Here is a 56059-nt window from a genome sequence, read left to right as displayed (position 1 = left end):
GTGCGCGAACCCGACCGAGTCGGCCGCGCGGTCGGCGGTGGGGGCGTCGACGGCGCCTCCGAGCAGGCTCACGACCCGCTCGCCGTACTGGAACGAGAACAGCGAGCCGACGACCGCGACGCCCAGCGTGCCGCCGAGCTCGCGGGTCGCGTCGTTGACGGCCGAGCCGACGCCGGCCCGCGCGGGCGGCAGCACCTGCATGATCGACTCGGTGGCCGGCGTGCTGACCAGGCCGATGCCGCCGCCCAGCAGGATCATCTGCGGCACCACGACCGTCGCGAACGGGACGTCGGCCCCGATCGTCGAGATCCACAGGAACGACGCGCCCATCATGACCAGGCCCGGCGTCACGACCGCCCGGGTGCCGAGGCGGGGTGCCAGCATGCCGCCGACGATCGACGCGGCGGCGATCGACAGCGCGACGGGCAGGAAGCGCACGCCCGTCTCGAGCGCCGAGTAGTCGCGGACGAACTGGAAGAACTGCGTGATCAGGAAGACGAACCCGAACAGCGCGAAGAAGGCGATCGTCACGGCCGCGCAGGCCGCGCTGAAGCGGCGGTCGAGGAACAGCGTCACGTCGATCATGGGGTGCGCGACGGCCCGCTCGACCCGGACGAAGGACGCCACGAGCAGCGCCGCGACGACGAACCCGACGATCGTCTCGGGGCTGCCCCACCCGTGCGCCGGCGCCTCGATGATCGTCCAGGTCAGGATGCCGAGCGCCGCCACCGAGATCACGAAGCCGGGACGGTCGATGCGCGGCACCGTCGTGTCGCGCGACTCGGGGACGAAGACGACGGCCATCGCGATCGTCGCGACAGCGACCGGCACGACGGCCCAGAACACGCTGTGCCACGAGAAGTGGGAGAGCAGCACCCCGCCGCCGACGGGTCCGAGCGCCACGCCGACGCCCACCGAGGCGCCCCACAGGCCGAGCGCGGACGCCCGCTCGCGGCGTCCCGTGAACGTGTTGGCGATGATCGACAGCGTCGTCGGGAAGATGAGGGCGGCGAACACGCCCATCGCGACGCGCAGGGCGATCAGGGCGCCGCTGCTGTCGACGAGCGCGGCCCCGGCGTTGCTGAGCGCGAATCCGGCGAGTCCGACGATCAGGGCGGGACGACGACCGAAGCGGTCCGAGAGGCTGCCCATCGCCAGCACCAGCGCGGCGAAGGCCAGGTTGTAGCCGTCGACGATCCACAGCAGCGAGCGGGTGCCTGCGTCGAGGTCCTCCGCGAGGGTCGGCAGGGCGATGTTGACGATCATGGTGCTCAGGTTGATCGTGAGCGCGGCGAGGCACACGGTGAGCAGGACGAGCGGTTTGCGGACCACGGGAGCTCCTAAGTAGACGGTGTCAACATCAACTGTGCCGCCTGATGTTGATGGTGTCAACATCAGGTGGCTCCCGACCTGTCTAGGCTCGGACCATGACCACCGAAGCGACACCGACCGGCACCCTGCGCGACGCGATCGCCTCCGGCCCCGTCGTCGTGCTCGACGGCGGCCTCTCGGTCGTCCTGGACGAGGCGGGCTGCGACCTGTCGTCGGACCTCTGGACCGCCGCGCTGCTCCGCGACTCCCCCGAGCAGGTCGTCGCGGCGCACCGCCGCTACCTGTCGGCGGGCGCGCAGGTGTCGACGACCGCGAGCTACCAGGCCAGCGTCGACGGCTTCGTGTCGGCCGGCATGTCGGCCGACGCCGCCGAGCAGCTCGTGCGCGACAGCGTCCGGCTGGCCCGTGACGCCCGCGACCTCGAGACGTCCGCCCCGTCGTGGGTCGCCGCCTCGGTCGGTCCGTACGGGGCGGCGCTGGCGGACGGCTCGGAGTACCGCGGCCACTACGGGGTGCCCGCCCGGACGCTGCGCGACTTCCACGCGCGCCGTCTCGAGGTGCTCGCCGCGGCGGGCCCCGACGTCCTGGCCGTCGAGACGATCCCCGACGTCCGCGAGGCCGAGGTGCTCGTGCCGCTGCTCGACGACCTGGGCGTCGACGCGTGGTTCTCGTACGCCGTCGCGGACGGTCGCACCCGGGCGGGCCAGCCGCTCGACGAGGCGTTCGCGGTCGTCGCCGACAGCCGGTCGGTCGTCGCCGCCGGCGTCAACTGCTGCGCTCCCGACGACGTGCTGGAGGCACTGCACGTCGCGCGCGCCGCGGGCGTGGCGGCGGGCGTCGCCTACCCCAACCAGGGCCGCGCGTGGGACGCCGACCGGCACGCCTGGACGGGGCACGCGTCGTTCGACCTCGCGCTCGTCCCGGCCTGGGTCGAGGCCGGGGCCCGCCTCGTCGGCGGGTGCTGCGAGGTCGGCCCCGCCCACGTCGAGGCCCTGGCCTCCGCCCTGCGCTGAACCGCGAGTGGTGCGGAGTGGACGTTCTGGGACGGCGTGTCCGACCACGCCGCACCACTCGTGGACGGGAATGCAGCGCTCGGCGCGTCCGACCTCCCCGCGTCAGCTGCGCAGCAGCAGCGCGACGACGTCGACGAGCGCGATGCCCATCGCGGCCCGGAACGCACCCCGGCCGCCCGACACGCGTCCCGCGACCAACAGGCCGGCGCACAGCACGAGCGCCGCGATGCCGAGCACGTCCAGACCCTCGGCCGGCACGACGACCGTCACGACCGTCCCGGCGAGCATCAGCGCCGTCGCGAGGTCGACCGACCCTCGCGCGCCGAGCCGGTGGGGCAGGCCGACCACGCCGGTGCGCCGGTCGTCCTCGAGGTCGGGCACCGCGTTGACCAGGTGGGCCCCGGTGCCGAGCAGGGCCCCCGCGACGACGATCCACGCCGGGCCCACCTCGCCGCGGGCCGCCAGCGACACCACGACCGGCAGGCCGCCGAAGCAGACCGCGTACGGCAGCCACGAGACCACGGTGCGCTTGAGCCCCAGGTTGTAGGCCCACCCCGTCGCCACCAGCACCACGTGCAGCGCGCCGGGTCGCGCACCCAGCGAGAGCGACGTCGCCACGGCCACGACGAGGGCGACGACGATCGCGGCCCGCACCGACGTCGGCGTGATGTCGCCCGTCGCCAACGGCTTGTCGCGGCGCCCCGACGTCCGGTCACGGTGACGGTCGACGAGGTCGTTGGACCATCCGACGCTCAGCTGACCCGCGAGCGCCGCGACCCCGATCAGGGCAGCCGTTCGCGCCGATGCTCCCCACGTCAGCGCGAGCAGCACCGCCGCGAGCGTCACCGCCGCCGCGGGCCCCGGGTGGCTCGCCCGAGCGACACCGAGCACCGTCCACCGCCGACCACCGGTCACTCCCCCACCGTAGGCCCCGTTCGACGGGCGCAGCTCCCGATCGCCGCTACTCGGGGATGGCGACGACCCGTTGCATCGCGGGCTCGCCCCCGCGGGCGTACGAGGTCACCAGCACCCGCGAGTCGTCCGGACTGGTCCGACCGAACGACGTGTTGCCGGGGAATCTCAGCATCTCCTCGGTGTCGAGGTCGACGAGGTACTCACGCTGTTGCCCGTTGGACGTGTCGGTGCCGACCGCCGTCCAACGGCCCAGGTCCATCAGCTCGAACGGCTCGAAGCGGCCGCGGTCGGCCGTGGGAAACGTCCCGAACTCGGTCGTGCGCCCCGACGTCTCGTGGATCGTCAGGTGCGGGCTCGCCTTCGGGTCGGCCGCGTCGGATCGCTTGACGCACCACGCCGACCACGTCTGCGCGACGGTCGCGCCGCAGAAGCCGTCCTCGTCGGCGTGCTCGCTGACCGGCACCGGCGTCGTCGTCCCTGTCCGCAGGTCGTACGCGTGGCGCGCCGGGTAGGCCCGGTCGTCGCGGGGGTCACGCTCGAGATAGGTCAGGACGCCGTCGCGGATGCGCAGCTGCTCACCGCCCTCCGCGATGACGCGCGGCTTCGCCGAACCGTCGACGGGAACCGCGTAGACCGCCTCCTGCCCCCGCTTGGCCGGGTAGGCCGGCGTGCTGAAGTACGCCGTGCCGTCGAACACGTCGAGATCGAAGCCGTAGACGATCTGGCCGTCCGGGTCGTCGAAGTCGGCGAGCGCCGCGGCCCGCCCCGTGGCTCGGTCGAGCGAATACACCGTGAACCTGCTGTGGTCGATCGACGTGCCCGATCCCTCGGCCCACACGATGGTGTCGGCATCGCCCGAGACGTTCACGACCCACGTCGGCTCAGGACGGTCGCTGTCGTCGAGGACCGTGAAGGCCTTCGACCGCAGGTCGTAGAGCACCGGCCGTGACTGGGTCGTGGTCCGACCCTGCACGAGCTGCTCCTCCTCGGGCGTGGCGCTGCCGAGCACCTCGTCCTGCGAGGCGAACGAGGAGTACTGCACCCGATCGCCGTCGCCCGTGGACGGCAGCTCGGCGACGACCTCGAGCGAGTCGCCGAACGCCAGCATCGTGGCGTCGGCGGGATCGACCGTCCGGACGGCGGCCGGGGTGGTCCGCGCGGTCGGCGACTCGTCCGACGTGCAGCCGGAGAGTCCTGCCGTCACCGCGGCCGCCACCGCTGCCGTCACCCACCGTCGTGTCCTCACGGCGGCAGACTATCGGCGAGACAGGTCAGGTTGTCGCAGATGACGCCATGCGGAGCGCACCTCACGCCCCATCCGCTTGTCGTGCTGCTCACGACCCTCGACGGCCTCGGACTCGCGGCTGTCGGGCGGCGCCGGGTGGACGATGCAGGCCGCCACGACTGGGAGCCTCCGACAGGATTCGAACCCGCGACATCCTTATTACAAGTAAGGCGCTCTACCGACTGAGCTACAGAGGCGTACGGGCTGGGCCCGAAGCTCCATCGTAGGGGGTTGCCGAACGAGCCCGACACGATGTCGGCGGTTGCGCACGTCTGCGGCACCCCGCGACCTCCCCAGGTGCCGACATCTCCGGGGCCGCGCCAGGCCCGGCCACACGATCAGGTCGTGCCGTCGCGGCAGCGGTCGCGGTAGGCGTCGTCGACCTTCTCCTCGTCGTCGAGCGCCGGCATGCGCACGTCCGGCTGGTCGCCGACGTCGACGAACGTCGCGAGGTCGGCGGCGGCCTTGTCGAGGTCGTTGTCGGGCACGAGCGCGTCGTCGACGGCCAGGGCGCAGTCGCCGGCGCCGAACTCCTGCCAGCCCGTCGTGACGCCGAAGTCGTCCTCCGTGCCCGGGTACGCGCTGAGGCCGTGCACCCGCAGCACGCCGACGACCCTCGTGGGCCCGTCGTCGCCCAACCGCACCTCGTACGCCGCACGCGTCTGCAGCTGCACGACGACGTACTGCTGTCCCGCGTCGTCGTCCTTGGTCGTCACCCTCCACGCCGTCGTGACGGCGGGCTCGCCGATCACCTCGACGTCGTCGCCGAAGACGTTGGCCACCGCGAGGCCGGGCGAGACCGCGTCGGCCGCCTGCCGGGTCAGCGCCGCGCCCACGGCCGGCGGCAGCGCGTCGACGACGGCGTCCGCGGGCGTCTCGACGTGCCAGACGTCGGGGTCGACGGTCGTGGCACCCGCCCACGTGGTGAGGACGTCGGCCATGCGGGTGACCAGGGCGGCGCCGAAGCCGTCCGGCGCCGCCGGCGGATCGGCCACCGGCAGGGGCGAGCCCGCACGGGGCCAGTCGATGCCCTGGGCCGTCAGGGTCGTCGACGCCTCGGCCGTCGGGGCGGGCGACGTCGGGGCCGGAGCGGGCCCGTCGGCGGACGACGTGCAGGCGCCCAGCACGGACGACGCCGCCACCAGGGTGAGAGCTCCGATCCATGCGCGCATCCATCCAGTATCGGCGGCCGAGGGGGTGATCCCCGGTGCGACATACTGACGAGATGGAAGCACCCTTCGACCGGCTGCTGCACGCGACGAGCGAGATCGACACCCCCTTCGCCGTCGTCGACGCCCCCGCGCTGTGGGCCAACGCCGACGACCTGGTGCGCCGGGCCGGCGGCGTCCCGATCCGCGTGGCCAGCAAGTCGGTGCGGGTGCGGTCGATCGTCGAGCGGACGCTGCAGCGCGACGGCTTCGCGGGCGTCATGTCGTACTCGCTGGCCGAGTCGAACTGGCTCGTCGACCACGGCGTCGACGACGTCCTGCTGGCCTACCCCACCGCGAGCCGCGAGGCGCTGCGCGATCTGGTCGCGGACGACCGCCGCCGCGCCGCGATCACCGTCATGGTCGACAGCATCGAGTCGCTCGACCACGTCGACGCACTCATCGGCCGCGACCACCCCGCCATCCGCGTCTGCCTCGACGTCGACGCATCGCTGAAGCTCGGACCGATCCACCTCGGCGTCCGCCGCTCCCCCGTCCACACCGCGCGCCAGGCCCGCCGGCTCGCCGCCGCGATCGAGCAGCGTCGCGGCTTCGACCTCGTCGGCGTGATGTTCTACGACGCGCAGATCGCCGGCCTGCCCGACTCGTCGGCCGCCGTCCGGCTCGTCAAGAGGCGCTCGGCCGCCGAGCTGCTCGAGCGCCGTGGCGCCGTCGTGCGCGCGGTCGGCGAGCACGCGCGGCTCGAGATCGTCAACGCCGGGGGCACGGGCAGCCTCGAGGTCACGGGCCAGGACCCGGCCATCACCGAGCTGACCGCCGGGTCGGGCCTGTTCTCGCCGGTGCTGTTCGACGGCTACGACGCCTTCGAGTCGCGCCCCGCCGCGTACTTCGTGCTGTCGGTCGTCCGCAGGCCGGCCAAGGACGTCGCGACCCTGTTCGCCGGCGGCTACATCGCGTCGGGCCCGACCGCCAAGAACCGACAGCCGCTGCCGACGTGGCCCGAGGGCCTGACCGCGATCGGCACCGAGGGCGCCGGCGAGGTGCAGAGCCCGGTCAAGGGCCGCGCCGCCCGGACGCTCTCGATCGGCGACCGGGTCGTGATGCGCTACGCCAAGGCCGGCGAGATGTGCGAGCGCTTCGACGCCGTCGCGATGGTCGACGAGACCGGCGCCGTCGAGACCGTGCCGACCTACCGGGGCGAGGGGAAGAACTTTGGCTGAGCACGCCACCCGCGAGCGCTGGACGAACTGGGGCCGCAGCGCCGAGTCGCACCCCGTCCGCACCGTCCACCCGACGTCGACCGCCGACGTCGTCGCGACGGTCCGCGAGGCCGTCTCGGCGGGCCTGCCGGTCAAGGCGATCGGCGCGAGCCACTCGTTCACCACGATCGGCGCGACCGACGGCGTGCTGCTGCGGCTCGACCGCATGACCGCGATCGTCGCAATCGACGTCACGACCCGGCGCGTCCGCGTGCAGGCCGGCATCTCGCTGCACGACCTCAACCCCCTGCTGCGCGGCCGGGGGCTCGCGCTGCCCAACCTCGGCGACGTCGACCCCCAGTCGGTCGCCGGTGCGATCTCGACCGGCACGCACGGCACCGGCGGCCGGCTGTTCGGCATCTCGGCGGCCGTCGTGGCCGTGCAGCTCGTCACCGCGGCGGGCGACGTCCTCGAGATCGACGAGCAGCACCCGTGGTTCGGTGCGGCGCGGGTGACGCTCGGCGCGCTGGGCATCGTCACCGAGGTGACGCTGCAGTGCGTGCCGGCGTTCCTGCTGCACGCCCGCGAGGAGCCCATGGCGCTGCCCGCGGTCATGGAGCAGCTCCCGTCGCTCGTCGACGACAACGACCACTTCGAGTTCTACTGGTTCCCGCACACCACCAGGACGCTGACCAAGCGCAACAACCGCGTCCCCGAGGGCACGGCACGCCGTCCGCTCGGGCGCGTCCGCCGGTGGGTCGACGACGAGCTGCTCAGCAACACCGCCTTCGAGGGCATCAACCGCGTCGTCGCGCGCAGGAGGTCGTGGATCCCGCGCGTCAACGGCGTCGCCGCCTCGGTGCTGAGCGCCCGCGAGTTCGTCGACGACTCGTTCGAGGTGTTCGTCTCGTCGCGCGACGTGCGGTTCCGCGAGGCCGAGTTCGCGATGCCCCGCGAGGCCCTGCCGCACGTGCTCGGCGAGCTCGCGGCGTGGTTCGGCGCGGGGCACGAGAACATCTCGTTCCCCATCGAGGTGCGGTTCACCGCCGCCGACGACGTGTGGATGTCGACGGGCCACGAGCGCGACAACTGCTACGTCGCGGTGCACCAGTACTGGCGCAGCGACTACCGGGCGTACTTCGCCGCCGCGCAGGACATCTTCACGGCGCACGAGGGACGCCCGCACTGGGGCAAGCTCCACACGCTCGACGCGGGCTACTTCGCGCGGCGCTACGCGAGGTTCGACGACTTCGTGGCCGTCCGCGACGAGCTCGACCCGGGCCGGACGTTCAGCAACGCCTACCTCGACCGCGTCCTCGGCTGAGCAGTGCGTCAGGAGCGCTGGTGCGTGCCGAAGGTGCGCTGCCAGTAGGTCAGCGGCGAGGACGTCGAGGCGTCGGCCGCCTCGACGTCGCCGAGCACGATCGTGTGATCGCCCGCGACGACGAGCTGCGCGACCGTCAGGGCGACCCATGCGTGACGCTCGGTCAGCGCCGGTGCACCGTCCTCGAGCTGCCACGGCACGTCGAGGAACTTGTCCTCGCCCTTGCCCGCGAACCGCATCGCCACGTGCTCCTGGTGTGCCGCCAGGACGTTGACCCCGATCCGGGCACCGACCGCCAGCTTGGCGAGCAACCTCGACCGGTTGTCGAGGGACACCAGCAGCATCGGCGGGTCCATCGACAGCGACGAGAACGCGCTGACCGTCGCGCCGTGCGGGGCGCCGTCGTGGAACGTCGTCACGACCGACACCGCCGCGGCGACGTTGCCCATCGCGGCACGGAACGACTTCTGCAGCACGGCCGGGTCGGTCATCGCGGTGTCGTCGTCGCTCATGTCCTCCACGGTAGTTCGGTCCTCTCGCGTCCGGTCGCCGTGCCACATCGCGGACGTGTGACCTGACCCACCCGGCCCCGATCGGGGCCGGGTACGGGTGCGCTCAGCCGCGCTGCTGGCTGATGGCGTAGAGCGCGATGCCCGCGGCCACGCCGGCGTTGAGGCTCTCGAGCCCCGTGCTCATCGGGATCGAGACGATCTCGTCGCACGTCTCGCCGACGAGGCGCGACAGGCCCTTGCCCTCGCTGCCGATCACGACGACCAGCGGGCCGTCGACCATCTGCGAGTCGGCGACGTCGACCGTGCCGTCAGCGGCCAGACCGATGACCATGCAGCCGTCGTCCTGGAACTGCTTGAGCGTGCGGGTGATGTTGGTGACGCGCGCGACCGGCACGCGGGCGGCAGCACCGGCCGACGTCTTCCAGGCCGCGGCGGTGATCTGCGCCGCGCGACGCTCGGGGATCACGACGCCGTGCGCACCGAAGCCCGATGCCGAGCGGATGATCGCGCCGAGGTTGCGCGGGTCGGTGATGCCGTCGAGCACCAGGATCAGCGCCGGCTCGTCGCGCTCGGCCGCGAGGTCGAGCAGGTCCTGCGGATCGGCGTAGTCGTAGGCGTTCAGCTTGGCCGCGATGCCCTGGTGGACGGCCCCGCCCGTGAGCTTGTCCAGCTCGATGCGGCCGATCTCGAGCAGGCTGACGTGCTGCTCGGCGGCGAGCTTGAAGATCTCGCGGATCTTCTCGTCGCGGTCGGTGCCCTCGGCGACGTACAGCCCGTGCACCGGGACGGTCGCGCGCAGCAGCTCGAGCACCGAGTTGCGCCCGGCGACCCACTCGGCGGCCTCGCCCGGCTTGGCGCGCTTGGGCCGCGCCTGCTCGCGCTTGGCGGTCGCGTTCTTCATCTTGTAGAGCTTGTGGTTGGGGCGGTCCTCGGCGCGCGGCGTCGGGCCCTTGCCCTCGAGCCCCTGACGGCGGCGGCCGCCCGAACCGGCGGTGGGGTTGCCCTTCCCGCTCTTGTTGATGGCGCCTCTGCGCCTGCTGTTGCCCGGCATGGTCTCAACCCTTCACGGACCAGCGCGCACCCTGCGGCGTGTCCTCGATGTCGATGCCGGCCGCCGTGAGCTGGTCGCGCACGCGGTCTGCGGTGGCGAAGTCCTTGGCGGCCCGTGCTGCCTGGCGCTGTTCGAGGAGGCCCTCGACGAGGGCGTCGATCACCTGCACCTGGGCGGCATCGTCACCCCCACGATCCCACGTCGGGGACAGTGGGTCCAAACCGAGCACGTCGAGCATGCCCCGCACGCGCGCCAGCGCCTCGCCGGCACCCGCCGTGTCGCCGGCCGTCAGCAGCGAGTTGCCGTCGGTGACGTGCCCCTGCAGCACCGCCAGCGCGGCGGGCACCGACAGGTCGTCGTCCATCGCGGCGGCGAACTCGGCCGGGACGTCGCCGGGCTCGCCCGGTCCCGCGAGCGCCGCGGCCCGCCGGACGAATCCCTCGATGCGGCCGAACGCCGTGGCGGCCTCGGCCAGCGACTCCTCGCTGAACTCGACGATCGAGCGGTAGTGCGAGGCGGCGAGGTAGTAGCGCAGCGCGATGGGTCGCACGCGCTTGACGACCTCGCTGACCATCAGCGTGTTGCCGACCGACTTCGACATCTTGGCGCCGGCCAGGTTGAGCATCGCGTTGTGCATCCACACCCGGGCGAACGGCTGGCCCGCGGCGCGCGACTGCGCGAGCTCGTTCTCGTGGTGCGGGAAGCGCAGGTCGAGCCCGCCGCCGTGGATGTCGAACTCGTGGCCGAGGTACTTGGCGGCCATCGCCGAGCACTCGAGGTGCCAGCCCGGACGTCCGCGACCCCACGGCGTGGGCCACGAGGCCGACTCGGGGTCGCCGTCCTTGTGGCCCTTCCAGAGCGCGAAGTCGCGGCCGTCGCGCTTGCCCTCGGGCGGCGCGTCCTCGGCGTTGAGCATGTCGTCGACCCTCTGCCCCGACAGCTCGCCGTAGGACGGCCACGAGCGGACGTCGAAGTACACGTCGCCCGAGCCGTCCTCGGCGGCGTAGGCGTGACCCCGCTCGATCAGCGTCTGCATCATCTCGATCATCTCGGGGACGACGCCGGTGGCGCGCGGCTCGTACGTCGGGGGGATGCAGCCCAGCACCTCGTACGCCGCGTGCAGCGCCCGCTCGTTCTCGTACGCCACCGCGAACCACGGACGTCCCTGCTCGTCGCCCTTGGCCAGGATCTTGTCGTCGATGTCGGTCACGTTCGCGACGATCGACACCTCGAGCCCCGACCGCTCGAGCCACCGGCGCAGGACGTCGAAGACGACCTCCTTGCGGATGTGACCGATGTGCGGGGGGCCCTGCACCGTCAGCCCGCAGTGGTAGATCGACACCCGGCCGGGCACCACCGGGTCGAGGGCGCGGATCTGCCGGGACGCGGTGTCGTAGAGCTGGAATGGCACGGCACAACCCTATCGGCTCGGCGCACCGGGCCCGATGACGTCCGGAGCACGGCAACCTGTCACATCAGCCCCACGCGCCCCATTCGGGGCCTACCATGGTGCGATGCGCCGCATCCCTCCCCTGCTCGCCTCGGCCGTCGTCGGCCTCGGCGTCGTCTCCGCCGTCCCCGCGACGGCCGCGACCGACCAGACCGCCTTCCACCGCTGGACGTCCACGTCCGACTTCCGCCTCGGAACGTCCAAGGGCCTGGCCGCGAAGTCCGGAAAGATGACGATCGGCTCCGGCACGTCCACGACCCGGTACAAGGACCCCCGCGTCTCGGGCGGCAAGAAGTCGTACGACAAGGCCTCGTGGCAGGGCCCGTGGCAGTCGACCGGCTTCGCCGCCACGTCGCTGATCCCGTCGTGGAGCGTCACGACGCCGGGTGGCACGTGGGCGCGCATCGAGGTGCGGGTGCGCAAGGGCTCGTCGGTCGGCAGCTGGGACTCCGTGGCCCGCTGGGCCGGCAGCACGTCGCGGGTCAAGCGGTCGTCGTACTCGGCGCAGACCGACGACCTCGCGCGCGTCTCGACCGACACCGTCGTGGCCAACGCCGGCAGGGCCTTCGACGCCTACCAGGTGCGCGTCGTGCTGCACCGCCCCAAGGGCAGCCGCTCGACCCCCACGCTGCACGCCGTCAACGCCGTCGCGGCGACCTACACGACCCGCGCGACCGGCACCAGCGCCACCACCATGACGGCGACGACCGATCTCGCGGTGCCGATGTCGTCGCAGATGATCCACCGCGGCGAGTTCCCGCAGTGGGGCGGCGGCGGCGAGGCGTGGTGCTCGCCGACGTCGACGTCGATGGTCATGCGCTACTACGGCAAGGGCCCGAAGAAGGCGGCCTACACGTGGTCGCGCTACGCCGACTCGTTCGTCGACCACGCGGCGCGCTACACGTACGACCACCAGTACAAGGGCACCGGCAACTGGGCGTTCAACACCGCCTACGCCGCCAACTACTCGCTCGACACGTTCGTGACGCGCCTGGACTCCCTGCGCGACGCCGAGTCGTTCATCCGCTCCGGCATCCCGCTCGTCGCGTCGGTCGCCTTCAGCCGCGGCCAGCTGACGGGCTCGCCGATCTCGTCGACGCCGGGCCACCTGATGGTCGTGCGCGGGTTCACCGCGACCGGCGACGTCATCGTCAACGACCCCGCCGCGGCGAGGAACTCGTCCGTGCGCCGCGTCTACTCCCGCGCGCAGTTCGAGAAGGCGTGGATGCAGGGCAGCGGTGGCGTCGTCTACGTCGTCCAACCGACCAGCACGAAGCTGCCGGCCGACACCGCACGCTGGTAGGCCGCGCGGGGCGGCTCAGCTGACGCGGACGCTGCTGCGCGGGTAGCCCGTCGCGCCGTCGGGCAGCACCTCGGCGATCCTCGAGGTCTGCGGCTCGCCCGTCGCATCGGTCGCCCGCGCCTCGATCGTGTGGTCGCCGGGCCCGGCGTCCCACTCGCCCGTCCACTGCACCCACGTGTCGGCGTTGGCGGCCACGCCGAGCGTCGCCGGCTGCCACGGCCCGCCGTCGACACGGAACTCGACGCCCTGGACGCCGACGTGCTGCGCCCACGCCACCCCGGCGACCGTCACGGGGCCGGCCCCGACCGAGCTGCCGTCGCGCGGGACGTCGATGCGCGACTCGGTCTTGATCGGCCCGCGCTCACCCCACCCCCGCTGCGTCCAGTACGCCTCGAAGTCGGCGAACCGGGTGACCTCCCAGTCGGTGACCCACTTGGTCGCCGAGACGTAGCCGTAGAGCCCCGGGACGACCTGGCGCACGGGGAAGCCGTGGGGCACCGGCAGCGGCTCGCCGTTCATCGTCAGGGCGAGCAGCGCGTTGCGGCCGTCCGTCAGGGCGTCGAGCGGCGTGCCGCACGTCCACCCGTCCTCGGACGTCGAGAGCAGCGCGTCGGCGCCGTCCTGCACGCCGACCTCGTCGAGCAGGCCCTTGATCGGGACGCCGCCCCACACCGTGTTGCCGATCAGGTCGCCGCCGACCTCGTTGGAGACGCAGCAGATCGTGATCCACGCGTCGGTCAGGCCCCGGTCGAGGAGGTCCTGGTACGTCAGGGTCAGCTCGCGGTCGACCAGGCCGTGGATGCGCAGCGTCCACTCGGCGGGGTCGATCAGGGGCGCCTGCAGCGAGGTGTCGATGCGGTAGAAGTCGCGGTTGGGCGTCAGCCACGGCGTCTGGTCGGGCACCTGCAGATCGGCTCCGGCCGGCACGACGACCGCGCGGGCCGGGATGCGCAGGGCGGCACGGGCCCGCTCGACGACCTCACGACGCCGGTGGCGCGACGCGAGCGCCTGGCCCGCCGCGCCGACGACGACGGTCGCGGCGGCGACCAGGGCCGCCGTGCGGATGAAGACGCGACGCGAGGGATCGTGGTCGGCCTCGCGACCGGCGTGCTGGCCGTCCTTCGGCGCGCCGTGGTCGTGGGACGGCGGCAGCAGCAGCTGCAGGACGCCCATCAGCACGACACCGCCCGCGACCGCGGCGAAGACGCCCTGGGGCGAGGCGTACGGCCGCGTCAGCACCGAGGCCGCCGCCAGGGCGACCAGCACCGCGACCAGGCCGAAGGCCGCCAGCCGGCGGGTCGGCCACCAGCGCCCGACGAGCCCGCCCAGCAGCAGGATCGCGATGACGACGCTCGTGACGGCGAGCGGCTTGTCGCGGGTGCCGACGACGCCGATGATCGCCTCGGCGACCGGACCGGGCGTCAGGGCGATGACCGACTGCCCCACCGACAGCACGGGCGACTCGCGCAGGTCGAGCACCGCGGCGAGCGCCTCGCTCGCCGCGAGCGCTGCTGCGGCGGCCAGCACACCGGCGACGGTCGATCGGGTTCTCACCCCGCCATCCTCCCGCGCCGCGCCAACCCCCGCCGGACGAAATGGCATGATCGCGGGGTGACCTCAGCACGCATCGGCATCGGCACCGACGTCCACCGACTCGTCGACGGGCGTCCGCTGTGGCTGGCCGGGCTGTCGTGGCCCGACGAGGCCCAGGGGCTCGAGGGTCACTCCGACGGCGACTGCGTCGCGCACGCGATCGTCGACGCGCTGCTCGGTGCCGCGGGCATGGGCGACATCGGCAGCCACTTCGGCACGTCCGACCCGCAGTGGTCGGGGGCGGCCGGCGTCGACTTCCTGGTCGAGACGGCCCGCCGCCTGCACGATCACGGCTGGACGGTGGGCAACGTCTCGGTGCAGGTCATCGGCAACCGACCGAAGATCGGCCCGCGCCGCGAGCAGGCGCAGCGCGTGCTGGGCGACGCCGTCGGGGGCCCCGTGGGCCTCTCGGCCACGACGACCGACGGCCTCGGGCTCACCGGACGCGGAGAGGGCATCGCGGCGATCGCCACGGCCCTCGTCGTCCCCCGCTGAGCCGCCCCACAGCGCGGGCACGACGAAGCCCCGGCCCCCGCACGGCGGGAACCGGGGCTGCGGCGGCTCAGCTCAGGATGCGAGGACCTCGTCGAGACGGGTCTCGGCCTTGTCCTCGTTGGTCTTCTCGGCGAGCGCGAGCTCGGAGACCAGGATCTGACGGGCCTTGGCCAGCATGCGCTTCTCACCGGCGGACAGGCCGCGCTCGTGATCGCGGCGCCACAGGTCGCGCACGACCTCGGCGACCTTCAGGACATCACCGGAGTGCAGCTTCTCGAGGTTCGCCTTGTAGCGGCGCGACCAGTTGGTCGGCTCCTCGACGTGCTCGGCCCGCAGGACCCCGAAGACACGCTCGAGCCCTGCCTCGTCGACGACGTCGCGAACTCCGACCAGATCAAGGTTGCACGCGGGGACGCGAACGACCAGGTCGTTCTGCGAGACGATGCGCAGCACGAGGTAATCACGCTCCTCGCCCTTGATCGTCCGGGTCTCGATGTCCTCGATGACTGCAGCGCCGTGATTGGGATACACAACGGTTTCGCCGACAGTAAAAGTCATAGAGAAAACACCCTTCGTAGATTCCAAGAATACCATGAGGAACCCACGCGGGACCCTGCGCTTTCAGGGGATGGACGCCATAGCAGACGATGTGTCAGCAGGTCAAAGGCACCGACACGGCGGACCTCCGATACCATCGGGGTGGGCCGTGTGGGCCCGTTCCGACCGACCCCCCTCCCCCGACGAAAGAGTGCACTGGTGAGCTCCGTACGACGTCGCCGTCTGACCGCCGTCTCCCTGACCGTCGTCGCCGGCCTGACCCTCACGGCCTGCGGTACGAGCTTCGGCGCGCAGACCAACCAGGTGTACCAGCCGGCCGTCGGCGCCAACGAGCGCGGCGACGTCGAGTCGCACAACACGCTGCTCGTCGGCAACCGCGACGGGTCCGCCACCGTGTCGGCCGGCCTGGTCAACAACCTCGACGACGAGCAGACGCTCACCGGGGTCAGCGTCACCGACGAGCAGGGCGAGTCCCTGACGGTCACCAAGCCCAAGTCGCCGCTGTCGCTGCCGTCCAAGCTCCTGACGACGCTGGGCGGCGAGACGCCCGACAGCGTCTTCGTCGTCGGCGAGGGCGCCGAGCCGGGCGACTACGTCAAGGTCACGTTCACGTTCAGCGACTCCCCCGAGCTCGTCGTCAACGCCCCCGTCGTGGCCCGCGCCGACCACGCGGCCGAGTACGACGACGTCGCCGGCGGCGACGGACTGGTGCCGAACGCCGTCAGCGGCGGCGGCTCGGCGTCCGAGTAGGACGACCACCCGTCCCCAGCACCCGCACGACCAGCACAGACAAGACCCCCACTGCGGCAGGCAGTGGGGGTCTTGTCGTCGAGCCGCGGCGGGGTGGACGCCGCCGGGCTCAGGTCAGCTGGCCCGTGACCAGGTAGACGACGCGGCGGGCCATCGAGACCGCGTGGTCGCCGATGCGCTCGTAGTAACGGCCCAGCAGCGCGATGTCGACGGCCGGCTCGACCCCGTGGTCCCACGAGTCGGCCAGCAGCGCGCGGAAGAGGTCCTTGCGCAGCAGGTCCATCTCGTCGTCCTCGGCCTCGAGCTGCGCCGCCTTCGCGACGTCGCGGTTGGCCACGATGCGCGAGGCGGAGTCGATCATCGAGTCGGCGACGGACGCCATCGACAGGATCGTCGGGTGCAGGTTGAGGGGCACCGCCGACTCGGGCATGCGGCGACGCGCGATCTTGGCGACGTGCACCGAGAGATCGCCCATGCGCTGCAGGTCGGCGAGCATCCGCAGGGTCGCGACGAGCTGGCGCAGGTCGGTCGCGACCGGCTGCTGCGTCGCGAGGAGCAGCAGCGTGCGCTCCTCGATGGTCTCGGTGGCCTCGTCGATGAGCCGGTCGCCGGCGATGACGGACTCCGCGATCTGGCCGTCTGCCTCGAGCAGGGCCTTCGTCGCATCGGCGACCGCACCGCGCACGGTTCCGGTCAGGTCCACCAGGTCGTCGACGATGGCGTCGAGCTGTTCGTAATACTGATCGCGCATGCCCCCCACCCTAGGGAGACGGGGTGAACGGACGGCGACCCCCGGTGAACGGGGCGTGAACGGCAGCCGAAAGCACTGTCGCCCCGGGCCTCCGTGGACGCCCGCAGCGGCTGCGGCCCCCTACGATCATCGTGTGGACATCAGCGCAGGTCTCGTGATCGCGGGAGCGATAGGCGCCGTCATCGGCGCCATGGTCACGTACCTGTGGAGATTCAGCGAGAGGACGCAGCACACCGTGGCCGAGCAGCCGACACCCGTGGTCCCCCCAGGCGCCGAGCTCGTCCTGTCGGTGCTGTCGTCCTCGGCCGTGCTGATCGACTCCGGCGACACCGTCGTCAAGGCGTCGGCCCCCGCGATCGCGATGGGCATCATCAACGACGACCGCCTCGAGCCCGACGAGCTCATGGCGCTGGTGCGCCAGGTGCGCCGCGACGGCCAGGTGCGCGAGGCCGACATCTCGCTGCAGCCCAAGCGCGGCACGACGTCGTACATCCACGCACGCGTCGCGCCGCTGACGTCGCGCCTGATCCTCGTGCTGGCCGACGACCGCACGCGCGAGCAGCGCGTCGAGTCGATCCGCCGCGACTTCGTCGCCAACGTCAGCCACGAGCTCAAGACCCCCGTCGGCGCCCTCAACCTGCTGGCCGAGGCGGTCGGCGAGGCCAAGGACGACCCCGAGGCCGTCGTGCGCTTCTCGAGCCGCATGCACCTCGAGAGCGAGCGCCTGACCCGCCTCGTGCAGCAGATCATCGACCTGTCGCGCCTGCAGAACGACATCCTCAGCGACGACGCGACCGCGATCAAGGTCGGCGAGCTCGTCGGCGAGGCGTGCGAGCACTCCGCGACCGAGGCCGAGCACAAGAAGATCGAGATCGCGACGTCCGTCGAGCCCGACCTGCAGGTGCACGGCGACCGGTCGCAGCTGCACGCCGCCGTCAGCAACCTCGTCGAGAACGCCGTGACCTACAGCCCCGAGGGCTCGCGCGTCACCGTCACGGCCCAGCTCGACGACGGCGACGTGCGCCTGACCGTCACCGACAACGGCATCGGCATCCCCGGCGACGAGCTCGACCGCATCTTCGAGCGCTTCTACCGCGTCGACCCCGCCCGGGCCCGCGCCACCGGCGGCACCGGCCTCGGCCTGTCGATCGTCAAGCACGTCGCGGCCAGCAACGGCGGGACCGTCGAGGTGTGGAGCGAGCCGGGCCTCGGCTCGTCCTTCACGCTCGTCCTGCCGGCCTACCAGCACGAGATCGACGAGGCCGACGAGATCGACGGCCTCCACCGCTCCACCCACCTCAGCAGCGCTGAGGCACTCAGCCGTACCGAAGGGAAGCACGCGTGACGAAGGTCTTGGTCGTCGAGGACGAGACGAGCTACAGCGAGGCGCTGTCGTACGTCCTGCGCAAGGAGGGGTTCGACGTCGCGATCGCCGAGACGGGCCCCGACGCCTTGACGGAGTTCGACCGCGGCGGCGCCGACATCGTCCTGCTCGACCTGATGCTGCCGGGGCTGTCGGGCACCGAGGTGTGCCGGGCTATCCGCCAGACGTCGTCGGTGCCGATCATCATGGTCAGCGCGAAGGACACCGAGGTCGACAAGGTCGTGGGCCTCGAGCTCGGCGCCGACGACTACGTCACCAAGCCGTACTCGCCGCGCGAGCTGGTGGCCCGCATCCGCGCCGTGCTGCGCCGCGGCGCGACCGACGAGGTCGACGACAACGCGTCGCTCGAGGCGGGCCGCGTGCGGATGGACGTCGACCGGCACCTCGTGACGATCGACGGGTCGGAGACCAAGTTCCCGCTCAAGGAGTTCGAGCTGCTCGAGTACTTCCTGCGCAACCCCGGCCGCGTGCTGACCCGCGGTCAGCTCATCGACCGGGTGTGGGGCGCCGACTACGTGGGCGACACCAAGACGCTCGACGTCCACGTCAAGCGGCTGCGCGCCAAGATCGAGCCCGACCCCACCAACCCCATCACCCTGACGACGGTCCGAGGCCTCGGCTACAAGTACGACAGCTGACGAGGGGGTTGCCGCCCCTCGACGAGAGGGTTGTCGCCCTCCCCCGCGTCGGTCTGCTCCTCCTCGAGGGGCCGTAACCCCCTCCTCAGCGGGTCAGCGGTGGGCTCGATCATCGGACGGGACCGGCCGTGAGCGGGAACCCGACACAGGCGGACCGCCGGACACATAGGGTGAGCCCTCGCCCTTGCCCTTGCCACACTCTCCGGAGACCCATGTCTCACCCACGCTCGTCCGCCGTCCCCGTCATCGCGTTCCTCGCACTGGTGGTGGGGCTCGTCCTTGCGCCGTCGGTCGTGCCGGCGGCACAGGCGGAAGCGGCCGACGAGTGGATTCTCGTGTCGCCGCCGGACATCTGGGGCACGCCCCGGGTCGGCGAGAGCCTCGGCGCCAACCAAGGCGAGTGGCGCCCGGGCCCCTACGCGGCGAAGTTCACGTGGCTGCGTGACGGCACGACGGTCCTGGAGTCTTCCTCGTACTCGTCCTACGACATCCAGCCGGAGGACGAGGGCCACATGATCTCGGCCCGCGTCACCGTGACGCACCCTGAGCTCGGCGAGCGGACCACGACAACTGCACAGATCGGCCCGATCGACGCCGACCGCCCCTTGTACGCACCAGACAGCCCGGTGCTCGGTCTCCCCCACCCGGGACACACCCTGGACGCGAATCCCGCCCCATGGGTCACCGATGGCGGCGTCGTCGTCCCCGATGTCGATGTCGCCTACCAGTGGATCCGCAGCGTGCCGAACCAGGACAACACCGACGAGGCCATCCCCGGCGCCACGCAGCGGACCTACACCCCGACCCCGGAAGATCTCGGCTGGTCCATCCGCGCGACGCTCACCGGCACCAAGCCGGGTTACTACTCCTACCCGGTGACGAAGTACGCCGGGGTCATCGTCGTGAAGGTACAGAACCTGTCCGTCCCGACCGTCGGAGGCGACGCCGTCGTCGGATCAGTGCTGACGGGGCGCCAGGGCACGTGGGTCCCGAGCGTGGAGAGCGAGTACTTCAGGCTGTCCTTCCAGTGGCTCCGCGACGGCACCGAGTTACCCCGCGCGACCTCGCCGGACTATCTGCTCACCGACGCGGACGCGGGACGACAGGTCTCGCTGCGTGTCACCGGCAACGCCTACGGGTACTTCCCTCACTGCGCCGCGGCGACGTCGCTCCCCACGGCGGTGCGAGCACGCCCGATCGTGTCGCCCCCCGCCCCGATCCGCCCGGTCGTGTCGCTGACGGGCCGCTCCACCAAGCGGGGAGCAGCAACGCTGACGATCCGCGTCACGCCCAGACGTGCTGCCACCGCGACGATCCTCGACGGACGCAAGACCGTGAAGCGTGCGGTCAAGGTCACGAATGGCATCGCGACGGTGAGGCTGACGCGCCTCAAGAAGGGCCGCCACACCTTCACGGTCCGATACGCCGCCCAGCCGGGCGTCATGGCCGCCAGCGCGCGCGTCACGGTTCGCGTCCGCTGAGCACGGACGTCTACAGCCCCACGACAATGGGACGACGACTCACTGCTCAAGGGGCCGTAACCCGCTCCTCAGCGGGTCAGCGGCCCTGGTTGGCGACGGCGGCGATGGCGGCCTCGGCCGCCGACGGGTCGAGGTACTGGCCGCCCTTCACGGTCGGGCGCAGGTCGGCGTCGAGCTCGTACACCAGCGGGATGCCCGTGGGGATGTTGAGTCCCACGACCTCGTCCTCGCCGAGGCCGTCGAGGTGCTTGACGAGCGCGCGCAGCGAGTTGCCGTGCGCCGTGACGAGGACGACCTTGTCGTCGAGCAGGTCGGGCACGATCGCGTCGTACCAGTAGGGCAGCATGCGGTCGAGCACCTGGGCCAGGGCCTCGGTGCGCGGCAGGAGCTCGTCGGGCAGCGCGGCGTAGCGGGGGTCGGCGGCCTGGCTGAACTCGTCGTCGTCGGCGATCGCCGGCGGCGGCGTGTCGTACGACCGGCGCCAGGTCATGAACTGCTCCTCGCCGTACTGCTCGAGGGTGGCCTTCTTGTCCTTGCCCTGCAGCGCGCCGTAGTGACGCTCGTTGAGCCGCCACGACCGCTTGACGGGGATCCAGTGGCGGTCGATGCCGTCGAGCACGATCTGCGACGTGCGGATCGCGCGACGCAGCAGCGACGTGTGCGAGACGTCGGGCAGCAGATCGGCATCGGCGAGCATCGTCGCGCCCCGGTGAGCCTCGTCGACGCCCTGCTCGTTGAGGTCGACGTCGACCCATCCCGTGAACAGGTTCTTGGCGTTCCACTCGCTGTGGCCGTGGCGCAGGAGGATCAGGGTGCTCATGGCACGAGCCTATCGCTCACTCCTCGGAGGGCTGCTCGGCCTTCCACTCGGTGTAGATCTGGTGGAGGGCCTGCACGTAGTCGTTCTGCGACTGGATGCCCACGAGCGTCCACCGTTGCTCGATCGCGACGTACGGCAGCTGCGCCACCTCGAGCGACGTGCCGACCTCGTCCTGCGTCCGCACCTCGTCGGCGTACTCGGTGCTGGCGAGCAGCGCCTCGGCCGTCTCGAGCTCGAGCCCGACGAGCGCGGCGCGGGTCGCGAGCGTGAACGGGTCGCCGATGTCGGCGCCCTCGAGGAAGTGCGCGCGCCACAGCTGGTGCAGCAGGTCGCGCTGGAAGCCGGGCCCGGACTCGTCGGCCCACGTGAGCAGCCGCCACGCGTCGAACGAGTTGGCCTGCACGGCCTCGTCGAAGTTGAGGTCGATGCCCGTGATGCGGGCCGCGGCCGTGACCTGGGCGTTCACGAGCTCGACCTGGTCGCGTCCGCCCAGGCGCTCGTCGAGCGCCTCGACCAGCAGCCGGCCGTCGCTCGGCTCGTCGGGCTCGAGCAGCAGGGCACGGTAGGTCAGCTCGATCGGCTCGCCCGTCAGGATCGAGAACATCGCCGCGGCCCGCTCGAAGCGGGTCGAGCCGATGTAGGCCCACGGATCCGTCACGTCGGCGAACACGATGACCTTCACCCCGAGAACGCTACGCGAGACCTGGTGGCCCGCGCCGGTCGGTCACGGACGGAGGTGCTTGAAGGCGTCGAGGTTGCGGGTCGACTCGCCGCGCGACTCGCGCCACTGCCACTCCTTGCGGATCGACGTGGCGAAGCCCAGCTCGAGGATCGTGTTGAACGACTCGTCGGCGTAGGTGAGCACCGAGCCGAGGATGCGGTCGAGCTCGTCGGGGGTCACCGACCCCAGGGGCACCCGCCCGTCGAGGTAGATGTCGCCGGCGGAGTCGACCGCGAAGGCGACGCCGAACATCTTGAGGTTGCGCTCGAGCAGCCAGCGGTAGACGACCTGGTGGTTCTCGTCGGGGTTGCGGGCGACGAAGGCGTGGACGCCGAGGGCGTGTCGGCCGATGTCGAGCCGGCACGTCGTCTGCAGCTTGCGCTCGCCCGGCAGGGTCACCTCGAACGTGCCGGTCTGGTGCTCGGTGTAGGCCAGCGACGCCGCCTCTAGCGTGTCGATGATCGTGCGCCGGACGTCGTCTGCGGTCGTGTCGGTCATGCGGATGCCTCCTGGCGGGCGGTGACGGCCTCGGCGTAGACGCCGAGCGTGCGGTCGGCGGTGACGTCCCACCCGAAGCCCTCGGCGTGGCGGACGGCCTTGTGGCTCATCGCCTCGCGGGCGTCGGGGTCGGTCAGCAGGTGGTGGATCGCGGCGGCGTAGTCGACGGGGTCGTGGCCGTCGATCAGCACGCCCGTGACGCCGTCGGACACCGACGTCGACAGGCCGCCGACGCGCGCCGCGACGACGGGCGTGCCGCAGGCCTGCGCCTCGATCGCGACGAGCCCGAACGACTCGTTGTGCGACGGCACGCAGACGACGGACGCCGCCGAGTACCAGTCGGCGAGCTCGCGCTGCGCCACGGTCGGCACGAAGCGGACGACGTCGTCGATGCCGAGCTCGACGCCGAGGTCGGACAGGGACGTGGGCTGGTCGAGGCCCGAGCCCGACGCCCCGCCGACGACCGCGACGACGAGGCGCGATCGCAGGGCGGGGTCGGAGCGGAGCATCTCGGCGGCCGCGCGCAGGACGACGTCCGGGGCCTTGAGCGGCTGGATCCGCCCGGCGAAGAGCAGGAGGGCCGCATCGGGGGCGATGCCCAGCCGACGCCGGGCCTCGTCCTGGCGTCCCGGCGTGAACACCTCGAGGTCGACGCCCGGGTGGACGACCGCGACCCGCTCGGGCGACGCGCCGTAGAGCTCGACCAGCTCACGGCGCTCCTCGGCCGTGTTGGCGATCAGGCGGTCGGCGAGACGGACGATCTCCTCCTCGCCGTAGATGCGGCCGATCGGCTCGGCGGCGTCGCCCTCGGCCAGCATCGCGTTCTTGACCTTGGCCATCGTGTGCATCGTGTGCACCAGCGGGACGTCCCACCGCTCGCGCGCGACCGTCCCGACCTGGCCCGACAGCCAGTAGTGCGAGTGGACGAGGTCGAAGTGACCCGGCTCGCGCTCGACCTCGGCGCGCAGCACGTCACGGACGAACGAGCACAGCTGCGACGGCAGGTCGTTCTTCTCGAGCCCCTCGAAGGGGCCCGCGGCGACGTGGTGCACCCGGATGCCCGGCTCGGCATCGTGCACGGCCGGCTGGTGGCGGGACGTCGCACGGGTGAAGATCTCGACCTCGATGCCGCGGGCGGCGAGCTGGCGGGACAGCTCGAGCACGTACACGTTCATGCCACCGGCGTCGCCGTCGCCCGGCTGCTCCAGCGGAGACGTGTGCGCGGACAGCATCGCGATTCGCCGGAGCATGGGCACCCACCTTTCGACTCCATCGTCCCACCTGCGCGTCAGCGTGCACCCGCAGTGGTCTGACACGATGGGCCCATGCCCACCGCCGTCGTGACCGGAGCCAGCAGCGGCATCGGTGCCGCCACCGCCCGCGCCCTCGCCCACCAGGGGTTCCACGTGTTCTGCGTGGCCCGCCGCACCGATCGCATCGAGACGCTCGCCGCCGAGATCGGCGGCACCGCCGTGACGTGCGACGTGACGGACGAGACGCAGGTCGCGGCGCTCGCCGATGCCGTCGGCCCGTCCCTCGACCTGCTGCTCAACAACGCGGGCGGGGCGCTCGGCGTCGATCCCGTGTCGGCCGCCGACGCGGACGACTGGCGCCGCATGTTCGAGGTCAACGTCATCGGCACGCTCCTGGTGACCAGGGCGCTGCTGCCGGCCCTCGTGGCGAGCGGGGCCGGGACGCTCGTGAACCTCGGCTCGACGGCGGGCCACATCACGTACGAGGGCGGTGGCGGCTACACCGCCGCGAAGCACGGCGTGACGGCGATGACCGAGACGCTGCGCCTCGAGCTCAACGGCCAGCCCGTCCGCGTCACCGAGATCGCCCCCGGCATGGTGCGGACCGACGAGTTCTCGCTCAACCGCTTCGGGGGCGACGAGGCCCGCGCCGACGCGATCTACGCCGGCGTCCGCGAGCCGCTCGTGGCCGAGGACGTCGCCGACGCGATCGTGTGGGTCGCCACGCGGCCGCACCACGTCAACGTCGACCTGATGGTCATCAAGCCGCTCGCGCAGGCGGCCCAGCACAAGGTGCACCGCGAGAGCTGAGCCTCACGTCCGGTCGCGGGCCCTCACCATCAGCGGGATCCGTCCCTGCTGGACGATCCCGCCGCGCTGGTCGACCAGCGTGAACAGGCGGTCGACGACCCCCGTGTCGCCCGCGCTGGTGCGTCGCACGCCGACGATCTCGAGCCGGCACGTGATCGTGTCGCCGATCCGGACGGGTGCGACGAAGCGCCAGTTCTCCACCCCGAGCAGCGCGACCGAGCTGCCCTCGAACACGCCGAGCCGCGACACGAGCCCCATCGCGTACGACATCCCGAGCAGGCCGTGCGCGATGCGCTCGCCGAACCGTCCGTCGGCGGCCGCGACCGCATCGGTGTGCACCTCGTTGGTGTCCCACGTCGACGCCGCGAACCCCACGACGTCGGCCTCCGTGACGGTGCGGGCCTGTGTCGTGAGCACCTGGCCGACCTCGAAGTCCTCGAGGAACCAGGGCCCCGGGCCCGTCATCGATCGAGCCCGTCGCGCAGCACGCGCTTGAGCAGCTTGCCCGACTGGTTGCGCGGCAGCTCGTCGACGAGGTGGACGTGCTTGGGCACCTTGAAGCCGGCCAGGCTCTGCCGCGCGTGGGCGATCAGCTCGTCGGGCGTGACGGGCGCCGTGGTCACCACGACCGCCGTGACGGCCTCGATCCAGCGGTCGTCCGGCGTGCCGATCACGGCGACCTCGGCCACGGCGGGGTGCGTGTAGAGCGCGTCCTCGACCTCGCGCGACGCCACCAGCACGCCCCCGGTGTTGATGACGTCCTTGATGCGGTCGACGACCGTCAGGTAGCCCTGCGCGTCGACGCGCACCAGGTCGCCGGAGTGGAACCAGCCGTCGCGGAACGCCTCGGCGGTCTCGTCGGGCTTGTTCCAGTAGCCCTCGCAGAGCTGCGGCGAGCGGTAGACGACCTCGCCGGCCTCCCCCGCCGGCACGTCGTCTCCGTCGGCGTCGACGACCCGGACCTCGACGAACAGCACGGACCGCCCGCACGAGTCGGAGCGGTCGGCGTGCTCCTCGGGACGCAGCACCGTCGCGAGCGGCCCGATCTCGGACTGGCCGAAGCAGTTCCAGAACCCCAGGTCCGGGAGCGCCTCCTGCAGCCGGTGCAGCACGGGCTGCGGCATGATCGACGCGCCGTAGAAGGCCTTGCGCAGGCTCGACAAGTCGCGGGTGCCGACGTCGGGGTGCTGCGACAGCGGCACCCACACGGTCGGCGCCAGGAACACCGACCTGAGCGACCGTTCCTCGACCAGGCGCAGGACCTCGGGGATGTCGGGCGCCTCCATGAGGTGGTTGGTCGCGCCGACCGCCAGGTAGGGCATCAGGAACACGTGCATGCCCGCGGAGTGGTACAGCGGCATGGGGTGCAGCGGGTCGTCGGACTCGGCCAGGTCGAGCGCGACGACCGACGAGACGTACTCGTGCACCAGCGCGCGGTGGGTCATCATGGCGCCCTTGGGCCTCGACGTCGTGCCGGACGTGTAGAGCAGCTGCACGAGGTCGGAGTCGGAGACCTCGACGTCGAGCACGGGCACCTCGCCGGTCGACGCCAGGTCGAGCAGCGACCCGCCGGCGTCGCGCAGCGGCACGACGATCGCGACGTCGAGGCCCGCGGCGTCGAGCGCAGGCCGCAGCGGCGGGTCGACCAGCACTGCGCGGCTGCCGGAGTCGTCGACGAGGTAGGCCAGCTCGTCGCCCGTCAGCGCGTAGTTGATCGGGACGTGGACGAGCCCCGCGCGGGCGCAGCCCAGGTAGGCCAGCAGGTACGCGTCGGAGTTGCGTCCGTACGTCGCCACGCGGTCGCCGTGGCGCAGCCCGAGGTCGAGCAGCACCCGCGCGGCACGGCTGACCGCGTCGTCGAGCTCGGCGTACGTCCAGACGCGGTCGGCGAACAGCAGGGCCGTCCGGTCGGGGTGCCGGCGGGCGCTGCGCTGCAGCACCCCGTCGACGGTGCTGGCTCGGGTGGACGACATCGGACCTCCTCGACGGGGATCGGACGACCCCGACGCGCCCAGCCTATGTGGCGTGGGCCACAGGGTCGCGGGACGTGCGACGGCCCCGCCCGGGTCGTGCCCGGGCGGGGCCGTCGTCGGTCGAGGACCGGTCAGTGCATCATGATCGGCGGCGTCGTGCCGTCCTCGGCGTCGAGCAGGTGCGACTTCTCGCGCTTGCGGGGCAGGAACGCCACGGGCACGAGCGTCACGACCAGCACGAAGAACGCGACCCAGTACGACGACTGGAAGGCGTCGGCGAGGTCCTGGAGGCCCTGCGCCAGGACGTTGGCGGGCACGCCGAGCGCGTCGACCAGCCCCTGCCCCTGGTCGGTGTTGGAGCTGGCCGCGAGCTGGGCCGGCGTCAGCCCGCCCTCGACGCCCGGCAGGTTCTCCGAGCCGGCGATGACCGAGCCGCTCTTCATGGCGTTGGTCAGGACGACCGAGATCGTCGCGATGCCGGTCGCGCTGGCGACCTGCTGCGTGACGTTGAGCAGCGTCGACCCGCGGGCCACGTCGGAGGCCTTGAGCGTCTTGAGCGCCGAGGTGAACAGCGGCATCATCGTCGCGCCCATGCCGAGGCCCGTCACGAACAGCCAGCCCATGATGCTCCAGTCGGACGTGCCGGGATCCGTGCTCTGCGTCAGCCCGAACATGCCGATCAGGATGCCGAGGAAGCCGAACGGGACGATGCGCCCGACCGGCATCTTGTCGGTCAGCGCGCCGGCGATCGGCATCGTCAGCATCGCGCCGATGCCCTGGGCGGCGATCAGCAGGCCGGCCTTCTTGACCGAGTAGCCGTCGACCTGCTGGAAGTAGGTCGGCACGAGCAGCAGGGCGCCGAAGAACGCGGCGGCGAACAGGAACATCGTGATGATCGAGACCGTCAGGTTGCGGTCGGCGAACAGGCGCAGGTCGAGCAGCGGGTGCTTCGGCGTGAACGACCAGACGACGAAGCCGGCGATCAGCAGCACGCCGACGATCGCGGGCAGCAGCACCTTGAGCGCCAGGACGGTGCCCTCCTCGGGGATCGAGGAGACGCCGTAGAGCAGCGCCGCGAGGCCCGGCGAGAGCAGGATCATGCCGACGACGTCGAGGGCCTCGCTGGGCTCCGGAGCGTCCTTGGGCAGGACGCGCTGGGCGTAGAGCAGGCCGACGATGCCGATCGGCAGGTTGATCAGGAAGACCCAGTGCCACGACGCCGCGTCGATCAGGACGCCGCCGATGATCGGGCCCAGGATCGGGCCGAGGAGCATCGGCACGCCCAGGATCGCCATGAGGCGTCCCATGCGGTGCGGGCCGGCCGCCTTGGTCATGATCGTCATGCCCAGCGGCATCAGCATGCCGCCGCCGAGGCCCTGCAGCACGCGGAAGCCGATCAGGGCCTCGATGTTCCAGGCCGTCGCGCACAGCAGCGAGCCGAGCGTGAACAGGCCGATCGCGGTCATGTAGAGGCGCTTGGTGCCGAAGCGGTCGGCCGCCCACCCCGTCAGGGGGATGACGGCCGCCAGCGCCAGCATGTAGGCCGTCGCGGTCCACGCGACGGTCGAGTACGACAGCGGCTCGCCGTTGCTCGACAGCTCGGTCTGGAACGTCGGCAGGGCCACGTTGACGACCGTGACGTCGAGGATCGACATGATCGCGCCGAGGACGACGACGCCCGCGATCTTGAGCAGGTCGGGGGTGATCCGGTCGTCGTCGGGATCGACGACGGGGGGTGGGGCTGAGGTCATGCGGAGAGCTCCTGTTCGAGGGGGCTGCGGTCGAGCAGCGGGACGAGGGCGTCGTGGAGGCGTTCGGCCTCTGCGGGGTCGAGCCGGGCGATCTGGGCGCGCATCGCGGCCTTCTTGAGCTCGATGTGGGCGTCGGTCGCGTCGCGGCCGGCAGGGGTGATGGTGACGTGCTTGACGCGTCGGTCGGCCGGGTTCTCGCGGCGTCCGACCAGACCGGCCGTCACGAGCAGGTCGACCGCGCGGCCCGTCGCGGCGACGGACAGGCGGATGCGCTCGGCCAGGACGTGGATCGGCAGCGGCTCGTCCGTCTGCGACAGGACGAACAGCGCCTTGACCTGGCTGAGCGAGAGCTCGAGCTCCATGAAGTGGTCGACGGTGTCGGAGTCACCCGTCGCCACGCACGTGGAGAAGAACCCGTAGAGGGAGTCGAAGACCCGGTCGTGGCTGCTCACCCGGAGATACTAGCGCTGGCGCAACTGTTGCTCAAGCGAAATCTTTGTCACACCGCAATGAACGGGACGTTACGCGATTCGTCGCCGCGCAAGGCGCACCCCTAGAATGGGAAGGCTCCGTCTGTCGAGAGCATTCCCCCACGCTGAGGACTTTTTTCGCATGCCCATTCGCTCCGACCTGCGCAACGTCGCAATCGTCGCCCACGTCGACCACGGCAAGACCACGCTGGTCGACGCCATGCTCCAGCAGCAGGGACACTTCGACGAGCACCACCAGCTCACCGAGCGCGCCATGGACTCCGGCGACCTCGAGCGCGAGAAGGGCATCACGATCCTCGCGAAGAACACCGCCGTCCGCTACAACGGACCGGGCTCGCCCGAGGGCGGTGTCACGATCAACATCATCGACACCCCCGGACACGCCGACTTCGGTGGCGAGGTCGAGCGCGGCCTGTCGATGGTCGATGCGGTCATCCTGCTGGTCGATGCCTCCGAGGGCCCCCTGCCCCAGACCCGCTTCGTGCTGCGCAAGGCGCTCGCCGCCAAGATGCCGGTCGTCCTGGTCGTCAACAAGGTCGACCGTCCCGACTCGCGCATCGCCGAGGTCGTCGACGAGACGTACGAGCTGTTCCTCGACCTGCTCGAGGACGGCGCCAGCGAGGACGCGCTCGACTTCCCCGTCGTCTACGCCTCGGCCCGCGCCGGCCGCGCCTCGCTCAACAAGCCCGAGGACGGCGGACTGCCCGACAGCGAGAACCTGATCCCGCTGTTCCAGACCATCATGGACGCCGTCCCGGCCCCCGAGTACATCGAGGACGCACCGCTGCAGGCGCACGTCACGAACCTCGACGCGTCGCCGTTCCTCGGCCGCCTGGCGCTCGTCCGCGTCTTCCAGGGCACCCTCAAGAAGGGCTCGCAGGTCGCGTGGATGAAGCACGACGGCACGGTCGAGAAGGTCAAGATCACCGAGCTGCTCGTCACCGAGGAGCTCGAGCGCGTGCCCGGCGAGAGCGCGGGCCCCGGCGACATCGTCGCCATCGCGGGCATCCCCGACATCACGATCGGCGAGACGCTGGCCGATCCCGAGAACCCCGTCGCGCTGCCGCTCATCACGGTCGACCAGCCGGCCATCTCGATGACGATCGGCACCAACACGTCGCCGCTGGCCGGACGCGAGAAGGGTACCAAGGTCACCGCCCGCCTCGTCAAGGACCGCCTCGACCGCGAGCTGATCGGCAACGTGTCGCTCAAGGTCGTCGAGACCGAGCGCCCCGACGCCTGGGAGGTCCAGGGCCGTGGCGAGCTCGCGCTGGCCATCCTGGTCGAGCAGATGCGTCGCGAGGGCTACGAGCTCACGGTCGGCAAGCCGCAGGTCGTGACGCAGGAGGTCGACGGCAAGATCCACGAGCCGATGGAGCGCCTGACGATCGACGCGCCCGAGGAGTACCTCGGCGCGATCACGCAGCTGCTCGCCGTCCGTCGTGGCCGCATGGAGCAGATGATCAACCACGGCACCGGCTGGGTGCGCATGGAGTTCATCGTCCCGGCGCGTGGCCTGATCGGCTTCCGCACCGAGTTCCTGACCGACACGCGCGGCACCGGCATCGCGCACCAGACGTTCGAGAAGTACGAGCCGTGGGCCGGCGAGATCTCGACCCGTCCGTCGGGCTCGCTCGTCTCGGACCGCGCCGGTGCGGCGACGTCGTACGCCATGACCAACATCCAGGAGCGCGGCACGCTGTTCATCGAGCCTGCCACCGAGGTGTACGAGGGCATGATCGTCGGCGAGAACTCGCGCTCGGACGACATGGACATCAACATCGTCCGCGAGAAGAAGCAGACCAACGTCCGCTCGAATGCCGACGAGTTCGAGAAGCTCGTGCCGCCGCGCAAGCTGTCGCTCGAGCAGTCGCTGGAGTTCTGCCGCGAGGACGAGTGCGTCGAGGTCACCCCGGCGTCCGTCCGCATCCGCAAGATCATCCTCGACGCCACCGAGCGCAACCGCGCCAACCGCGGCAAGAAGTAACCCCTGGCGGTGAGCTAGCGACCTGTTCCGGGTCGGGAGGGTGAGCCTGCGACGTGTCCCCGTTCGGGACAGGTCGCAGGCTCACCGCGTTGTGGGGTGGGCGGCTGAGATGGGGACGAACAGCGAGGACCACCGCTGCCCGAAGACCGGCGCGGGCCCGGAGTACCCGCACCGGACCAGCTGGCGGTAGACCTCCGAGACGAGCTTCATCGGCCTGGCGAGCTTCTCGTTCGTGACCTGCACGTAGCGCCATCCGTCGTCGCGGAAGCCCTGGTACCGGTCGATGTCGACGTTCCACTGGGCGACGTCGCGCAGGTGCTGTCGTCCTTCGTACTCGATCAGGAGCTTCCACAGCAGGTAGACGAGATCGCCCCGGCCCAGGAACGCGCCCGCGGCGTCCCGCACGTCGCGGTTGACCTCCGGCACCGGCAGACCGGCGAAGACCAGCACCGCACGCGTCTCGGACTCCTTGAAGGACCGGGAGCCGCCGTCGAGGAACGGCAGGACGCGACGCGCCTGGTGCGCCCCGGGGCGCCATGGTTCACGGGCTGCGAGCTCGGCGACCTCGACCGCGGTCATGTGCCGGTTGCCGAGCAACCAGTCGCCGGCCGTGATGGCGTCGATCATCCGCGCGGTGGCGCAGAGCTGCACGAAGGCTGCTGCCGGGGTCACGCCCACGTCGTCCAGGGGAGGAAGGACGGCCGTGCGATGGAGGAAGATGTCGGCCAGGTCGATGTGCAGGTCGCCGGACACCACGAAGTGGAACGGTCTCGTCCCGCCCATCGCCAGCCCCAGGTGCTGGAGCCGTGTCAGGTGGCTCAGCTGCGCCCGCGGCGGCATGGCCAGCGCTGCCGCAGCGATCCAGTCGAGGTCGGTCATGACGTGCTCGACGTGCACCCAGACCCGCGGGAACAGCGACGTCCAGCTCTTGCCGCGCAGACGACGCTCGCTCACCCCGAGAGCCCGAGCCTCGCGGACGTGGAAGGGCCGTTGTCGCAGCTCGTCGGGGATCACGGCAGCCGGTGGCATGAGTCCATCGGACGACGTCCGCCGCCTCCCCCGGAACCCGATCGCGTCCGCCTGTGGACGGGCAGGACTCCGTGGGCGACCTGTGGATCGGTGACGTGGCGACGTGTCTGACGTCGGGACAGGTCGCCAGGCCACCGCCCGCGCGCGGGACAGGTCCCCACCCCACCGCCCAGGGGTCAGAGGACGCCGCGGGGGCGGAACTGGATGCTGATGCGGGGGCCGACGGGGCGGGTGGTCTTGAGGATCGCGTGGTCCCAGGTGCGCTGGCACGAGCCGCCCATCACGACGAGGTCGCCGTGGCCGAGCGCGAAGCCGGTCTGAGGTCCGCCGCCCCGCGGGCGCAGCGACAGCCGGCGCGCCGCGCCGAGCGACACGATCGCGACCATCGTGTCGGCGCTGCGACCACGGCCGATGCGGTCGCCGTGCCAGGCGACGCTGTCGCGCCCGTCGCGGTACAGGCACAGCCCCGCCGTCGCGAACCGCTCGCCCAGCTCGGCCTCGTAGTGGTCGCCCAGACGCTCGCGCGCCTCGACGAGCAGCGGATCGGGCAGCGGGTCGGCCACCCCGAAGTGGCACAGCAGCCGCGGGACGTCGACGACCCGGTCGTACATCTCGCGCCGTTCGGCATGCCACGCGACGTCGGACTGCAGCCGCAGGAACAGGTCGTCGGAGCCGCTGACCCACCCGGGCTGGACGTCGACCCACGCCCCGTCGCCGAGCACCGTCCGACGCGGCTCGAGCGGTGCGATGGCGGGCGCCTGCCCCGTGTCGAGGAGCGAACCCTGGTAGTAGTCGGTCACCGGACGATCGTACGCCCGATCGAACACATGTTCTAGCCCTCGGGGCACTAGGCTCGACCCATGGAATCCGCCTGGGACCGACTGCTCGAGCTCGTCGAGCAGCTCGCCACCGACCCCGCGCTGCCGCTCGACGCCGCCGCCGAGGGACGCCTGGCCGGTTACGCCCACGAGGCCGTCGCGGACCGCCACATCGACACCGAGCTGCACGTCCCGGACGTCACCCGGTGGCTTGCGGGCCTCGTCACGGCGCACCGCGCCCTGCGTGACACCCACCCCGAGGTCGACACCGACACCGAGCTCGGCAACCTGCTGCGCATCGTCACCCGCTGGCTGCACCCCGCCCGGCCCCGCTGACGGGGACCGGGCGGGGCGGGGTCAGCCCCGGTCGTCCGTGGTGCGCGGCGCGTCCGACCCGGACGGCGACGGCTCGGCCGCCTCGACGACCAGGACGAACTCGCCGTCGTGCTCCTCGACGCCCGTCAGCACGGCGTCCTCGACCATCTCCTGACCCAGACGGTCGCGGACGACCATCGGGTCGGTCTGCAGGTCCTTGTAGAGCGAGACGCACAGCGCCGCCATGACGAGCACGAACGGGACGGCCGCGACGATCGTGATCTTCTGCAGGCCGGCCAGCGCGTCGTTGCCGCCGATGATCAGCATGATCGCCGCGACACCGCCCATCACGGTGCCCCAGAACACGACCGAGCGCTTGGAGGGCTCGGTCGACCCCTTCTCGCTCAGGGTGCCCATGACGATCGAGGCCGCGTCGGCGCCCGACACGAAGAAGATGCCGACGAGCACCATGACGAGCACCGTCGTGACCGAGGCGATCGGCAGCTGGTCGAGCATCTGGAACAGCGCGGAGTCGCTGTCGACGGACCCGGCGGCGTCGACGAGGTCGCCCGTCCGGCGCTGGATGTCGATCGCGGTCCCGCCGAAGACGGCGAACCAGACGAGGCTGACCAGCGACGGCACGATCAGGACGCCCGTGACGAACTGGCGGATCGTGCGACCGCGGCTGATGCGCGCGATGAACATGCCGACGAAGGGCGTCCAGCTGACCCACCAGGCCCAGTAGAAGATCGTCCAGTCGGCGAGCCACGACTTCATCTCGTCGTCGCCGCTGGCGGCGGTGCGCGAGGCCATCTCGGTCATCTGGGAGGCGTAGTCGCCCAGCGCGGTCGGCAGCAGGTTGAGGATCAGCAGCGTCGGGCCCGCGACGAACACGAACGCCGCCAGCGTCAGTGCCAGCACCATGTTGGTGTTGGAGAGCCACTGGATGCCCTTCGCGACGCCCGAGACCGCCGAGAAGATGAACGCGATCGTCAGGACGACGATGATCGCCACGAGGACGACCTTGCCCGGCTGGTCGACCCAGCCGTTGTACTTCAGGCCGCCGCCGATCTGCAGGGCGCCGAGCCCCAGCGAGGCGGCCGAGCCGAACAGGGTCGCGAAGATCGCGAGGATGTCGATGACGCGTCCGACGGGCCCGTCGGCCTTGGCGCCGATGAGGGGCCGGAACGCCGACGAGATGAGCTGCGAGCGGCCCTTGCGGAACGTGCCGTACGCGATCGCGATGCCGACGACGGCGTAGATCGCCCACGGGTGCAGCGCCCAGTGGAACATCGTGGTCGCCATCGCGGTCTGGAACGCCTCGTCCGACTGGGCCTCGGACGTGCCAGGCGGCGGCGTCACGAAGTGCGACAGCGGCTCGGCGACGCCGTAGAACATCAGGCCGATGCCCATGCCGGCGCTGAACATCATCGCGATCCACGAGACGGTGTTGAACTCGGGCTTCTCGCCGTCGTCGCCGAGCGGGATGCGGCCGTACTTGCTGGCGGCCAGCCAGATGACGAAGATGACGAAGAACGTCGACGTCAGGACGAAGAACCACCCGGTGTTGGTGATCACCCAGTCCTGGGCGTTGGTCGACGCCGTGCCGAGGCTCGGCGTGCTGACGAGGCCCCAGACGACGAAGGCGATGGCGATGGCGCCGGTCACGTAGAACACCACTGGATCGATGCGCTCGCGCCAGGTGGGAGTCTGCTGACTCACGGAGATCCCCCGATCATTCGGTCGTGCGGATGATTTGGACAACCTCACGACCGTACGCGACAACGCGCCCCGAAAGCGATTCAGCGGCTGATCGAGCCCCTGACCTGCGCCAGGTACACCAGCGCGGCCACCGTGCCGACGAGGTTCAGGATGCTGAGCGGGTACCAGAAGACGAGGTGCGCGACGACGGAGACCGCGAGGATGATCAGCCACGTCTGCTTGGGCAGCGTGTCGAGCGACTCGAGCTGCGATGGACGCCGCGACACGCAGTCGACCAGCGCGAAGCCCTTCGCGACGAACAGCGCGATCGACACCACCATCATCAGCGTGCTCTGGAACTCGAACATGACCGAAGGCTACCGGGACGCCGCGAGGCGGGCCCCCGAAGGGAGCCCGCCTCGCGGGTGGTGCGGTCGTGATCAGGCGTTGTCGGACGACGTCGACGTGCTCGGCGTGGCCTTCGCAGCGGTGTCGGACGCGCTCGAGGCGGCCTTCTTGGCAGTCGTGGCCGTCTTGGCCGGGGCCTTCTTGGCAGCCGTCGCGGTCTTGGCGGGAGCCTTCTTGGCAGCCGTGGCCGTCTTGGCCGGAGCCTTCTTGGCAGCCGTGGCCGTCTTGGCAGGAGCCTTCTTCGCGGCGGCCGTCGTCGTGCTGGCGGCGGCGCCGGCCTTCTTGGCCGGAGCCTTCTTCGCGGGCGCCTTCTTGGCGGCCGGGGCCTTCTTCGCGGGAGCCTTCTTGGCCGTGGCGCGCTTGGCGGGCTCGGGGGTCTTCTTGACCGTCGTGTCGACCTTCTCGGCGGCCTTGCGAGCCGTCGTGGGGGCCTTCGACGTGACCTTCGTGACCTGCGCCTTGGCGACCGAGACGTAGTCGAAGGCGATCTTCTGGGCGTCGGCGACGATGCCCTTGGCCTGCTGCGTGACGTCCTCGACGACGTCCTCGACGCTGTCCTCGGCCTTGTCGAGCAGGTCGTCGGCGGACTTGCGGAGGTCGTCGACCGTCATGCCCTTGGCCTTGGAGACGAGGTCCTCGCTCTTCTTCGACAGATCGGCGTAGGTGCTCGTGGCGGTGCCGAGGGCGACCTGCGCGAAGTCCTGGGCCTGCTTCTGCAGGTCGGCGACGTCGATCTTGCGGATCGTGCCGGGCAGGCCGCGCACGTCGTCGACGATGGCCTTGACCTGGGTCGTGATGGTGTCGGTGATGGTCATGCGTTCTCCTCGCTGGGTGCGGTCTCCTGAGGGGACGCGCCCGGGTGGTTGGCAGCGGTCACGGTCGTGACCAGCTCGCTGTCGGTGGCTTCGTCGATGCCGACGAAGGAGCGGTAGATGTCGAGCAACGCGCTCTTCTGACGCTCGGTGAGCCGCGGGTCGAGGGCGATGGCGTCCTCGACCATGCGGGCCCCGTGCTCGTCGGCATCGAGGATGCCGGCGCGCACGTAGAGCGACTCGGCGGAGATCCTGAGCGCCTTCGCGATCTGCTGCAGGACCTCTGCCGACGGACGACGCAGTCCGCGCTCGATCTGGCTGAGGTACGGATTCGACACGTCCGTCAGCTCGGAGAGCTGGCGAAGCGACATCTGCGCCTGGCCCCGCTGCTCGCGCAAGTATTCGCCGAGTCCTTCGACGGTCCTGTGCATGCTCAGCTTGGCCATGTCTCCATCGTGCTTGCAAAAGTTAGCAAGTGCAAGCAGAACTGCTTGCGACATGGGTCACAGGCGGGCATCGCCGCAGGTCAGAAGGCTGTGCGGAGCTCTCCGACCTGCTTGCCGCCCCCCAGGACGACGGGCCGCTCGTGCAGGATCGGGGCCTCCACACCCGCCAGCTCGAGCATGCGCGCCATGACCGCGTACAGCGGGCGCTCGGCACCGTCCTCGATCTTGACGGCGAACGCCGATCCGTCGTCGAGCGCCACGACGAAGACGCTCTCGGCCCCCGACTTGGCGACGAGCCCAGGGATCGCACGCATCAACGCCCGCTCGGCCCGCCCCCTGCCGCTGACGTACTCGGGGTGCTCGCGCATCGCGCCCGTCAGGCGGGCACCCGCCGACCCGGCCGGCTGCTGCACGACGCGGCCGATCGCCCGGGCGAGCTGCTGCAGCGGCGTCGCGAGCAGCGGGGCGCCGCAGCCGTCGACGCCCACGACGGCCGGGGGGCCGTCGGTCAGGTCGGTGAACGTCTCGGTCACGACGCGCTGCAGCGGGTGGTCGGGCTCGAGGTACGTCGTGACGTCCCAGTCGTTGACGACGCACGTCAGGAGCATCGCGGCGTGCTTGCCCGAGCAGTCCATGCAGATCGGCTCGCGGACGCCACCGGCACGCAGGTGGTCGGCGTGCACGTGGGGGTCGAGCGGATAGGACGGCGGCGTCTGCAGCGCCGACTCGTCCAGGCCCGCCAGCGCGAGGATCTCGCGGACCGCCGCGAGGTGGAACGGCTCGCCGGAGTGGCTCGCCGACGCCAGCGCCAGCAGACGCCCGTCGAGCGGCAGCCCCGCCCGCAGCATCCCCATCGCCTGCAGCGGCTTGTTGGCCGACCGCGGGAAGATCACGGTGCCCGGGTCGCCCAGCGACCAGACGACCTCACCCGCGGGATCGACCCGCACGGCCACCCCCCGGTGCCTGCTCTCGACGAGCCCCGAACGGACGACCTCGGCCAGTATCTCCACGGCACGAGCGTACGCGTGGCAGGCCCGTTCTTCTCGTGTGACGGATTCTCGCCTATCCTGTTGCGATGGTTGGTCCTCTCGGGCCGCTTGACGCCGTGGTGCGCACGCACCGCGCAATCAGCTGACACGACTCCCCGAAGGTTCATCCATGCGCAGAACGCTCGCCGCCGCCCTCGTCGGCTTCCTCGTCGTCGCGGGGCTCCAGGCCCAGCCCGCCTCGGCAGCCTCCAAGAAGCCCAGCAAGGTCGGCCTCGTCTCGTTCGTCAAGGCCGACTACGACCGCCGCACCAACAAGACGAGCCTGTCGCTGGACTGGCCCGACGCCCGCCGGGCGCAGAAGTACGAGATCTTCGTGTCGCGGTACTCCTCGATGAAGAAGGCCAAGGTCTACAAGCAGAAGTCGAGCAAGACCACGATCCGCAAGCTGACCCGCGGCAAGGACTACTTCTTCCAGGTCCGCGGCGTCAACGGCAAGAAGCGCGGCTCGAAGTCGACCGTGGTGGGTCGCACCACGATCCTGCGGCCCGGCCCCGCGCAGGGGCTGCTGCCCGTGCGCGTCATGACCTACAACGTCTGCAGCGACGTGTGCGACGTCCTCGGCACGACCAGCAACAGCTGGGCGGCCTCGCGCCAGCTCGGCGCGCTCGAGCGGGTCGGCTCGTCGGGCGCCGACGTCGTCGCGATGCAGGAGGCCGGCAAGCTGTCGATCGCTCCTCCCGGCTACACCGAGGCGATCAGCTACAGCGCCAAGCGGCTGTTCTACAAGACCGCGCGCTTCGACGTCGCCCCCGGCCTCAAGCCGTCCGCGACGTTCCAGCCCACGGGTGGCAAGTGCCGCCTGACGTCCGAGACCGACCGCCCCACCGGCGTCGTGTTCCTGGGTCGTCACTCGGGTGGCTGCCGCTACGCCGTGTGGGCCCAGCTCGTCGAGCGGTCGACCGGACGCACGTTCATGATGGTCGACGTCCACACCGTCACGGGTCAGACCAAGGCCTCGACCGACAACCGGCGCACCGAGATGAACGAGCTCATCGCGGTGCTCAAGCAGGCCAACCCGCAGCGGCTCCCGGTCGTCTACGCCGGCGACTTCAACTCGCACAAGCAGACCAAGACGAGCGACTCGCCCCGCCCGGTCATGAACGCCCGCAAGCTCTACGACGCGTACGACCTGGCCCGCAACGTGTCGCGTCAGCACATGAACAGCTACAACGCCTTCCGGTCCACGCCCGTCATCAGCTACAAGTGGGGCGACCACATCGACAAGGTCTGGGTCGACCCGTGGCGCGTGCGCGTCGACGGCTGGTACAACTTCGCGCTCCTGGACGCCAAGGGACGCATGGTCCAGCCGATCCCGTCCGACCACAGCCCCGTCGTCGTCGACCTGCGCATCGGCGCCTGAGCGCACTCGGCGGCGCGGGCCGGTTCCGCGCCGCCCCGTAGGATCCCCCTGTCCCGCCCGTCCGTCCCTGGAGCACTGCCGTCGCCACCCGTAGGAAGATCGCACCCCCGCGCCGGCGAGCGGAGCCCACGGCCGCACCGGCCGTCTCGCGACGCCTGGCGGGCCGCCGGCGCCGGCGCGACCGGCGCCGCCTGCTGATCGTCGCGGTGAGCCTCGTGCTGGTCGCGCTGCTGGCCGGCGGGCTCGCGACGACCTATGCCGAGCCCGATCCGCTCGGCGCCCCGAGCCGGGTCTCGGCGACGCCCCTCTCACCGACGAGCGTCGAGCTCGACTGGACCGGCCACGACGACGTCGACCGGTACGTCGTCAGGGTCGGCGACGACCGGTCCCTGACGGCCGCCACCAGCACGACGGTCCCGGCCCGCGGCACGAGCGTGACGCTCGACGACCTGGCGGCCACGACCCCCGGCATCGACCGCTACTACCGCGTCGACGCCGTCCGCGAGGACGAGGTGCGGTCGTCCCGCACGGGTCGCTTCACGCTCCGCCCGGGCGACGTGCAGGGACTCGACGTCCTCCGATCGACCGCCAACGGCTTCCAGGCCGACTGGGCCGACGTGCCCAACGCCCGCCAGTTCGACGTCGCGGTGGCCCGCGACGAGGGCTTCACGCAGGACGCCCGCGCGGCCCGCACGGTCGGGGTGGCCAGCGAGTTCGTCGGCAAGGGCCTGCGCCCCGACACGAAGTACTGGGTCAAGGTGCGGCCCGTCAACGGCGAGCAGGTCGGCGTGTACTCGGCTCCCGTCGCGTTCCGCACCGCGGTCCGCCAGACCGCGTTCAAGGTCGCCACCTGGAACGTGTGCTCCGAGAAGTGCAAGGGGTACGAGGGGCGCGCCCGCATCATGGCGCAGTTCCTCAACGACAACGAGGTCGACATCTTCGGCCTGCAGGAGTCCGGCGGCATCCGCGTCGGGGCCGTCACCAACGCGATCTTCAGCGGTGGCGACCGCGGCTTCGAGCGGGCCGCGGGCGGCGCGAAGGCCCGGTACATCTTCTTCCGCCCCGCGCTGTTCGAGCAGCTCGGCGGCGGCAGCTTCGCCATCGGCGACGGTCGCGACACGACGTGGGCGAAGTTCCGCGTCAAGGAGTCGCGCCGGACGTTCTACTACGTCGACGTGCACCTCGACAACGGCAAGGGCAAGGACGCCAACGCCCGTCGCACCCGCGAGATCGACCGCATGCTCGCAACGATGCGCTCGATCAACACGACCGGCACGCCCATGATCTACGCGGGCGACTTCAACTCCGGCCCGCACCGCGACCAGGACACCCCCGGCGACCGCATGCGCGGCGAGGGCCTGACGAACTCCGAGCTGCTGACGGACGACGTCCAGAACGCCGGCATCAACACGGGCCACACGTTCAGCACCGAGGTGCTCGACTCCGGCGCCCACATCGACCACATCTGGGTCACCCCCGACTTCGAGGTCGACTCGTGGAAGCAGCTGGTGCGCATCACCAACGGCCGCTACACGACCCCGGTCGTGTCCGACCACAACGCGATCAGCGCCGTCGTCGCCCTCGACGCCCGCACCAAGTCGCTGGGGCCGAAGACCCCGACGACGCCCCTCGACGAGGCCGACGCGCCGCTAGGCTGAGGCCCGTGGCCACTCCCCTCGACTCCTTCCACGCCGTGATCCCCGCCGGCGGTGCCGGCACCCGGCTGTGGCCGCTGTCGCGGGCGTCCCGCCCCAAGTTCCTGCTCGACCTCGACGGCTCGGGACGATCGCTGATCCAGCAGACGTGGGACCGGCTCAACGACCTCGTCCCCGCCGAGCGCATCCACGTCGTCACGGGCCACGCGCACGCCGCCGCGATCCGCGAGCAGCTGCCCGACCTGACGGGCCTGTTCGTCGAGCCGTCGCCACGCGACTCGATGCCCGCGATCGGGCTCGCCGCCGCCGTCATCGGCGCCGAGCACCCCGGCGCGATCATCGGCTCCTTCGCCGCCGACCACGTCATCGACGACCAGGTCTCGTTCGCCGAGGCGATCGGCCAGGCCGTCGCGGTGGCCCGCACGGGGCTGGTCACGACGATCGGCATCACCCCCACCGGGCCGTCGACGGCCTTCGGGTACGTCGAGTCGGGCGACCGGCTCGACGTCGAGGGGGCCGGCTCGGCGCGCGCCGTCCGGTCGTTCGTCGAGAAGCCCGACGCCGAGACCGCCGCACGCTACGTCGCCGGCGGCGCCCACAGCTGGAACGGCGGCATGTTCGTGACCCGCACCGACGTGCTGATGGGCCACCTCGAACGCCTGCAGCCCGGCCTGCACGCGGGTCTGCGGACGATCGCCGAGGCGTGGCCGACGTCGGCGCGCGACGACGTCCTCGACCGCACCTGGCCCGGCCTGACCAAGATCGCGATCGACCACGCGATCGCCGAGCCCGTCGCCCTCGAGGGCGGCATGGCCGTCGTGCCGGGAGAGTTCACGTGGGACGACGTCGGCGACTTCGCCGCGCTGCTCGACATCGGCGCGGCGTCGTCCCCGGAGACCGTGTGGGTCGACGGCAGCGGTCTGGCCCTCTCGGAGGACGGCACGACGATCGCCGTCGTCGGCCTCGACGACGTCATCGTCGTCCGCACCCACGACGCCCTGCTGGTCGTGGCCCGCGACCGCGCCCAGCAGGTCAAGGACGTCGTCGCCGAGATCAGGCGCCGGGGCCGCGACGACCTGGTCTGAGGCGTGCTCAGCGGGGCGTGAAGGGCACCACGAGGTCGACGAGACGGCCGACCGGCAGATCGGGGTCGGGCGTGTAGGCCTGCGCGACCTCACCCGTGCCCAGCACCCGGATGTCGCCGTCGTCAGGGCCCGCGTACACCGAGTCGCCGCGCGCCAGCTTGAGGTGCTGGTCGGTCGAGCTGACGAGCTCGACCTCGCCGCCCGTGCACACCACGATCCGGTGCGGCGCGGGTGGCAGCAGCGTGCCGTCCGGCTCGGCCTTCGAGCACTGGCTGACCGCGAGCGCGAACTCGTCGACGCCGGGTCGGAAGACGTCGGTCGAGAAGCCGAACGGCTCAGGCGTCACCCGGGCGAGCCGCGACATGCCCTCCTCGAGGCACTGCACCAGGCCCACGGGGTCGAGCGGCTTGGTCGTCAGGCCGGCGCGCAGCACGTTGTCGGACGCGGCCATGATCTCGAGGCACATGCCGCGCAGGTGGGCGTGGATGATGCCGGCGCCGAGGAACGCCGCCTCGCCGGGCTGCAGCGTCAACCGGTTGAGCGTCAGCGAGATCACCACGCCGATGTCGTCGGGGAAGAACTCGGCGACCTCGACGGCCGTGGCGTACGCGCGCTTGACGTCGATGCCGGCGTCGGCGAGCTCGCGGCACGCCTCGACGACCGCGGCGACCTCGCCGTCGCCCACGCCGACCGTCAGCAGGCGCTCGACGAGCTGGACGATGCCGCGGAAGCCCGGCGCCTCGTGCAGCTCGGCCGCCAGCGCCCGCGCCAGCGGCGTGTCGATGCCGTGCAGGACGCGCAGGATCTCGGCGGTCGGACGGAAGCCGACCAGCGTGTCGAACGTCGTCAGGGCGTAGGCCATCTCGGGCTTGTGCGAGGCGTCCTTGTAGGTGCGCTCCGGCGCGTCGAGCGGGACGCCCCTGGCCTCCTCGGCCGCGAAGCCCGCCCGGGCCAGGGCCATGTTGGGGTGCACCTGCAGCGACAGCGGCCGGTCGGCCGCGAGGATCTTCAGCATGAACGGCAGCGGACCCGACACGTCCGAGAGCGCGACGGGCGCATCACCGTCGCGCGTGACCGTCGACTGCCCCAGCGGGTGCGTCCCCATCCAGACCTCCGCCATCGGCCCCCCGTCGGGCTGCTGGCCGAGGAACCGCGGGATGTCGGACGCCGAGCCCCAGTCGTAGGCGCGGGACGCGTTGTCGAGCAGGAACATCGGGCACCTCGCGCAGCAGCGTGGACAGGTCGGGAGTCGGGACGAGTCTAGGGCGACGGCGCGGGCGGGCGCAGCCGTCTACTTGTGACGCGGCTTGCGGGCTGGACGGTCGTCCGACCGCGGGGCACCCTTGTCGGCGGCCTTGGACGGGTACGGCCGGTTCTCGTGGCTCTTCTTGTACGGCTTGCGGTCCTCGCGCGTGCGACGGATCGGCGGCCCCGAGTCGCGCTGCAGATCGATCAGCTTGCCCGAGATGCGGGTGTTGGCCAGGGCCTCGAACACCGCATCGGGCAGATCGGCCGGCAGCTCGACCAGGGTGTGGTCCTGGCCGATCGTGATCTTGCCGAAGTCGGAGCGCTTGAGGCTGCCCTCGTTGGCCAGCGCGCCGACGATCGCCGACGGGCCGACCTTGTGCCGCTTGCCGACCGCGACGCGGTAGACCGCCGCGCCCTCGGCCGGGAGACGGTCGCTGCGGCCGAAGCCGGCCGGCTTGCGCCCGTCGGGGCCCGCGTCGCTGCGGACCGGACGCTCGCGGGCGGCGGCCTTCGGCGGATCGGGACGCAGGAAGAACTCCTTGTCGGACTGGCTCATGACGGCCAGCGCCGCCGCGACGTCGGTCATCGAGACCTCGTTCTCGCTGGCGTACTCCTCGACGAGGGAGCGGAAGGCGTGGAACGTGGGCGAGCCCATGCTGGACGTGATGGCCTGCGCGAACCGCCCGGCGCGACGCTCGTTGACCTCCTCGGCCGACGGCACCGACATCTCCTCGACGGGCCGACCCGAGACCTTCTCGATCGCCGACAGCATGCGACGCTCGCGCGGCGTGACGAACAGGATCGCCTCGCCCGTGCGGCCGGCGCGGCCCGTGCGGCCGATGCGGTGCACGTACGCCTCGGTGTCGTGCGGGATGTCGTAGTTGACGACGTGCGTGATGCGCTCGACGTCGAGTCCGCGGGCCGCGACGTCGGTCGCGACGATGATGTCGATCTGGCCGCCCTTGAGCTGCGAGACGGTGCGCTCGCGCTGCGCCTGCACGAGGTCGCCGTTCAGGGCCGCGGCGGTGTAGCCGCGGGTGCGCAGCTTGTCGGCGAGCTCCTCGGTGGCCGACTTGGTGCGGACGAACACGATCATGCCGTCGCCGGTCTCGACCTCGAGCAGACGCGTCAGGGCGTCGACCTTGTGGTGGTGCGAGACCTGGATCCACCGCTGGCGGACCGTGGCGGTCGACGTCGTGGCCTTGGGCGTCGCGATGTCGACGGGGTCGTGCAGGTACTTCTTGGCCAGGCTGCGGATCATCTTGGGCATCGTGGCCGAGAAGAGGGCGACCTGCTTGTACTCGGGCGTGTCGGCCAGGATGCGCTCGACGTCCTCGGCGAAGCCCATGTTGAGCATCTCGTCGGCCTCGTCGAGCACCAGGAACTCGAGCGCCGTCAGGTCGAGGCTGCCGCGCTCGAGGTGGTCGATGACGCGGCCCGGGGTGCCGACGACGATGTGCGCGCCGCGCTGCAGCCCCTGCAGCTGGAAGCCGTAGCCCTGTCCGCCGTACACCGGCAGGACGCGGACGCCGGGGATGTTGACCGCGTACGCCGTGACGGCCTCGCACACCTGCAGCGCGAGCTCGCGGGTCGGGGCCAGGACGATGGCCTGCGTCTTGGCGTTCTTCGGGTCGATCTTCTGCAGGATCGGCAGGGCGAAGGCCGCGGTCTTGCCGGTGCCGGTCTGGGCGAGGCCGACGACGTCCTTGCCCTCGAGCAGGGTCGGGATGGCGCGGGCCTGGATCGGCGTCGGCGTCTCGTAGCCGAGCGCCGAGAGACGGTCGACCAGGACGTCGACCAGGCCCAGGTCGGCGAAGGTCGGGGTCGCGTCGGCCGTCGTGGCGTCGGTCGGGATTTCGGTGGTCATGGATGCTCCTATGGGGACGACGCGGACCGGATCGGCCGGGACCGGTGCAACCTCACAGTCGACAGGCAGTACACGCGCAGGGTCAACGGTATCGGTCCGGACCTCGATCGGAGAAACTCGCGGGACGTGCTCCGGGACTCACCGTCCGGCGGGAGGCGTCGTCTCCGGCACCAGGGCGTTGAGGCGGTCGGCGATCGTGGTCACGGCGACGTCGATCTGGTCGGCCGTCGCACGGTGCACGTCGGGGCCGCGGCGGTAGGGGTCGCGCACGTCGGCCGCGGCCGGGGCGAGGCTGCGCCGCTGGGCCGCCGCGGCCACGAGGGCCGCGGGGTCGCCGCCGTCGACGAGCCCCGTCAGGGCCGCGAACTCGAGCAGCGTGAAGCTGCGGCGCAGGGCCTGCGGGTTCATCGCCAGCACCTCGGACCGGTGCTCGCGGGTCGCCGTGAGGATCAGGTCGGCGGACTCGACGAGGTAGGAGTCGAGGGGGTGGGAGCGGAACGTCTCGGCCCCGTGGCCCAGGCGGTGCAGCTCCATCGCGGCCATCGAGTCCATCGGCTTGCGGTCCCAGCCGCGCACGCCGGCGCTGGCGACCTCGAAGCGGTCGGCGTCGAGCCGCGCGCGCAGGAGGATCTCGATCAGCGGCGAGCGGCAGATGTTGGCGGTGCAGACCGCCAGGACGGCGAACCGCGGGCCGCCCGTCACGACAGGACGGGGCGGACGTGCAGACCCGCCTCGGGGTCGACCAGGACCTGCTGCGTCGCGGCGACGCCGTCGGCCAGCAGCGTCGCGTCGACGGGGACGTTGCGCTTGACCATCGCGAGCGCGACGGGCCCCAGCTCGTGGTGGCGCGCGGCCGAGCCGACGAAGCCGACGACCTTGCCGTCGAGGACGACGTCGGAGCCGTGCGGCGGCAGGTGGTCGACGGACCCGTCGAGGTGGAGCAGCACGAGGCGTCGGGGCGGACGTCCGAGCGTGTGCACGCGCGCGACGGTCTCCTGGCCGCGGTAGCAGCCCTTGTCGAGGTGCACCGCGACGCCGAGCAGCCCGGCCTCGTTGGGGATCGTGCGGTCGTCGGTGTCGACGCCGACGCGCACGTGGCCGGCCTCGATGCGCAGGGCCTCCCACGCCCACAGGCCGACGGGGTCGCCGAGCTCGGCGGGCAGGTCGGTCAGGGTCGCGCGCGGCACGACGCGGTGCTGCAGCCCCGGCAGGCCGATGACCGCGAACTCGTCGGTCACGTCGGCCACGCTGACGCGCATGAAGAACTTCATCCGCTCGAGGAAGGCCACGAGCGGCGCCCCGGCGCCCGGCTCGAGGTGGGCCCAGAACGTCTCGCCGTCGTCGACGCCCGAGAAGCCGTGCTCGATGCGGCCCTGCGGCGACAGCAGCAGCACCTCGGTGGGCGTGCCGGGGGCGAGGCCCTCGAGGGCCTGGGTCGTCAGCGAGTGCAGCCACGTCAGGCGGTCGGGGCCGCTGATCGTGACGACGTCGCGGTGCGAGAGGTCGACGAACGTCGAGCCCTCGAGCAGGCGGCGCTGCTCGGCCGAGATCGAGCCGTAGTGGGCCGCGACGTCGCCGTCGGGGGCGTCGCCGCCGACCGCGCCCGGCAGCGCGAGCAGCGGGCTCGGACGGCGGGCTGCCGTGGTGTCGGCGGTGGCGGCGACGTCGTCAGACACGCTGCAACCGTCCCCACAGGTGCGACTGCATCTCCTGGCCCTCGGCGGCCATGTCGTGGGCGTACATCAGGTCGCCCTCGACGAGGCCGTACATGCGCTGGCCGGCCGTGTACTCCTTGGCCGTCGAGGTGCGGGCGACCAGGTCGGTGGCCAGCGTGACGCGTGGCCCGTCGACCTCGCCGTACCAGACCTCGGCATAGCCCGTGGGGTGCGCCAGGACGAGCTCGAGCTGCCCCTCGCCGGCCGGACGCAGGAAGCCGGTCTCGAGCGCTCCGGGGCGCACGCGCTCACCGGCTTCGTCGGTGATCCACGTGCGGCTGAAGTAGTGCAGGAACGGCCGGGTGTCGTGTGCGAAGACGACGTCCTGCTCGTACGAGAACGCGTCGATCGTCGGGTACTCGCCCTGGCCGTTGCCGTGCCAGGTGCCGAGGAGCCACACGACCGGCATCAGGTCGGGGTGGAGGTCGGACGGGATCTCGAACGGCATGATCCCGATCCTACGGGTCGCGGCTAGCCTCGACGCATGCGCGCAGTCGTCCAGAGGGTCACGGGAGCACGGGTCGACGTCGAGGGCCGGACCGTCGGCGAGATCGGCACGGGGCTGGTGGTGCTGCTCGGCGTGACGCACGACGACACGACCGAGACGGCGTCGCGGCTCGCGGCGAAGATCCACGGCCTGCGCATCCTGCGCGACGAGCGCTCGGTCGCCGACACCGGCGACGGCATCCTCGTCGTCAGCCAGTTCACGCTGTACGGCGACGCCCGCAAGGGACGCCGGCCCACGTGGACCGCCGCTGCCCCGGGGCCCGTCGCCGAGCCGCTCTACGAGGAGTTCTGCGAGGCGCTGCGCAGGGTGGGCGCGCACGTCGAGCAGGGCGTGTTCGGGGCCGACATGGCGGTGTCGCTGACCAACGACGGCCCCACGACGCTGCTGCTCGACATGTGACGCCAGCGCGACCGGCCGACGACGATCAGCCGCACGCCGACGGGATCGCGACGTCGTTGCGGATCGTCCGCACCCCCGGCGTCGTCGTGAGCACGGGGTCGCCGACCTGGCCCGGTCCCGTGAGCATCGTGGCCACGATGCGGCGGCGCTGGCCCGGTTCGAGCGTGAACGGCACGGACGTCTCGGCGCGGCCGCCCAACGAGGCCGTCGTGACGAGCTGCGGCTCGTCGTCGAGCCTGATGTCGGTGAACCGCCCACCGGCCGGGGCGTAGAGCCACGCCAGCAGCCGCATCTGGCTCAGCGGCACGTCCGTGTCGATGCTCGAGACGCCCCGCGGCAGGCCCGTGGGGGCGTCGGAGGAGACGTCGGCGGTCACGGTGACGAGCTGCCGCCCCCCGTCGAGGCACCGCCGCGAGGTGCCGAGCACCGTGAAGTCGAAGTAGTACTCCATCTTGCTCGCGGTCGTGTCTCCGAAGTACACCCCGACGTGCGGGGTCGCGCCCTCGTCGGTCGGGAAGCCGCCCGCGACGCCGGTGCCGGCGATCGCGGCCTGCTCGTCGGCGTGCCGTGACCACAGCATCAGCCGGTTCTCGGCCGCGGCCCGCACCAGGCCGCCGATGACCGGGCGCGACGGCACGGAGCCCGATCTCACGACGTCGAAGATCGAGCGGGCCGCCTCCTCGTAGAAGTCGTCCTGGGCGTCGGGGTCGGAGACCGTGAGGTAGACGCGGTTGAGCAGGAGCTCGACGACGGTCGTCTGGTCGAGCGTCACACCGCTGTCGAGCGTCACGGGACCCGTGCCGCCCAGGATGTGGCTCATCGCGACGGGATCGACCGACAGGACGCCGTCGACGTCCACGTCGAGCCCCTGGTCGGCCATCGCGCGCGCGATCTCGGCCGACCGCGCGAAGTCGGGGGTGACGTTGACGTCGCGCAGGTCGGTCACGAGCTGGCGCGTGAAGACCGAGGTCTCGTCGCGCGTCATCGGCACGACCGCCCGCTCGAACGGGCGGAGGTCGAGGTTGGAGCCCTGCTCCCCCATCGTCAGTCGACCGTTCCTGGCCGTGATGACCGCGTACGAGCCGGCGATGCCACCCGTGGCACGCACCTCGGCGTTGTTCTGCACCAGCAGCAGGTAGCGCCGGGTGCCCTCGCCGCCCAGCATCGTCGGCATCAGGCGGGCCGCGACGTCGCTCGACGCGGCCGCGGCCTGCGCCGAGTCGATCTGCTGCTTGATCGTGCCGACGGGCCGGCGCAGCGGCGACAGCAGACCCGTCGGGTCGACGTCGGCGAGCTCGTCGCGGGCCGCGGACAGCGCGGTGCGGGCCGTCGAGACGGCGGGGGCGATCGCGGCGACGTTCGCGAGGTCGATGCGCCCGTCACTCGGGCTGAACGCGTTGAGGTCGACCTTCGTCGACACCTCGACGACGGGCGGCAGCGCGTCGCGGGCGACGGTGTCGAGGGCCGCCGACACCGAACGGACGGCGTCGATGTTGCGCCCCACGACCGGCAGGTGCGCGCCGATCGACCACAGCGGGCCGTCGGTCCGCGACGCGGCCGACGACGTCGACGCGCGCAGGGCGTCGAGCGTGCGGGCGGAGCCGACGTCGCCCGCGATCACCTGCTCCCGCAGCTGCGTCGCCTGCTGGGCGGCGCGCCGCAGGTCGGACGTCGCGCGCACGGCCTGGTAGGTGAACACCAGCAGGCCCAGCGTCACGAGAGAGGCGATCCCGATCGCGGCGAGGCGCCGGCCGCTCTGCCGGCGGTACCACCGGACGAACCGGCGGCGACGGCGTCGGGCCCACCGGGCGATGCGGTCGCGCATCTGGATCACCGCTGCCTTTCGGGCCGTCGGGCACGCGTCGTGGCGTGACCCGTCACCCGCCGCGGCGGGTCGTCGTGGGCGGCCACCGGGGGCCGGACCGGGTCAGTGGGCGCTGGAGCGGCGCGAGGAGTAGACGATCGTCCCGCCGACGGCGAGCAGGGCTCCGGCCGCCAGCAGGATGTAGACGCTCGCGCCACCCGTGCCCGGCAGGACGCCGTTGTCGTCGGCCCGGTCGGCGTCCGGCGCGGTGCCCGCGTCGTCGGGTGCCGCGTCTCCCGAGCCCGGGTCGTCCGAGCCGCTGCCGCCGTCGGGGGCGACGGACGCCGTGGGCGTCGGCGTCGCGACGGGGTAGGGGTCGACGGCGTGCGCGAGCGAGCCCGTCGTCATCAGGAGCATGCCGGCGAGCAGGGTCACGGCGGCGAGGCGGATGTTCGTCACGGCAGTACTCCGGCTTCGGGGTCACGAGGTGGCGGCGGGGTGCGCCATCGCCCGGTACAACGACCTGCCGCGCCGCGGGTTATGCCCGGCGACGTCGAAGGCCCGCCCGGTGACCGGGCGGGCCTTCGACGTTGTGGTGCCGGGACGGGTCAGACCGCGACCGCGACCTCGGCGACGACGCCCTTGGCGGCCGTCACGGCGTTGTCGACCGACACCGCCTTCGGGGCCAGGGTGCGCAGCGTCCACTCGCCGGGGCCGGCGAAGAAGCGGAACTGGCCGGTGGCCGAGGTCGGCACCTCGGCCGTGAACTCGCCCGTGCGGTCGAGCAGGCGCACGTACGCGTTGCCGACGGGCTGGCCGTCACGCGTCACGACACCCTGGATGACCGCCTGGTTCTCGACGTCGACGCCCTCGAGCGAGGGTCCGCCCTTGACCGCGCCGCACATCAGGCGGCACCCGGCTCGTCGCCCAGGGCGACCGGCACGCCGCGCAGCGAGCCGTACTCGCTCCACGAGCCGTCGTAGTTCTTGACGTTGTCGTGGCCCAGGATCTCCTTGAGCACGAACCACGTGTGCGAGCTGCGCTCGCCGATGCGGCAGTACGCGATGGTGTCCTTGCCCTCGTCGAGGCCCGCGTCGGCGTAGAGCGCCTTCAGCTCGTCGTCGCTGCGGAAGGTGCCGTCGTCGTTGGCGGCCTTGCTCCACGGCACGTTGCCGGCCGTCGGGATGTGACCGCCGATCTGGGCGGCCTCCTGCGGCAGGTGCGCGGGGGCCAGCAGGCGTCCGGCGAACTCGTCGGGGCTGCGGACGTCGATCAGGTTCTTGGTGCCGATCGCGTCGATGACCTCGTCGCGGTACGCACGGATCGACGTGTCGGCGTCCTTGGCGGCGTAGGTCGTCGCGGGACGGTCGGCGACGTCGGTGCTCAGCTCGCGGGCGTCGAGCTCCCACTTCTTGCGGCCGCCGTCGAGCAGGCGCAGGTTCTCGTGGCCGTAGTACTTGAGGTACCAGTACGCGTAGGCCGCGAACCAGTTGTTGTTGCCGCCGTAGAAGACGAGCGTGTCGTCGTTGCCGACGCCCTTGGCCGAGAGCAGCTCCTCGAGCTTCTCCTTGCTGACGAAGTCGTGACGGACGCCGTCCTGGAGGTCCTTCTTCCAGTCGATCTTGATGGCGCCCGGGATGTGGCCGGTGTCGTAGGCGCTGGCGTCCTCGTCGACCTCGACCAGGACGATCGACGGATCGTCCAGGTGCTCCTCGACCCAGTCTGCGGTGACGAGCGCGGATTCGCGGCTCATGGGATACCTCCGTTGTGCCCGGTGGGCGTTGGTTGTGACGGTGTGTGGATGGTGCGGGTGGTGGATCAGGCGGTGCCGGCCGGCGCGAGCCGGCGCAGCACGAGGTACATCTCGCAGCCGAGGCACAGGCCCACGACGGCGTTGAGCAGGGCCGCCACGAGCGCGAGCGTCGTCGCGACGAGGGCGACGGTCGTGGCGCCCGCCAGCAGCGACACCAGGGCGACCGTCGTGAAGACCAGGCCGACGAGCTGCGCGAACCGCGGCGGTCGGGCGTCCTCGAGCTCGGCCGGCGGACCGATCCGCGGGCGGACGAACGTGGTGAACACCAGGGCCCACGGCGAGGCCGACAGGCCCACGAGCACGGCGATCGCGAACACCACGACCTGCACGCCCAGCAGGACGGTGCGCACCGGCTCGGACGGCACGGCCAGCACCAGCGCGAGGACGACCGCGGTGATCGCGGCGTTGACGCGCAGACCGCGCGGGTCGACCTGGGTGGGCTGCGGCATCGATGCTCCTGGCTGGGACGGACGGCACGGCGGACCTACCCGGGAGGGCAGGGGCGTGCGGGGCTGACGGGCGTACGGGTCAGCGCGTGCGACACAGCGACGAGCGCGTGCGGCAGTTGTCCACTGCACGGCGTCGCGTCAGGTGTGTCGTCCGGAACATGTCTCCAGAGTAGGGACACCGCGACCGCCACACACCCGCTGGTCTCACGATGTGGATGCTCGTCCCACATCGTGGCGCGTTCACCGCGATCGCAGGCGTTATTTCCCGCCCGGGACCGCTCGATCGAGGGCCGCGAGCACCTGGTCACGTCGTGGCAGCCCCGAGGCGCGCGTCGTCACGACCCCGTCGGCGTCCAGCACCAACACGGTCGGCGTGCGCATGACCTCGAGGTCGCGCACGAGCTGCAGGTGCGACTCGGCGTCGATCTCGACCGTCTCGACGCCCGGCGCCGTCGCGGCGATGTCGGTCAGCAGCACCCGTGTGGCGCGGCACGGGCTGCAGAACGCGCTCGAGAACTGCACGAGCGTCGCCCGCTCGCCGAGCGGCGCGCCGATCTGCCCCGCGGTCAGGCGCTCGCGGGCGTCCTCGACCGGCTGCGACGAGAACCGTCCGTTCTTCCAGCGCATCAGCAGCGCGACGCCCGCGGTCGCCACGAGGGCGATGCCGAGCAGGACGAGACCGATCACGGTCCCAGCGTACGGCGGTGCACCGAGGCGAGGCGGATCAGCGCAGCAGCGGCACCGTGATGAGCTGGCCGCCGAGGTACACGACGGGTGCCGCGAACGCGACCGACATCGCCCCCGGGAAGCCCCACCGGACGGCCGGGTGGACGCTGCGCGCGGCCATCGTCCGTCCGACGACCTGGCCCAGCACCGCGACCACACCGGCTCCGGCGCCCACGACGACGCCGAAGAACCAGGTCATGCCCGAGTCGGCGGTCGCCGCCACGGCCGCACCCGCACCCGCTCCGGCGAGCGTCGCCAGGCTCAGGCAGATCCAGCGGTCGACGGGGATCGTCCAGGCCAGCAGCGCGCCCCCGAGCCCCGCGGCGCCCACCGCGACGACGTCCGCCCCGCCCAGGGACTGCGCGGCCCCGAGCCATCCGGCGGCGAAGGCCGCCACGACCGCCAGCGTCACGGCGTACCCCGTCGACGACACGAGGTTCGCCCGGCCGTCCTTGCGCAGCATCTGCGCGACCAGCGCGACGAAGACCGCGGCCATGACGGCCGGCAGGACCCCGGCGAACACGCCGGTGTCGGTCGCCCCCACGACCTCGGCGGACGTGCCGTCGGCCCCGTCGAGCAGCCGGGGCTCCAGCGTCAGCGCGGTCGCGACGACGCCCGCGACGACCGCGGGCACGAGGCGCGGCGAGCCGATCGGCTCTCCCGACGCCGTCAGCAGCGGGGGCGACACCGCGACCAGCAGCTGCACGAGGACGACCGCGGCCGCGACCAGCACCTCGTCGGCGTGGGCCGCGAGCGTGATGACGCCCGCGAGGGCGAGGGCGAGCACCGTGGATCCGAGTCGTGACACCCCCGCATGATGCCAGTCCTCGGCTCAGCCGCCCGCGAACGGTGGCAGGAACTCGACGTTCGTGCCGGGATGGAGCCGGACCTCCGACGGCTCCTTGGCACCGACGGGCGTCTCGCCGACGAGGATCGAGCAGAAGTCGATGACGTCGTCGAACCGGTCGCGGTGGCCGTGGCGGCGGTGGATCTCGGCCAGCAGCTCGGCGAGCGTCGAGGCCGTCACCCGCTCCTCGGCGATGCCGGCGGCCGCGCGCGCCGCCGCCCAGTAGTGGACCGTGACGTCGTCGCCCCGCGCCGTCACCTCGTCGTCGGGTGCCGCGCCGGGCAGCACTGTGACGTCGTTCTCATTCGCGTCACCTCGTGGCCATGGATCCGTCACATGTCGTATTCTGGTGCATGCAACGAGGCCACGGTGACTCACCATGGCCTCTTCCCATATGACATGGGTACGCACTGCACACTGTGCCCCGCACGAATCGCAGCACCGGAGGTAGCGACGATGTCCCACCTGCTCCTGCTCACCAAGAGCACCCAGTCCTCGGTCGAGGTGCTGCCCGCGCTCGCCCTGCTGCCGCACCACGTCAAGATCCTCCCCGCCGAGGCCAGCGCCCTGCTGGACGCCCCTCCGTGCGACGCGGTGCTCGTCGACGGGCGCCACGACCTCGCGCAGGTGCGCAGCCTGACGCGCGTCATCCGCACGACGGGTGTCGAGTGCGCGCTCATCCTGATCCTGACCGAGGGCGGCCTCGCCGTCGCCGCGTCCGACTGGGGCATGGACGACGTCATCCTGACGACCGCCGGTCCCGCCGAGCTCGAGGCCCGCCTGCGCCTCGGCATCGGCCGCGTCGCCGCGACCCTCGACGGCGGCGACGACAGCCACGTCATCTCCTCCAGCGGCCTGGTCGTCGACGACGCGACCTACACCGCCAAGCTCGAGAACCGCACGCTCGACCTGACGTTCAAGGAGTTCGAGCTGCTCAAGTTCCTGGCGCAGCACCCGGGCCGGGTGTTCACCCGCCAGCAGCTGCTGCAGGAGGTCTGGGGCTACGACTACTTCGGCGGCACCCGGACGGTCGACGTCCACGTGCGCCGCCTGCGGGCCAAGCTCGGCACCGACAACGAGACGCTGATCGGCACGGTCCGCAACGTTGGCTACCGCTTCGTCGCGACCAAGACCGAGCCGTCGCGGCAGACCGCGGACGTCGAGGTCTGACGGCGTCCGCCGCCGAACCGCCGACGCCCCACCTCCCGCGCCCATGGCTCGCCTGACCGCGCACGCCCTGCTCGACCTGGTCCTCGACGCGGGATCGTTCGAGTCGTGGGACGAGCCGATCGACCGCTCGGGGCTCGACCCCGCCTACCGGCGCGAGCTCGACGCCGCGGCCGAGCGGGCCGGAACCGACGAGTCGGTGCTGACCGGCCGAGGGCTGATGCGCGGACGCCCCGTCGCGGTCGTCGTCAACGAGTTCGCCTTCCTCGCCGGGTCGATCGGGCAGGCCGCCGCCTCCCGCATCGTCGCCGCCGTCCGTCGCGCCACGGCCGAGGGGCTCCCGGTGCTCGCGACCACGGCGTCCGGCGGCACGCGCATGCAGGAGGGCACGCCCGCCTTCGTGCGGATGGTCGACATCACGCGGGCGATCATGGACCACCGGGCGGCCGGGCTGCCCTACCTGATCTACCTGCGCCACCCCACGACCGGAGGCGTGTTCGCCTCGTGGGGGTCGCTCGCGCACATCACGATCGCCGAGCCCGGCGCCCTGATCGGCTTCCTCGGGCCCAAGGTCTACGAGCTGCTCGAGGGGCGCCCCTTCCCGACCGGCGTCCAGACGGCCGAGAACCTCGCCGACCGCGGCATCATCGACGCCGTCGTGCTGCCCGACGAGCTCCCGTCGATGGTCGACCGTGCGCTCGGCCTGCTGGTCGACCCGCCCACGGCGCGCACGCGCCCGCGCCGGACGTCCGAGGTGCACCGCGAGCGGTCGGCCTGGGAGTCGATCCGGATCACGCGCGGCCCGCACCGCGCCGGGGTCCGCGAGGTGCTCCGCTACGGCAGCGACGCCACGGTGCGGCTGCAGGGAACCGAGAAGGGCGAGCGCCACAGCGCCATGATCGTCGCCCTCGCGCGGCTCGACGGCCAGCCGTGCGTCGTGATCGGCCAGGACCGCACGACCCAGACCCGCTCGACCCCGATGGGACCGGCCGCGCTGCGCGAGGCGCGCCGCGGCATGCGGCTGGCCAACGAGCTGCGCCTGCCACTCGTCTCGTTCATCGACACCCCGGGCGCCGAGCTGTCGCCCGAGGCCGAGGAGGGTGCCGTCGCCGGCGAGATCGCCCGGTGCATCGGGTGGATGTCGACCATGAGGGTGCCGACCGTCTCGGTGCTGCTGGGCCAGGGATGCGGCGGCGGGGCGCTCGCGCTGCTGCCCGCCGACGTCGTGATCGCCGCCGAGAACGCGTGGCTCGCACCGCTGCCGCCCGAGGGGGCCAGTGCGATCGTGTTCGGCGACCTCGACCATGCTGAGCAGATGTCACAGTCACAGCGCGTCGGCGCCCTCGACCTGCAGGCCATCGGCACGGTGCACCACGTCGTCCCCGAGCCGTCCGGCGACACCGTCGAGGGCCTCGCCCTCGCCGTCGCCGCCGAGGTCGGGGCGCAGCTCGAGCGGCTGGGGTCGCGATGAGCCTCGTCGACCTCGCGGACCGCGCGGCCGCCGCCGACGGCGTCGCGCCGCTCAACGAGGCGAGCCTGTTCGCGCTGCGCGACCGCGTGCGGGCCCGCGTGCTGGTGCAGCAGGCCGACGCCGACGGCCGCACCGTCGCCGGGGCCTACGCCGCCGGTGACGCACCGGTCGAGATCGTCGTCGACCCCGACCGGCGCCGCCAGGGCGTCGGCCTCCGCATCCTCGACGAGCTGCTGGCCGACGGCGAGGACGCCTTCTGGGCGCACGGCGACCTGCCGGCCGCCCGGGCCCTCGCGTCGTCCGCGGGGCTCGTCGCCGGCCGCACCCTGCTGGCGCTGCGCCTGACGTTCGACGGCGCCCCGACGCCCGAGCGCGTGCCCGACGGCGTCACGCTGCGCACGTTCGAGGCCGACGACGTCGACGCGGTCGTGGCCGTCAACGCGCGCGCGTTCGCCCACCACCCCGAGCAGGGCGCGATGGACCGCGCCGACATGGAGCGCCGCATGGCGTCCGACTGGTTCGACGCCGAGGGCTTCTTCGTCGCCGAGCGCGACGGGCGCGTCGTCGGGTTCCACTGGACCAAGGTCGAGGACTCGATCGGCGAGGTCTACGTCGTGGGCATCGACCCGGACGCGCAGGGAGGTGGCCTCGGCACGGCCCTGACCGCCCGCGGCCTGCGCCACCTGCACGAGCGCGGGCTCGAGGTCGTCGACCTCTACGTCGAGGGCGACAACGCCGCGGCGCTCACGGTCTACCGCAACCTAGGCTTCGCCGACCACGCCCGCGACACCCTCTACGTCCGGCCGCCGGCAGCCCCCGACCCGCACACCCACACCCACCCCCACACCCACCCCTGACGC

The 56059-nt window shown here is 71.8% G+C and carries 57 protein-coding genes and 1 tRNA gene (1 of these 58 cut by a window edge); 19 read left to right on the top strand and 39 right to left on the bottom strand.

Translation table 11 applies throughout. The features are described from left to right. Window positions 1-1332, bottom strand: the 5' portion of a protein-coding gene (locus tag ASD10_RS17430; RefSeq protein ID WP_056612056.1) for an MFS transporter. Its footprint begins 213 nt before the window's first position; only the first 1332 of its 1545 coding nucleotides appear in the window; it begins with the start codon at window positions 1330-1332; the stop codon falls past the left edge of the window. A 95-nt stretch (window positions 1333-1427) separates the two neighbouring features. On the opposite strand from ASD10_RS17430, the gene mmuM reads away from it, so the two are divergent. Next, window positions 1428-2345, top strand: coding sequence for a homocysteine S-methyltransferase (gene mmuM, locus ASD10_RS17425; protein WP_056612053.1), 918 nt, complete (start codon window positions 1428-1430; stop codon window positions 2343-2345). Window positions 2346-2447: 102 nt separating this feature from the next. On the opposite strand, the gene ASD10_RS17420 is transcribed toward mmuM, so the two are convergent. From ASD10_RS17420 to ASD10_RS17405, 4 genes are all read right to left on the bottom strand, one after another. Then, on the bottom strand, window positions 2448-3260 hold the full coding sequence (locus tag ASD10_RS17420; RefSeq protein WP_056612050.1) for a UbiA family prenyltransferase: 813 nt from the start codon (window positions 3258-3260) through the stop codon (window positions 2448-2450). A gap of 46 nt (window positions 3261-3306) precedes the next feature. Further along, complete coding sequence (locus tag ASD10_RS17415) at window positions 3307-4506, bottom strand: hypothetical protein (protein ID WP_157432722.1); 1200 nt, start codon at window positions 4504-4506, stop codon at window positions 3307-3309. Window positions 4507-4669: 163 nt separating this feature from the next. Continuing rightward, window positions 4670-4742 (bottom strand) — tRNA-Thr (locus tag ASD10_RS17410). Window positions 4743-4883: 141 nt separating this feature from the next. After that, window positions 4884-5717, bottom strand: a complete 834-nt coding sequence (locus ASD10_RS17405) for a hypothetical protein (protein ID WP_157432721.1) — start codon at window positions 5715-5717, stop codon at window positions 4884-4886. A 53-nt stretch (window positions 5718-5770) separates the two neighbouring features. Between ASD10_RS17405 and ASD10_RS17400 the strand changes: the two genes are divergently transcribed. Both ASD10_RS17400 and ASD10_RS17395 read left to right on the top strand, forming a co-directional pair. Beyond that, window positions 5771-6934 (top strand): alanine racemase, encoded by a 1164-nt coding sequence (locus ASD10_RS17400; protein WP_056612041.1) that lies wholly within the window; start codon window positions 5771-5773, stop codon window positions 6932-6934. Further along, window positions 6927-8237, top strand: a complete 1311-nt coding sequence (locus tag ASD10_RS17395; protein WP_056612038.1) for a D-arabinono-1,4-lactone oxidase — start codon at window positions 6927-6929, stop codon at window positions 8235-8237. The genes ASD10_RS17400 and ASD10_RS17395 overlap by 8 nt, the downstream gene beginning before the upstream one ends. Window positions 8238-8245: 8 nt before the next feature. Here the strand turns inward: ASD10_RS17395 and ASD10_RS17390 are convergent, their stop codons facing one another. From ASD10_RS17390 to cysS, 3 genes are all read right to left on the bottom strand, one after another. Beyond that, the gene (locus tag ASD10_RS17390; protein WP_200938363.1) at window positions 8246-8749 is read right to left on the bottom strand and encodes a flavin reductase family protein; all 504 of its coding nucleotides are present in this window, start codon (window positions 8747-8749) and stop codon (window positions 8246-8248) included. A gap of 103 nt (window positions 8750-8852) precedes the next feature. Further along, window positions 8853-9800: a 23S rRNA (guanosine(2251)-2'-O)-methyltransferase RlmB gene (rlmB, locus tag ASD10_RS17385; RefSeq protein WP_056612035.1), complete on the bottom strand. Its 948-nt coding sequence runs from the start codon at window positions 9798-9800 to the stop codon at window positions 8853-8855. A 4-nt stretch (window positions 9801-9804) separates the two neighbouring features. Beyond that, the gene (gene cysS / locus ASD10_RS17380) at window positions 9805-11211 is read right to left on the bottom strand and encodes a cysteine--tRNA ligase (protein ID WP_056612033.1); all 1407 of its coding nucleotides are present in this window, start codon (window positions 11209-11211) and stop codon (window positions 9805-9807) included. 103 nt (window positions 11212-11314) lie between these two features. Between cysS and ASD10_RS17375 the strand changes: the two genes are divergently transcribed. Continuing rightward, on the top strand, window positions 11315-12553 hold the full coding sequence (locus tag ASD10_RS17375) for a peptidase C39 family protein (protein ID WP_056612030.1): 1239 nt from the start codon (window positions 11315-11317) through the stop codon (window positions 12551-12553). Between the two features lie 15 nt (window positions 12554-12568). Here ASD10_RS17375 and ASD10_RS17370 read toward each other — a convergent pair whose 3' ends face one another. Beyond that, entirely contained in the window at window positions 12569-14107 is a 1539-nt protein-coding gene (locus ASD10_RS17370) for a molybdopterin-dependent oxidoreductase (RefSeq protein ID WP_235502116.1), read from the bottom strand. Window positions 14108-14164: 57 nt separating this feature from the next. Here ASD10_RS17370 and ispF point away from each other — a divergent pair, with 57 nt between their 5' ends. Further along, window positions 14165-14641, top strand: a complete 477-nt coding sequence (gene ispF, locus ASD10_RS17365) for a 2-C-methyl-D-erythritol 2,4-cyclodiphosphate synthase (protein ID WP_056612024.1) — start codon at window positions 14165-14167, stop codon at window positions 14639-14641. A gap of 72 nt (window positions 14642-14713) precedes the next feature. Here the strand turns inward: ispF and ASD10_RS17360 are convergent, their stop codons facing one another. Next, complete coding sequence (locus tag ASD10_RS17360) at window positions 14714-15199, bottom strand: CarD family transcriptional regulator (RefSeq protein ID WP_056612020.1); 486 nt, start codon at window positions 15197-15199, stop codon at window positions 14714-14716. 198 nt (window positions 15200-15397) lie between these two features. Here ASD10_RS17360 and ASD10_RS17355 point away from each other — a divergent pair, with 198 nt between their 5' ends. Continuing rightward, window positions 15398-15949, top strand: coding sequence for a hypothetical protein (locus ASD10_RS17355; protein WP_056612017.1), 552 nt, complete (start codon window positions 15398-15400; stop codon window positions 15947-15949). Between the two features lie 109 nt (window positions 15950-16058). Here the strand turns inward: ASD10_RS17355 and phoU are convergent, their stop codons facing one another. After that, entirely contained in the window at window positions 16059-16700 is a 642-nt protein-coding gene (gene phoU / locus ASD10_RS17350; protein WP_056612015.1) for a phosphate signaling complex protein PhoU, read from the bottom strand. A 133-nt stretch (window positions 16701-16833) separates the two neighbouring features. On the opposite strand from phoU, the gene ASD10_RS17345 reads away from it, so the two are divergent. The 3 genes from ASD10_RS17345 (at window position 16834) to ASD10_RS17335 (ending at window position 20203) form a co-directional block, all read left to right on the top strand. Next, on the top strand, window positions 16834-18045 hold the full coding sequence (locus tag ASD10_RS17345; RefSeq protein WP_082556388.1) for a cell wall metabolism sensor histidine kinase WalK: 1212 nt from the start codon (window positions 16834-16836) through the stop codon (window positions 18043-18045). Beyond that, window positions 18042-18722, top strand: a complete 681-nt coding sequence (locus ASD10_RS17340) for a response regulator transcription factor (RefSeq protein ID WP_056612012.1) — start codon at window positions 18042-18044, stop codon at window positions 18720-18722. Before ASD10_RS17345 ends, ASD10_RS17340 begins: the two co-directional genes overlap by 4 nt. Window positions 18723-18850: 128 nt before the next feature. Continuing rightward, window positions 18851-20203, top strand: a complete 1353-nt coding sequence (locus ASD10_RS17335; RefSeq protein WP_157432720.1) for an Ig-like domain repeat protein — start codon at window positions 18851-18853, stop codon at window positions 20201-20203. A gap of 76 nt (window positions 20204-20279) precedes the next feature. On the opposite strand, the gene ASD10_RS17330 is transcribed toward ASD10_RS17335, so the two are convergent. The 4 genes from ASD10_RS17330 to mshA are packed head-to-tail and all read right to left on the bottom strand — an operon-like array spanning window position 20280 to window position 23492. After that, window positions 20280-21023 carry a phosphoglyceromutase gene (locus tag ASD10_RS17330; RefSeq protein ID WP_056612007.1) on the bottom strand — a complete coding sequence of 248 codons (744 nt, stop codon included), beginning with the start codon at window positions 21021-21023 and terminating at the stop codon, window positions 20280-20282. A 16-nt stretch (window positions 21024-21039) separates the two neighbouring features. Next, complete coding sequence (locus ASD10_RS17325) at window positions 21040-21705, bottom strand: DsbA family protein (protein ID WP_056612004.1); 666 nt, start codon at window positions 21703-21705, stop codon at window positions 21040-21042. A 42-nt stretch (window positions 21706-21747) separates the two neighbouring features. Further along, window positions 21748-22242 carry a YbjN domain-containing protein gene (locus ASD10_RS17320; protein ID WP_056612002.1) on the bottom strand — a complete coding sequence of 165 codons (495 nt, stop codon included), beginning with the start codon at window positions 22240-22242 and terminating at the stop codon, window positions 21748-21750. Continuing rightward, window positions 22239-23492 (bottom strand): D-inositol-3-phosphate glycosyltransferase, encoded by a 1254-nt coding sequence (gene mshA, locus ASD10_RS17315; RefSeq protein WP_056611999.1) that lies wholly within the window; start codon window positions 23490-23492, stop codon window positions 22239-22241. The genes ASD10_RS17320 and mshA overlap by 4 nt, the downstream gene beginning before the upstream one ends. A 75-nt stretch (window positions 23493-23567) precedes the next feature. On the opposite strand from mshA, the gene ASD10_RS17310 reads away from it, so the two are divergent. Further along, window positions 23568-24305: an SDR family NAD(P)-dependent oxidoreductase gene (locus tag ASD10_RS17310; protein WP_056611996.1), complete on the top strand. Its 738-nt coding sequence runs from the start codon at window positions 23568-23570 to the stop codon at window positions 24303-24305. Window positions 24306-24308: 3 nt separating this feature from the next. On the opposite strand, the gene ASD10_RS17305 is transcribed toward ASD10_RS17310, so the two are convergent. The 4 genes from ASD10_RS17305 to ASD10_RS17290 form a co-directional block, all read right to left on the bottom strand. Further along, window positions 24309-24770, bottom strand: coding sequence for a MaoC/PaaZ C-terminal domain-containing protein (locus ASD10_RS17305; RefSeq protein ID WP_056611993.1), 462 nt, complete (start codon window positions 24768-24770; stop codon window positions 24309-24311). Beyond that, window positions 24767-26278 (bottom strand): fatty acyl-CoA synthetase, encoded by a 1512-nt coding sequence (locus tag ASD10_RS17300; RefSeq protein ID WP_056611992.1) that lies wholly within the window; start codon window positions 26276-26278, stop codon window positions 24767-24769. Before ASD10_RS17300 ends, ASD10_RS17305 begins: the two co-directional genes overlap by 4 nt. A gap of 131 nt (window positions 26279-26409) precedes the next feature. Next, a complete protein-coding gene (locus ASD10_RS17295; RefSeq protein WP_056611989.1) occupies window positions 26410-28029 on the bottom strand; it encodes a DHA2 family efflux MFS transporter permease subunit in 1620 nt (539 codons plus the stop codon). Continuing rightward, a complete protein-coding gene (locus tag ASD10_RS17290) occupies window positions 28026-28481 on the bottom strand; it encodes a MarR family winged helix-turn-helix transcriptional regulator (RefSeq protein ID WP_056611986.1) in 456 nt (151 codons plus the stop codon). Before ASD10_RS17290 ends, ASD10_RS17295 begins: the two co-directional genes overlap by 4 nt. Window positions 28482-28641: 160 nt before the next feature. Between ASD10_RS17290 and typA the strand changes: the two genes are divergently transcribed. Then, entirely contained in the window at window positions 28642-30507 is a 1866-nt protein-coding gene (gene typA / locus ASD10_RS17285; protein WP_056611983.1) for a translational GTPase TypA, read from the top strand. Window positions 30508-30588: 81 nt separating this feature from the next. On the opposite strand, the gene ASD10_RS17280 is transcribed toward typA, so the two are convergent. Both ASD10_RS17280 and ASD10_RS17275 read right to left on the bottom strand, forming a co-directional pair. Further along, entirely contained in the window at window positions 30589-31461 is an 873-nt protein-coding gene (locus ASD10_RS17280; protein ID WP_056611980.1) for a hypothetical protein, read from the bottom strand. Window positions 31462-31712: 251 nt separating this feature from the next. After that, window positions 31713-32336: an alpha-ketoglutarate-dependent dioxygenase AlkB gene (locus ASD10_RS17275; protein WP_056612437.1), complete on the bottom strand. Its 624-nt coding sequence runs from the start codon at window positions 32334-32336 to the stop codon at window positions 31713-31715. 60 nt (window positions 32337-32396) lie between these two features. On the opposite strand from ASD10_RS17275, the gene ASD10_RS17270 reads away from it, so the two are divergent. After that, a complete protein-coding gene (locus ASD10_RS17270; RefSeq protein WP_056611977.1) occupies window positions 32397-32690 on the top strand; it encodes a hypothetical protein in 294 nt (97 codons plus the stop codon). 21 nt (window positions 32691-32711) lie between these two features. Here ASD10_RS17270 and ASD10_RS17265 read toward each other — a convergent pair whose 3' ends face one another. The 5 genes from ASD10_RS17265 to ASD10_RS17245 all read right to left on the bottom strand — a co-directional run bounded on the left by ASD10_RS17265 (window position 32712) and on the right by ASD10_RS17245 (window position 37046). Then, window positions 32712-34391 carry a BCCT family transporter gene (locus ASD10_RS17265; protein WP_235502115.1) on the bottom strand — a complete coding sequence of 560 codons (1680 nt, stop codon included), beginning with the start codon at window positions 34389-34391 and terminating at the stop codon, window positions 32712-32714. An 80-nt stretch (window positions 34392-34471) separates the two neighbouring features. After that, window positions 34472-34738: a DUF2516 family protein gene (locus ASD10_RS17260; protein ID WP_056611971.1), complete on the bottom strand. Its 267-nt coding sequence runs from the start codon at window positions 34736-34738 to the stop codon at window positions 34472-34474. 72 nt (window positions 34739-34810) lie between these two features. After that, on the bottom strand, window positions 34811-35593 hold the full coding sequence (locus ASD10_RS19270; protein ID WP_200938362.1) for a hypothetical protein: 783 nt from the start codon (window positions 35591-35593) through the stop codon (window positions 34811-34813). Then, window positions 35590-36036 carry a helix-turn-helix domain-containing protein gene (locus ASD10_RS17250; RefSeq protein WP_056611968.1) on the bottom strand — a complete coding sequence of 149 codons (447 nt, stop codon included), beginning with the start codon at window positions 36034-36036 and terminating at the stop codon, window positions 35590-35592. Before ASD10_RS17250 ends, ASD10_RS19270 begins: the two co-directional genes overlap by 4 nt. Before the next feature lie 80 nt (window positions 36037-36116). Then, window positions 36117-37046, bottom strand: a complete 930-nt coding sequence (locus ASD10_RS17245; protein ID WP_056611965.1) for an asparaginase — start codon at window positions 37044-37046, stop codon at window positions 36117-36119. Window positions 37047-37194: 148 nt separating this feature from the next. On the opposite strand from ASD10_RS17245, the gene ASD10_RS17240 reads away from it, so the two are divergent. The 3 genes from ASD10_RS17240 to ASD10_RS17230 all read left to right on the top strand — a co-directional run bounded on the left by ASD10_RS17240 (window position 37195) and on the right by ASD10_RS17230 (window position 41185). Beyond that, window positions 37195-38445: an endonuclease/exonuclease/phosphatase family protein gene (locus ASD10_RS17240; protein WP_056611962.1), complete on the top strand. Its 1251-nt coding sequence runs from the start codon at window positions 37195-37197 to the stop codon at window positions 38443-38445. A 206-nt stretch (window positions 38446-38651) separates the two neighbouring features. Then, entirely contained in the window at window positions 38652-40103 is a 1452-nt protein-coding gene (locus tag ASD10_RS17235; protein WP_056611958.1) for an endonuclease/exonuclease/phosphatase family protein, read from the top strand. 5 nt (window positions 40104-40108) lie between these two features. Then, window positions 40109-41185, top strand: a complete 1077-nt coding sequence (locus ASD10_RS17230; protein WP_056611954.1) for a mannose-1-phosphate guanylyltransferase — start codon at window positions 40109-40111, stop codon at window positions 41183-41185. Between the two features lie 7 nt (window positions 41186-41192). On the opposite strand, the gene manA is transcribed toward ASD10_RS17230, so the two are convergent. From manA to ASD10_RS17205, 5 genes are all read right to left on the bottom strand, one after another. Further along, window positions 41193-42398: a mannose-6-phosphate isomerase, class I gene (gene manA, locus ASD10_RS17225; RefSeq protein ID WP_056611951.1), complete on the bottom strand. Its 1206-nt coding sequence runs from the start codon at window positions 42396-42398 to the stop codon at window positions 41193-41195. 78 nt (window positions 42399-42476) lie between these two features. Beyond that, on the bottom strand, window positions 42477-44300 hold the full coding sequence (locus ASD10_RS17220; RefSeq protein ID WP_056611948.1) for a DEAD/DEAH box helicase: 1824 nt from the start codon (window positions 44298-44300) through the stop codon (window positions 42477-42479). 138 nt (window positions 44301-44438) lie between these two features. Next, window positions 44439-45002 carry a hypothetical protein gene (locus ASD10_RS17215; RefSeq protein ID WP_056611945.1) on the bottom strand — a complete coding sequence of 188 codons (564 nt, stop codon included), beginning with the start codon at window positions 45000-45002 and terminating at the stop codon, window positions 44439-44441. Beyond that, a complete protein-coding gene (locus ASD10_RS17210) occupies window positions 44999-45976 on the bottom strand; it encodes a folate-binding protein YgfZ (protein WP_056611939.1) in 978 nt (325 codons plus the stop codon). Before ASD10_RS17210 ends, ASD10_RS17215 begins: the two co-directional genes overlap by 4 nt. Continuing rightward, complete coding sequence (locus tag ASD10_RS17205; RefSeq protein WP_056611936.1) at window positions 45969-46463, bottom strand: FABP family protein; 495 nt, start codon at window positions 46461-46463, stop codon at window positions 45969-45971. The genes ASD10_RS17210 and ASD10_RS17205 overlap by 8 nt, the downstream gene beginning before the upstream one ends. Window positions 46464-46499: 36 nt before the next feature. Between ASD10_RS17205 and dtd the strand changes: the two genes are divergently transcribed. After that, the gene (dtd, locus tag ASD10_RS17200) at window positions 46500-46922 is read left to right on the top strand and encodes a D-aminoacyl-tRNA deacylase (RefSeq protein ID WP_056611934.1); all 423 of its coding nucleotides are present in this window, start codon (window positions 46500-46502) and stop codon (window positions 46920-46922) included. Window positions 46923-46947: 25 nt separating this feature from the next. On the opposite strand, the gene ASD10_RS17195 is transcribed toward dtd, so the two are convergent. The 8 genes from ASD10_RS17195 to ASD10_RS17160 all read right to left on the bottom strand — a co-directional run bounded on the left by ASD10_RS17195 (window position 46948) and on the right by ASD10_RS17160 (window position 52849). Then, on the bottom strand, window positions 46948-48747 hold the full coding sequence (locus tag ASD10_RS17195) for a DUF4012 domain-containing protein (protein ID WP_157432718.1): 1800 nt from the start codon (window positions 48745-48747) through the stop codon (window positions 46948-46950). A 102-nt stretch (window positions 48748-48849) separates the two neighbouring features. Further along, window positions 48850-49185: an LPXTG cell wall anchor domain-containing protein gene (locus ASD10_RS17190; RefSeq protein ID WP_056611929.1), complete on the bottom strand. Its 336-nt coding sequence runs from the start codon at window positions 49183-49185 to the stop codon at window positions 48850-48852. Window positions 49186-49334: 149 nt separating this feature from the next. Further along, window positions 49335-49631: a DUF1416 domain-containing protein gene (locus tag ASD10_RS17185; RefSeq protein WP_056611926.1), complete on the bottom strand. Its 297-nt coding sequence runs from the start codon at window positions 49629-49631 to the stop codon at window positions 49335-49337. Next, a complete protein-coding gene (locus ASD10_RS17180) occupies window positions 49631-50479 on the bottom strand; it encodes a sulfurtransferase (protein ID WP_056611923.1) in 849 nt (282 codons plus the stop codon). The genes ASD10_RS17185 and ASD10_RS17180 overlap by 1 nt, the downstream gene beginning before the upstream one ends. 65 nt (window positions 50480-50544) lie before the next feature. Beyond that, window positions 50545-50988 (bottom strand): DUF4395 domain-containing protein, encoded by a 444-nt coding sequence (locus tag ASD10_RS17175; RefSeq protein WP_056611922.1) that lies wholly within the window; start codon window positions 50986-50988, stop codon window positions 50545-50547. A 258-nt stretch (window positions 50989-51246) separates the two neighbouring features. Further along, window positions 51247-51675 carry a thioredoxin family protein gene (locus tag ASD10_RS17170; protein WP_056611919.1) on the bottom strand — a complete coding sequence of 143 codons (429 nt, stop codon included), beginning with the start codon at window positions 51673-51675 and terminating at the stop codon, window positions 51247-51249. Between the two features lie 37 nt (window positions 51676-51712). After that, window positions 51713-52522, bottom strand: a complete 810-nt coding sequence (locus ASD10_RS17165; RefSeq protein ID WP_157432717.1) for a hypothetical protein — start codon at window positions 52520-52522, stop codon at window positions 51713-51715. A 24-nt stretch (window positions 52523-52546) separates the two neighbouring features. Then, window positions 52547-52849 (bottom strand): MoaD/ThiS family protein, encoded by a 303-nt coding sequence (locus tag ASD10_RS17160; RefSeq protein WP_235502114.1) that lies wholly within the window; start codon window positions 52847-52849, stop codon window positions 52547-52549. Window positions 52850-53017: 168 nt separating this feature from the next. On the opposite strand from ASD10_RS17160, the gene ASD10_RS17155 reads away from it, so the two are divergent. The 3 genes from ASD10_RS17155 to mshD are packed head-to-tail and all read left to right on the top strand — an operon-like array spanning window position 53018 to window position 56056. Beyond that, window positions 53018-53731: a response regulator transcription factor gene (locus ASD10_RS17155; protein WP_056611913.1), complete on the top strand. Its 714-nt coding sequence runs from the start codon at window positions 53018-53020 to the stop codon at window positions 53729-53731. A gap of 43 nt (window positions 53732-53774) precedes the next feature. Then, window positions 53775-55199: a carboxyl transferase domain-containing protein gene (locus tag ASD10_RS17150; RefSeq protein ID WP_056611911.1), complete on the top strand. Its 1425-nt coding sequence runs from the start codon at window positions 53775-53777 to the stop codon at window positions 55197-55199. Continuing rightward, window positions 55196-56056, top strand: a complete 861-nt coding sequence (gene mshD / locus ASD10_RS17145) for a mycothiol synthase (RefSeq protein WP_056611909.1) — start codon at window positions 55196-55198, stop codon at window positions 56054-56056. Before ASD10_RS17150 ends, mshD begins: the two co-directional genes overlap by 4 nt. Window positions 56057-56059: the final 3 nt, after the last annotated feature.

Source organism: Aeromicrobium sp. Root472D3 (genome assembly GCF_001426485.1).
Classification (GTDB): Bacteria; Actinomycetota; Actinomycetes; order Propionibacteriales; family Nocardioidaceae; genus Aeromicrobium.
Note: the sequence above shows the minus strand (reverse complement) of the source record. Positions and strands in the feature narration are given on the sequence as shown.

Coding starts and splice junctions, on each gene's coding strand:
- ASD10_RS17300 (WP_056611992.1), bottom strand. CDS start 26,278: ATGTCGTCCACCCGAGCCAGCACCGTCGACGGGGTGCTGCAGCGCAGC.
- ASD10_RS17360 (WP_056612020.1), bottom strand. CDS start 15,199: ATGACTTTTACTGTCGGCGAAACCGTTGTGTATCCCAATCACGGCGCT.
- mshA (WP_056611999.1), bottom strand. CDS start 23,492: ATGCTCCGGCGAATCGCGATGCTGTCCGCGCACACGTCTCCGCTGGAG.
- phoU (WP_056612015.1), bottom strand. CDS start 16,700: ATGCGCGATCAGTATTACGAACAGCTCGACGCCATCGTCGACGACCTG.
- ASD10_RS17185 (WP_056611926.1), bottom strand. CDS start 49,631: ATGTGCGGCGCGGTCAAGGGCGGACCCTCGCTCGAGGGCGTCGACGTC.
- ASD10_RS17405 (WP_157432721.1), bottom strand. CDS start 5,717: ATGCGCGCATGGATCGGAGCTCTCACCCTGGTGGCGGCGTCGTCCGTG.
- mshD (WP_056611909.1), top strand. CDS start 55,196: ATGAGCCTCGTCGACCTCGCGGACCGCGCGGCCGCCGCCGACGGCGTC.
- typA (WP_056611983.1), top strand. CDS start 28,642: ATGCCCATTCGCTCCGACCTGCGCAACGTCGCAATCGTCGCCCACGTC.
- ASD10_RS17330 (WP_056612007.1), bottom strand. CDS start 21,023: ATGAGCACCCTGATCCTCCTGCGCCACGGCCACAGCGAGTGGAACGCC.
- ASD10_RS17320 (WP_056612002.1), bottom strand. CDS start 22,242: ATGACCGACACGACCGCAGACGACGTCCGGCGCACGATCATCGACACG.
- ASD10_RS17375 (WP_056612030.1), top strand. CDS start 11,315: ATGCGCCGCATCCCTCCCCTGCTCGCCTCGGCCGTCGTCGGCCTCGGC.
- dtd (WP_056611934.1), top strand. CDS start 46,500: ATGCGCGCAGTCGTCCAGAGGGTCACGGGAGCACGGGTCGACGTCGAG.
- ASD10_RS17390 (WP_200938363.1), bottom strand. CDS start 8,749: ATGAGCGACGACGACACCGCGATGACCGACCCGGCCGTGCTGCAGAAG.
- ASD10_RS17175 (WP_056611922.1), bottom strand. CDS start 50,988: ATGCCGCAGCCCACCCAGGTCGACCCGCGCGGTCTGCGCGTCAACGCC.
- manA (WP_056611951.1), bottom strand. CDS start 42,398: ATGTTCCTGCTCGACAACGCGTCCCGCGCCTACGACTGGGGCTCGGCG.
- rlmB (WP_056612035.1), bottom strand. CDS start 9,800: ATGCCGGGCAACAGCAGGCGCAGAGGCGCCATCAACAAGAGCGGGAAG.
- ASD10_RS17250 (WP_056611968.1), bottom strand. CDS start 36,036: ATGGCCAAGCTGAGCATGCACAGGACCGTCGAAGGACTCGGCGAATAC.
- ASD10_RS17155 (WP_056611913.1), top strand. CDS start 53,018: ATGTCCCACCTGCTCCTGCTCACCAAGAGCACCCAGTCCTCGGTCGAG.
- ASD10_RS17240 (WP_056611962.1), top strand. CDS start 37,195: ATGCGCAGAACGCTCGCCGCCGCCCTCGTCGGCTTCCTCGTCGTCGCG.
- ASD10_RS17180 (WP_056611923.1), bottom strand. CDS start 50,479: ATGAGCCGCGAATCCGCGCTCGTCACCGCAGACTGGGTCGAGGAGCAC.
- ASD10_RS17195 (WP_157432718.1), bottom strand. CDS start 48,747: ATGCGCGACCGCATCGCCCGGTGGGCCCGACGCCGTCGCCGCCGGTTC.
- ASD10_RS17305 (WP_056611993.1), bottom strand. CDS start 24,770: ATGACGGGCCCGGGGCCCTGGTTCCTCGAGGACTTCGAGGTCGGCCAG.
- ASD10_RS17270 (WP_056611977.1), top strand. CDS start 32,397: ATGGAATCCGCCTGGGACCGACTGCTCGAGCTCGTCGAGCAGCTCGCC.
- ASD10_RS17205 (WP_056611936.1), bottom strand. CDS start 46,463: ATGCCGTTCGAGATCCCGTCCGACCTCCACCCCGACCTGATGCCGGTC.
- ASD10_RS19270 (WP_200938362.1), bottom strand. CDS start 35,593: ATGACCATCACCGACACCATCACGACCCAGGTCAAGGCCATCGTCGAC.
- ASD10_RS17310 (WP_056611996.1), top strand. CDS start 23,568: ATGCCCACCGCCGTCGTGACCGGAGCCAGCAGCGGCATCGGTGCCGCC.
- ASD10_RS17150 (WP_056611911.1), top strand. CDS start 53,775: ATGGCTCGCCTGACCGCGCACGCCCTGCTCGACCTGGTCCTCGACGCG.
- ASD10_RS17220 (WP_056611948.1), bottom strand. CDS start 44,300: ATGACCACCGAAATCCCGACCGACGCCACGACGGCCGACGCGACCCCG.
- ASD10_RS17400 (WP_056612041.1), top strand. CDS start 5,771: ATGGAAGCACCCTTCGACCGGCTGCTGCACGCGACGAGCGAGATCGAC.
- ASD10_RS17260 (WP_056611971.1), bottom strand. CDS start 34,738: ATGTTCGAGTTCCAGAGCACGCTGATGATGGTGGTGTCGATCGCGCTG.
- ASD10_RS17295 (WP_056611989.1), bottom strand. CDS start 28,029: ATGACCTCAGCCCCACCCCCCGTCGTCGATCCCGACGACGACCGGATC.
- mmuM (WP_056612053.1), top strand. CDS start 1,428: ATGACCACCGAAGCGACACCGACCGGCACCCTGCGCGACGCGATCGCC.